Source organism: Paenibacillus sp. J22P59, from assembly GCF_059383895.1.
On sequence record NZ_JBXENX010000010.1, the window covers coordinates 115,344 to 173,014 of the forward strand.

The 57,671-nt window shown below is 48.0% G+C and carries 61 protein-coding genes and 1 riboswitch (1 of these 62 only partly in view); of the genes, 2 read left to right on the forward strand and 59 right to left on the reverse strand.

Annotated features, from left to right (window positions below; all coding sequences use genetic code 11):
* From AC50YO_RS18285 to AC50YO_RS18540, 52 genes are all read right to left on the reverse strand, one after another.
* On the reverse strand, positions 1 to 376 hold the beginning of the coding sequence (locus tag AC50YO_RS18285; protein ID WP_494849433.1) for an efflux RND transporter periplasmic adaptor subunit. It extends 1,016 nt beyond the left edge of the window; only the first 376 of its 1,392 coding nucleotides appear in the window; its start codon is at positions 374 to 376; its stop codon lies off the left edge, out of view.
* Positions 377 to 623: 247 nt separating this feature from the next.
* Entirely contained in the window at positions 624 to 1,988 is a 1,365-nt protein-coding gene (gene murA / locus AC50YO_RS18290) for a UDP-N-acetylglucosamine 1-carboxyvinyltransferase (RefSeq protein ID WP_494849435.1), read from the reverse strand.
* Positions 1,989 to 2,092: 104 nt separating this feature from the next.
* Positions 2,093 to 2,278 carry a hypothetical protein gene (locus tag AC50YO_RS18295; RefSeq protein WP_494849437.1) on the reverse strand — a complete coding sequence of 62 codons (186 nt, stop codon included), beginning with the start codon at positions 2,276 to 2,278 and terminating at the stop codon, positions 2,093 to 2,095.
* A 21-nt stretch (positions 2,279 to 2,299) separates the two neighbouring features.
* A complete protein-coding gene (locus AC50YO_RS18300; RefSeq protein WP_494849438.1) occupies positions 2,300 to 2,566 on the reverse strand; it encodes a DUF1146 domain-containing protein in 267 nt (88 codons plus the stop codon).
* Between the two features lie 77 nt (positions 2,567 to 2,643).
* Complete coding sequence (locus AC50YO_RS18305) at positions 2,644 to 5,091, reverse strand: S8 family peptidase (RefSeq protein ID WP_494849440.1); 2,448 nt, start codon at positions 5,089 to 5,091, stop codon at positions 2,644 to 2,646.
* Between the two features lie 222 nt (positions 5,092 to 5,313).
* Positions 5,314 to 6,864, reverse strand: a complete 1,551-nt coding sequence (locus AC50YO_RS18310) for an NADH-quinone oxidoreductase subunit N (RefSeq protein ID WP_494849442.1) — start codon at positions 6,862 to 6,864, stop codon at positions 5,314 to 5,316.
* Between the two features lie 2 nt (positions 6,865 to 6,866).
* Positions 6,867 to 8,492, reverse strand: coding sequence for a complex I subunit 4 family protein (locus AC50YO_RS18315; RefSeq protein WP_494849444.1), 1,626 nt, complete (start codon positions 8,490 to 8,492; stop codon positions 6,867 to 6,869).
* 4 nt (positions 8,493 to 8,496) lie between these two features.
* Complete coding sequence (gene nuoL / locus AC50YO_RS18320) at positions 8,497 to 10,383, reverse strand: NADH-quinone oxidoreductase subunit L (RefSeq protein WP_494849445.1); 1,887 nt, start codon at positions 10,381 to 10,383, stop codon at positions 8,497 to 8,499.
* A gap of 9 nt (positions 10,384 to 10,392) precedes the next feature.
* A complete protein-coding gene (nuoK, locus tag AC50YO_RS18325; protein ID WP_494849580.1) occupies positions 10,393 to 10,695 on the reverse strand; it encodes an NADH-quinone oxidoreductase subunit NuoK in 303 nt (100 codons plus the stop codon).
* 5 nt (positions 10,696 to 10,700) lie between these two features.
* Positions 10,701 to 11,222, reverse strand: a complete 522-nt coding sequence (locus AC50YO_RS18330; RefSeq protein WP_494849447.1) for an NADH-quinone oxidoreductase subunit J — start codon at positions 11,220 to 11,222, stop codon at positions 10,701 to 10,703.
* On the reverse strand, positions 11,215 to 11,673 hold the full coding sequence (nuoI, locus tag AC50YO_RS18335) for an NADH-quinone oxidoreductase subunit NuoI (protein ID WP_494849449.1): 459 nt from the start codon (positions 11,671 to 11,673) through the stop codon (positions 11,215 to 11,217). The genes AC50YO_RS18330 and nuoI overlap by 8 nt, the downstream gene beginning before the upstream one ends.
* A 16-nt stretch (positions 11,674 to 11,689) precedes the next feature.
* On the reverse strand, positions 11,690 to 12,706 hold the full coding sequence (gene nuoH, locus AC50YO_RS18340; RefSeq protein WP_494849451.1) for an NADH-quinone oxidoreductase subunit NuoH: 1,017 nt from the start codon (positions 12,704 to 12,706) through the stop codon (positions 11,690 to 11,692).
* The gene (locus tag AC50YO_RS18345) at positions 12,706 to 13,806 is read right to left on the reverse strand and encodes an NADH-quinone oxidoreductase subunit D (protein ID WP_494849453.1); all 1,101 of its coding nucleotides are present in this window, start codon (positions 13,804 to 13,806) and stop codon (positions 12,706 to 12,708) included. The genes nuoH and AC50YO_RS18345 overlap by 1 nt, the downstream gene beginning before the upstream one ends.
* A 7-nt stretch (positions 13,807 to 13,813) precedes the next feature.
* Positions 13,814 to 14,419 carry an NADH-quinone oxidoreductase subunit C gene (locus AC50YO_RS18350; RefSeq protein WP_494849454.1) on the reverse strand — a complete coding sequence of 202 codons (606 nt, stop codon included), beginning with the start codon at positions 14,417 to 14,419 and terminating at the stop codon, positions 13,814 to 13,816.
* The gene (locus AC50YO_RS18355) at positions 14,416 to 14,934 is read right to left on the reverse strand and encodes a NuoB/complex I 20 kDa subunit family protein (protein WP_494849456.1); all 519 of its coding nucleotides are present in this window, start codon (positions 14,932 to 14,934) and stop codon (positions 14,416 to 14,418) included. The genes AC50YO_RS18350 and AC50YO_RS18355 overlap by 4 nt, the downstream gene beginning before the upstream one ends.
* Positions 14,919 to 15,290: an NADH-quinone oxidoreductase subunit A gene (locus tag AC50YO_RS18360; RefSeq protein WP_494849458.1), complete on the reverse strand. Its 372-nt coding sequence runs from the start codon at positions 15,288 to 15,290 to the stop codon at positions 14,919 to 14,921. Before AC50YO_RS18360 ends, AC50YO_RS18355 begins: the two co-directional genes overlap by 16 nt.
* Positions 15,291 to 15,345: 55 nt before the next feature.
* Complete coding sequence (locus tag AC50YO_RS18365; RefSeq protein WP_494849460.1) at positions 15,346 to 16,554, reverse strand: GerAB/ArcD/ProY family transporter; 1,209 nt, start codon at positions 16,552 to 16,554, stop codon at positions 15,346 to 15,348.
* Positions 16,551 to 16,799 (reverse strand): hypothetical protein, encoded by a 249-nt coding sequence (locus AC50YO_RS18370; RefSeq protein ID WP_494849462.1) that lies wholly within the window; start codon positions 16,797 to 16,799, stop codon positions 16,551 to 16,553. The genes AC50YO_RS18365 and AC50YO_RS18370 overlap by 4 nt, the downstream gene beginning before the upstream one ends.
* A 10-nt stretch (positions 16,800 to 16,809) precedes the next feature.
* Positions 16,810 to 18,048, reverse strand: a complete 1,239-nt coding sequence (locus AC50YO_RS18375; protein ID WP_494849464.1) for a Ger(x)C family spore germination protein — start codon at positions 18,046 to 18,048, stop codon at positions 16,810 to 16,812.
* Positions 18,045 to 19,658: a spore germination protein gene (locus AC50YO_RS18380; protein WP_494849466.1), complete on the reverse strand. Its 1,614-nt coding sequence runs from the start codon at positions 19,656 to 19,658 to the stop codon at positions 18,045 to 18,047. The genes AC50YO_RS18375 and AC50YO_RS18380 overlap by 4 nt, the downstream gene beginning before the upstream one ends.
* 136 nt (positions 19,659 to 19,794) lie before the next feature.
* Positions 19,795 to 20,577 (reverse strand): tyrosine-protein phosphatase, encoded by a 783-nt coding sequence (locus AC50YO_RS18385; protein WP_494849468.1) that lies wholly within the window; start codon positions 20,575 to 20,577, stop codon positions 19,795 to 19,797.
* A gap of 140 nt (positions 20,578 to 20,717) precedes the next feature.
* Positions 20,718 to 21,116, reverse strand: coding sequence for a F0F1 ATP synthase subunit epsilon (locus tag AC50YO_RS18390; protein WP_494849469.1), 399 nt, complete (start codon positions 21,114 to 21,116; stop codon positions 20,718 to 20,720).
* Positions 21,117 to 21,140: 24 nt separating this feature from the next.
* On the reverse strand, positions 21,141 to 22,544 hold the full coding sequence (gene atpD / locus AC50YO_RS18395) for a F0F1 ATP synthase subunit beta (protein WP_494849582.1): 1,404 nt from the start codon (positions 22,542 to 22,544) through the stop codon (positions 21,141 to 21,143).
* Between the two features lie 81 nt (positions 22,545 to 22,625).
* Positions 22,626 to 23,486 (reverse strand): ATP synthase F1 subunit gamma, encoded by an 861-nt coding sequence (gene atpG, locus AC50YO_RS18400; RefSeq protein WP_494849470.1) that lies wholly within the window; start codon positions 23,484 to 23,486, stop codon positions 22,626 to 22,628.
* 117 nt (positions 23,487 to 23,603) lie between these two features.
* Positions 23,604 to 25,118 (reverse strand): F0F1 ATP synthase subunit alpha, encoded by a 1,515-nt coding sequence (atpA, locus tag AC50YO_RS18405; protein WP_494849472.1) that lies wholly within the window; start codon positions 25,116 to 25,118, stop codon positions 23,604 to 23,606.
* A gap of 25 nt (positions 25,119 to 25,143) precedes the next feature.
* Positions 25,144 to 25,683: a F0F1 ATP synthase subunit delta gene (locus AC50YO_RS18410; protein WP_494849473.1), complete on the reverse strand. Its 540-nt coding sequence runs from the start codon at positions 25,681 to 25,683 to the stop codon at positions 25,144 to 25,146.
* Positions 25,680 to 26,162, reverse strand: coding sequence for a F0F1 ATP synthase subunit B (atpF, locus tag AC50YO_RS18415; protein ID WP_494849475.1), 483 nt, complete (start codon positions 26,160 to 26,162; stop codon positions 25,680 to 25,682). Before atpF ends, AC50YO_RS18410 begins: the two co-directional genes overlap by 4 nt.
* A gap of 89 nt (positions 26,163 to 26,251) precedes the next feature.
* The gene (gene atpE / locus AC50YO_RS18420; RefSeq protein WP_494849477.1) at positions 26,252 to 26,467 is read right to left on the reverse strand and encodes a F0F1 ATP synthase subunit C; all 216 of its coding nucleotides are present in this window, start codon (positions 26,465 to 26,467) and stop codon (positions 26,252 to 26,254) included.
* A gap of 82 nt (positions 26,468 to 26,549) precedes the next feature.
* A complete protein-coding gene (gene atpB, locus AC50YO_RS18425) occupies positions 26,550 to 27,311 on the reverse strand; it encodes a F0F1 ATP synthase subunit A (RefSeq protein WP_494849483.1) in 762 nt (253 codons plus the stop codon).
* Positions 27,312 to 27,333: 22 nt separating this feature from the next.
* Positions 27,334 to 27,702 (reverse strand): ATP synthase subunit I, encoded by a 369-nt coding sequence (locus AC50YO_RS18430; protein ID WP_494849488.1) that lies wholly within the window; start codon positions 27,700 to 27,702, stop codon positions 27,334 to 27,336.
* Entirely contained in the window at positions 27,695 to 27,928 is a 234-nt protein-coding gene (locus AC50YO_RS18435; protein WP_494849490.1) for an AtpZ/AtpI family protein, read from the reverse strand. Before AC50YO_RS18435 ends, AC50YO_RS18430 begins: the two co-directional genes overlap by 8 nt.
* 190 nt (positions 27,929 to 28,118) lie before the next feature.
* The gene (wecB, locus tag AC50YO_RS18440; RefSeq protein WP_494849492.1) at positions 28,119 to 29,267 is read right to left on the reverse strand and encodes a non-hydrolyzing UDP-N-acetylglucosamine 2-epimerase; all 1,149 of its coding nucleotides are present in this window, start codon (positions 29,265 to 29,267) and stop codon (positions 28,119 to 28,121) included.
* Positions 29,268 to 29,303: 36 nt separating this feature from the next.
* Positions 29,304 to 29,933: a uracil phosphoribosyltransferase gene (gene upp / locus AC50YO_RS18445; protein WP_494849494.1), complete on the reverse strand. Its 630-nt coding sequence runs from the start codon at positions 29,931 to 29,933 to the stop codon at positions 29,304 to 29,306.
* A gap of 219 nt (positions 29,934 to 30,152) precedes the next feature.
* Positions 30,153 to 31,115 carry an ABC transporter ATP-binding protein gene (locus AC50YO_RS18450; protein WP_494849496.1) on the reverse strand — a complete coding sequence of 321 codons (963 nt, stop codon included), beginning with the start codon at positions 31,113 to 31,115 and terminating at the stop codon, positions 30,153 to 30,155.
* A complete protein-coding gene (locus AC50YO_RS18455) occupies positions 31,112 to 32,110 on the reverse strand; it encodes an ABC transporter ATP-binding protein (RefSeq protein ID WP_494849498.1) in 999 nt (332 codons plus the stop codon). The genes AC50YO_RS18450 and AC50YO_RS18455 overlap by 4 nt, the downstream gene beginning before the upstream one ends.
* A 12-nt stretch (positions 32,111 to 32,122) precedes the next feature.
* Positions 32,123 to 33,046 carry an ABC transporter permease gene (locus AC50YO_RS18460; protein ID WP_494849500.1) on the reverse strand — a complete coding sequence of 308 codons (924 nt, stop codon included), beginning with the start codon at positions 33,044 to 33,046 and terminating at the stop codon, positions 32,123 to 32,125.
* A 2-nt stretch (positions 33,047 to 33,048) separates the two neighbouring features.
* Complete coding sequence (locus tag AC50YO_RS18465; protein WP_494849504.1) at positions 33,049 to 33,981, reverse strand: ABC transporter permease; 933 nt, start codon at positions 33,979 to 33,981, stop codon at positions 33,049 to 33,051.
* 106 nt (positions 33,982 to 34,087) lie between these two features.
* Entirely contained in the window at positions 34,088 to 35,743 is a 1,656-nt protein-coding gene (locus tag AC50YO_RS18470; protein ID WP_494849508.1) for a peptide ABC transporter substrate-binding protein, read from the reverse strand.
* A 369-nt stretch (positions 35,744 to 36,112) separates the two neighbouring features.
* Positions 36,113 to 37,360, reverse strand: coding sequence for a serine hydroxymethyltransferase (gene glyA, locus AC50YO_RS18475; RefSeq protein WP_494849511.1), 1,248 nt, complete (start codon positions 37,358 to 37,360; stop codon positions 36,113 to 36,115).
* 78 nt (positions 37,361 to 37,438) lie between these two features.
* The gene (locus tag AC50YO_RS18480) at positions 37,439 to 38,041 is read right to left on the reverse strand and encodes a TIGR01440 family protein (protein ID WP_494849513.1); all 603 of its coding nucleotides are present in this window, start codon (positions 38,039 to 38,041) and stop codon (positions 37,439 to 37,441) included.
* A gap of 26 nt (positions 38,042 to 38,067) precedes the next feature.
* The gene (gene rpiB / locus AC50YO_RS18485; protein WP_494849515.1) at positions 38,068 to 38,526 is read right to left on the reverse strand and encodes a ribose 5-phosphate isomerase B; all 459 of its coding nucleotides are present in this window, start codon (positions 38,524 to 38,526) and stop codon (positions 38,068 to 38,070) included.
* Positions 38,527 to 38,646: 120 nt separating this feature from the next.
* A riboswitch (ZMP/ZTP riboswitch) is annotated at positions 38,647 to 38,727 on the reverse strand.
* A gap of 72 nt (positions 38,728 to 38,799) precedes the next feature.
* Positions 38,800 to 39,381, reverse strand: coding sequence for a low molecular weight protein arginine phosphatase (locus AC50YO_RS18490; RefSeq protein ID WP_494849517.1), 582 nt, complete (start codon positions 39,379 to 39,381; stop codon positions 38,800 to 38,802).
* A gap of 17 nt (positions 39,382 to 39,398) precedes the next feature.
* Entirely contained in the window at positions 39,399 to 39,956 is a 558-nt protein-coding gene (locus tag AC50YO_RS18495; protein ID WP_494849584.1) for a manganese efflux pump MntP, read from the reverse strand.
* An 85-nt stretch (positions 39,957 to 40,041) separates the two neighbouring features.
* The gene (locus tag AC50YO_RS18500) at positions 40,042 to 41,103 is read right to left on the reverse strand and encodes an L-threonylcarbamoyladenylate synthase (RefSeq protein ID WP_494849586.1); all 1,062 of its coding nucleotides are present in this window, start codon (positions 41,101 to 41,103) and stop codon (positions 40,042 to 40,044) included.
* A 101-nt stretch (positions 41,104 to 41,204) separates the two neighbouring features.
* Complete coding sequence (gene spoIIR, locus AC50YO_RS18505; protein WP_494849519.1) at positions 41,205 to 41,960, reverse strand: stage II sporulation protein R; 756 nt, start codon at positions 41,958 to 41,960, stop codon at positions 41,205 to 41,207.
* Positions 41,961 to 42,294: 334 nt separating this feature from the next.
* Positions 42,295 to 43,209, reverse strand: a complete 915-nt coding sequence (prmC, locus tag AC50YO_RS18510) for a peptide chain release factor N(5)-glutamine methyltransferase (protein ID WP_494849520.1) — start codon at positions 43,207 to 43,209, stop codon at positions 42,295 to 42,297.
* A 36-nt stretch (positions 43,210 to 43,245) separates the two neighbouring features.
* Positions 43,246 to 44,316 (reverse strand): peptide chain release factor 1, encoded by a 1,071-nt coding sequence (gene prfA, locus AC50YO_RS18515; RefSeq protein WP_494849522.1) that lies wholly within the window; start codon positions 44,314 to 44,316, stop codon positions 43,246 to 43,248.
* 210 nt (positions 44,317 to 44,526) lie between these two features.
* Positions 44,527 to 45,135: a YcnI family copper-binding membrane protein gene (locus AC50YO_RS18520; RefSeq protein ID WP_494849524.1), complete on the reverse strand. Its 609-nt coding sequence runs from the start codon at positions 45,133 to 45,135 to the stop codon at positions 44,527 to 44,529.
* A 131-nt stretch (positions 45,136 to 45,266) separates the two neighbouring features.
* Complete coding sequence (locus AC50YO_RS18525; protein ID WP_494849525.1) at positions 45,267 to 46,847, reverse strand: copper resistance CopC/CopD family protein; 1,581 nt, start codon at positions 46,845 to 46,847, stop codon at positions 45,267 to 45,269.
* Positions 46,848 to 47,088: 241 nt separating this feature from the next.
* Positions 47,089 to 48,189, reverse strand: coding sequence for a redox-regulated ATPase YchF (gene ychF / locus AC50YO_RS18530; protein WP_494849527.1), 1,101 nt, complete (start codon positions 48,187 to 48,189; stop codon positions 47,089 to 47,091).
* 195 nt (positions 48,190 to 48,384) lie between these two features.
* On the reverse strand, positions 48,385 to 50,655 hold the full coding sequence (locus AC50YO_RS18535) for a methyltransferase domain-containing protein (protein WP_494849528.1): 2,271 nt from the start codon (positions 50,653 to 50,655) through the stop codon (positions 48,385 to 48,387).
* Between the two features lie 75 nt (positions 50,656 to 50,730).
* Positions 50,731 to 51,138 carry a hypothetical protein gene (locus AC50YO_RS18540; RefSeq protein WP_494849530.1) on the reverse strand — a complete coding sequence of 136 codons (408 nt, stop codon included), beginning with the start codon at positions 51,136 to 51,138 and terminating at the stop codon, positions 50,731 to 50,733.
* Between the two features lie 90 nt (positions 51,139 to 51,228).
* Here AC50YO_RS18540 and AC50YO_RS18545 point away from each other — a divergent pair, with 90 nt between their 5' ends.
* Positions 51,229 to 51,372, forward strand: coding sequence for a hypothetical protein (locus AC50YO_RS18545; RefSeq protein ID WP_494849532.1), 144 nt, complete (start codon positions 51,229 to 51,231; stop codon positions 51,370 to 51,372).
* 56 nt (positions 51,373 to 51,428) lie between these two features.
* Here AC50YO_RS18545 and AC50YO_RS18550 read toward each other — a convergent pair whose 3' ends face one another.
* The 4 genes from AC50YO_RS18550 to AC50YO_RS18565 form a co-directional block, all read right to left on the reverse strand.
* Entirely contained in the window at positions 51,429 to 53,771 is a 2,343-nt protein-coding gene (locus tag AC50YO_RS18550; protein WP_494849534.1) for an S-layer homology domain-containing protein, read from the reverse strand.
* A gap of 201 nt (positions 53,772 to 53,972) precedes the next feature.
* A complete protein-coding gene (gene trxA / locus AC50YO_RS18555; RefSeq protein WP_494849536.1) occupies positions 53,973 to 54,284 on the reverse strand; it encodes a thioredoxin in 312 nt (103 codons plus the stop codon).
* Between the two features lie 72 nt (positions 54,285 to 54,356).
* Positions 54,357 to 54,776, reverse strand: coding sequence for an RrF2 family transcriptional regulator (locus AC50YO_RS18560; protein WP_494849538.1), 420 nt, complete (start codon positions 54,774 to 54,776; stop codon positions 54,357 to 54,359).
* A gap of 134 nt (positions 54,777 to 54,910) precedes the next feature.
* Positions 54,911 to 55,747 carry an aldo/keto reductase gene (locus AC50YO_RS18565; RefSeq protein ID WP_494849539.1) on the reverse strand — a complete coding sequence of 279 codons (837 nt, stop codon included), beginning with the start codon at positions 55,745 to 55,747 and terminating at the stop codon, positions 54,911 to 54,913.
* Between the two features lie 198 nt (positions 55,748 to 55,945).
* Between AC50YO_RS18565 and AC50YO_RS18570 the strand changes: the two genes are divergently transcribed.
* Positions 55,946 to 56,158 carry a hypothetical protein gene (locus AC50YO_RS18570; protein ID WP_494849541.1) on the forward strand — a complete coding sequence of 71 codons (213 nt, stop codon included), beginning with the start codon at positions 55,946 to 55,948 and terminating at the stop codon, positions 56,156 to 56,158.
* 105 nt (positions 56,159 to 56,263) lie between these two features.
* Here the strand turns inward: AC50YO_RS18570 and AC50YO_RS18575 are convergent, their stop codons facing one another.
* The 3 genes from AC50YO_RS18575 to AC50YO_RS18585 are packed head-to-tail and all read right to left on the reverse strand — an operon-like array spanning position 56,264 to position 57,560.
* The gene (locus AC50YO_RS18575; RefSeq protein ID WP_494849542.1) at positions 56,264 to 56,587 is read right to left on the reverse strand and encodes a DMT family transporter; all 324 of its coding nucleotides are present in this window, start codon (positions 56,585 to 56,587) and stop codon (positions 56,264 to 56,266) included.
* A gap of 1 nt (position 56,588) precedes the next feature.
* Positions 56,589 to 56,948 (reverse strand): DMT family transporter, encoded by a 360-nt coding sequence (locus AC50YO_RS18580; RefSeq protein WP_494849544.1) that lies wholly within the window; start codon positions 56,946 to 56,948, stop codon positions 56,589 to 56,591.
* Positions 56,949 to 56,963: 15 nt separating this feature from the next.
* Complete coding sequence (locus tag AC50YO_RS18585) at positions 56,964 to 57,560, reverse strand: TetR/AcrR family transcriptional regulator (protein WP_494849546.1); 597 nt, start codon at positions 57,558 to 57,560, stop codon at positions 56,964 to 56,966.
* Between the last annotated feature and the right edge of the window lie 111 nt (positions 57,561 to 57,671).

A 57,671-nucleotide genomic window follows, 5' to 3' on the forward strand; every position in this document is an offset into this window, starting at 1 on the left:
CTTTATACTGGAGCTCATATTGCTCCATTTGCATGCTTTGTTTCTTTAGCGTCAGCGCAAGCTTGCTGATTTGAGCCTGCACATCCTCCGATTCAAATGTGACTAGCACCTGCCCCTTCTTCACGATTTCACCCACCTTGAAGCCAAGCTGAGCTACCGTTCCTGATACTCCCGCCGTTACCGTTGCCCGCTCGTCCGCTGTGACCGCTCCGGTTCCGCTTATCTTCACCTCAATATTTCCTTTCGCTGCCTTGACGGTCTGGGCGGTGGCTGCCATTGGTTCTACGGGCTTCTCACGCAATAAATAATTGTAAGCTCCTATTCCTACAGCAGTGATAACAATAATAATCCCTAATGACCATATCCATTTTTTCATCCCCTAATCCCGCCTCTTCCGATCTGGTTTCGAACGAATATAGCATGAAAAAATGAACATCGTATGAACAACCCCTCTAATAAACCTTTCATCCATAATAAAAAGACAACAAGAATGAATTTCTGTTCTTATTGTCTAACTGAATAGGATATGGATTTGGGTCTTGCCTCCATGCAAAAAGGGAGCTTCCAGCAGCAAGCCGATTAACGGCTTTCTCTTGGAAGCTCCCTGTTTCAATTGTAATAGCTTATGCCCAGGTAGGCTGCACCTTCATGACAGGCACTTCTTTCTCACGCTTATAGCTTACAGCAGGCTCCGCCTCGATAGCTGCGGCGATAGATGCAACTGCTGCCTCTGCCTCAACCCTATGGACGATGGCTCCTAGTCCTGCCAGCTTACCCGTAATATTCACATATCCGCGGTCAACGTGGTGAATGCCTGTAAGCTCTGTCTCTCCCTCAGCATGCAGGGCTGCACAAATAAGAGCTGCTCCTGCTCGCAAATCGGTTGCACATACCTTGGCACCTGTAAGCGGCACATTACCGCTAATAATTGCCGATCGGCCTTCAACTTTAATTTGCGCGTTCATTTTGTGAAATTCTTCAACATGCATGAAACGGTTCTCGAACACCGTCTCCGTAATGACCGAGGTGCCTTCAGAAACAAGCAACAGAGCCATCATTTGAGATTGCATATCGGTTGGGAACCCAGGGTGAGGCAATGTCTTCACATCAACAGACTTCAAAGCTCCAGTAGCCCGTACGCGAATGCCGTTATCTGATTCCATTACCTCTACACCCATCTCCTGCAACTTGGAGATAACCGGTGTAAGATGATCCGCGATTGCTCCTTCGACGAACACGTCGCCACCTGTGATAGCTGCTGCAATCATGAAGGTACCTGCTTCCACACGGTCAGGAATGACGTTGTGAACAGCGCCATGCATCTGCTCTACGCCTTCGATCCGAATAATACCTGTGCCTGCACCGCGCACTTTGGCACCCATTGCATTCAAATAATTTGCCAAATCAACAATTTCCGGCTCTTTTGCCGCGTTTTCAATCGTAGTTGTGCCTTCTGCCAGAGCAGCAGCCATCATAATGTTCTCAGTCGCCCCGACGCTAGCTACATCTAGATAAATCTTTGCACCTTTTAGCTTCGTCCTTGTGCTTGCTTCAATAAAGCCATGACCAAGAGTAATCTCGGCACCCATTGCCTCGAAGCCTTTCAAATGCTGATCAATCGGCCTTGTGCCAATGGCACATCCGCCTGGAAGTGAAATTCGCACCTTACCGATTCGAGCTAACAAAGGTCCCATAACTAGGAAGGAGGCACGCATTTTACGAACCAACTCATAGGGAGCTTCAAAAGACGTAATCGATTCTGCCGAAATACGCATCGTCTCATTATGATAATCAAGCTTGGCACCTACGGAAGCCAATACCTTCTGAATAGTCATCACATCGTCGAGGAGTGGAACGTCATAGATGACGCTGTCCCCTTTCGCTGCAAGTAGTGAGGCCGCCAAGATGGGAAGTACTGCATTTTTTGCGCCGCTGACACGGACAGTTCCCGACAAACGCTGGCCTCCGCGGATGATAATTTTGGTCATCTTATAGTTCCCTCCGCGAACTGAATTTCTTGTCGCTTATTTCAATTTATCTTATGAATATAATACCAAATACCCCTTTATCCAACCTTCATCTTATCACTCATCTACACGAATCGACAAGCGATAAATTTCTTCCATATTTTACTCGTCTTATCTTGCTTGCTTCCATGCCAATTCCATAAGAATAAAGTAAAAAAACGGTTAGGATAACGTTTCCAAGCAGGAGCATGGGGCATTCTATACAGCATTCGCAGCCTTGTCGCAAATTCAGTCCGTCCTGTATTACCCATTGTTAACTTCTTTCGCTATTGTTATTCGACAAAAGTCCTTAACAGCATTGACCAGTTCCAATAATCCAGCAGAAAGGAAGCAAAAGAATGGCCTAGAGCAACCGCCACAATAATCTGGAACAGGCGTGCTTTTGGGCTGCGTGGAAATTTGAAGAAGGTCTCCATCTTGACCTCTTGAAGCACGAACCAGACAAATACAATGCTGATAAGCGTTACAACAATGGAGAACAGCCCTGTCATTCCTGCAGTACTCTGTAAATCGCTCAATATTCTTTCACTTGAACTCATTGCCTAATGGACTCCTTTTTTCTACTTACCCGCTTATAGGTACTTCGACGCTCATTGACGTATCCGCTACAATACTGTCACAATTCTTTTCCATTCAGCAGGTCTTTGCCAGCCTTCGAAACGATTGTATTTTTATCCAAAAAACCCTCTATCCATGGATAGGCATCCATTTGGAACCGATACAGTTGATCATTGAAAGGCGCATTAGACGTAAGCTTAACATAATACACACCCTCCTGAAAAATTTTATCCGAAATATCAAGTCGTCCCGATGGTCCGCTTGACTGCTTAAATAGCAGCTTCTGCTTCTTATCGTATGCTTCTAACGTCATTACCTTTCCTGAAGGAATGTTAAACAATTTAAAATCAACAATACTTGGTTCGTTCAATCGCAGCTGGAACCAATCCTTATCCCCTTGCCTGTCCATTATTCCTACATACTCATTGCCTGAGGAAATACGAAGCGCCTCATAGGATTTGTCATTCGGCTCGTTCGGGTCCTCGAAACGAGGAGTGTAGTTCATCTTCAACGTATACGTGCCAATTGTCGGATTCGCTTCAGATGAGATGGCATTATGGACACGAATATAATATTTGCCAGGGGTAATCGTTAATTTTGGCGATTGCTCCGTCTGACCCTCACCTTCATTGTCATAGGCCATAAGAGCCTGCCCCGCACGCTGAATGGCAAGCCCAGGATCAATCCGCACCGTATTCGTACTTAGCCGCAGACTCAGTGTGCCTCCATATTTAAATGTAATAGCGAACCAATCTCGATCGGCCATTTTGTGAAAGCTCCCATAGATCGTCTGGCTGCGCGGCTGCAGCGTATAAGCCTCATACATCTTGTCATTGGTCTCATAAGCATCTGGAGCCATAGTGAAGGTTGTTGTAAGTGTATACGGCAGCCGGATTTTATTATCCTTATTCATTGCTTCGACAAGCAGGTACTGCCGCCCCTTCTTGACTTTGAAATCAATAGTGCGGGTCCCCAGCTTAGCCTCCCAGGTCTGCAGGCGCTTGCTATCGGTGTATTGCGATAAGCGAACAGGCGGGAAAGATTTGCCTGATGTGAGCAGCCCCTCGAACCGTAAGGTCACGCTGCCTTCATAAGGAGCATCAAACATGTACCAGTCTTTGTCACCGCCAGGCTGCAGTACCGCTGATATTTGCTTATCCATCGGGATAAAACCAGCTTGCGCACGACTGTTGCTTGGTTCGAACCGATCAGCCTTCAGGGCAGTAGCAACTGCCTTGTCCACTTGAAGAAGGCCATAGCCCGTATCAGGATCAAATCCAGCAGGAGCGATATCAGCTGCCGTCTGCCTGAGCAGCTCACGGACCTGATAAGGCTTGAGCTCTGGATAGCGAGCCCATACGAGGGCGGCAGCAGCGGCAACCTGAGGAGCTGCCATGGAAGTGCCCTCTTCTTTTTTATATCGGCCGCCCAACGCTGTCGTATATACATTCCACGGCGCAGAGATATCAAGCTCTGAGCCGGAATTGGATCGAGAATCTCTCTTATTATTAGTCCGCAGACCACCAACAGCCATTACTGTAGGATAAGCTGCCGGATATTTCACAGCTGCTTTGTCACCAAGCGTCACCCCGTCATTGCCTGCAGCAGCTACTAGCAGAACGCCTTTATTCTCAGCATACTGTACGATATCCGCCATATATGGAGATTGCCGATGAAGCCCCACGGACAAGACGATAATTCTGGCGCCGTTACGGACACCATATAATATCGCATCGCCCAGCTCCTGCTCGGTGCCGTCACCCTGATAGTCCAATGCTTTGATTGGCATAATCTTAGCACGCCACAGAATACCCGCTACCCCTACTTTATTATTGCCAGATGCCGCAATTACACCTGCTACGCTCGTACCATGCCCGTTGTCATCATCGGGAGGCAAATTAGGCTGTACGAGGTTAGTGCCAGATACGAGATTATTCTTCAAGTCGGGGTGATCCAAATCTATCCCTGTATCTACTATCGCAATGGTGAGATCCAATTGCTCACGTACCCGCTCCCATGCGCGCAGCGCACCAATTTGCTCGAGATACAACTGCCTGGAGAGTAACGGATCATTCGCCTCTGTCGTATTTATAACTGCCTTGCTTTTAGAAGCAATCTCTTGGTCTTCCGCATCAGGCTCCTTCAATATATGTACGCGATTATTCGGATGCACATACTCGATGCCTGGCATGCTTTGCAGTCGAGCTAACCATGCAGCAGTATCTTCATCCGGGTCAGCAGGGCAGACAAGCTCTACCGCTGTCTCAGGCTGTCGACGAAGTACTAATGTGTCATGAATGGCATGTGCCTGTGCAGGATTACGCCATTTGATAAGCCATCCTTTGGGTTCCTCGCCTATAAAAGAAGTGGATGAAGAGAAGCCTGCCGCCGGTGCTTGTACTACAGAACCCGCTAGGCTTGCAGGAACAACTGCTCCGCACACCATAGATGCCAGGATGAGCATGCCTCCTATTCGCTTGTATAAGTAAACCTTGGAACGTCTCATTGTCAAGTCTGCCTTTATCTTTGTATTTGGCCGTGATAGGTATCAATATTGGTAGATATAGGTTTACGATTCAAACCTATATCATTCTATGACCCTGTGATATTCTCCTCTCTACAAAGAGTAGATTTGCAAATAAAAGGACAATGGACCCATAAAAAAGAAAGCAGGAGGCCTTTTCGCCTGCTGCTTCCTGTAATCATTGCTCTTTGTTAAATGCCATGATCAGCGTGCCATAATGAGGTCAGTCTGAATGGTAAATACCGAATGAATAGCGTCCATCAGCACATGTGGCACTATACCCAGCGCAAACGTCGCTAAGGCACAAATCCAGATGACTAGTGCGGTTGGAATGGGTAGCTGTATCTCATTCTCTTCACTGCTATTGGAACGCATGAACATTTGACGAATAATTGCAAAATAAAAATAATACGATACTACGCTGCTTATGACCATAATCACAACAAGCCAATAGGCTTTGGCGTTAGCTGCTCCAATTAGTATGAACAGCTTACCGAAGAAACCTGCTGATATAGGAAGCCCCGCAAGCGAGAGAAGAAACAGGGTCATGGCTCCAGCCGTCCATGGAGCACGATAATAGAGGCCAGAGAACCCCTTAATCTCCTCATGTCCAGCCGCGCGGCTCACGATTGTCACAACTGCGAATGCTCCTATATTCATAAGCAGATAAGCTGCCAAATAAAAGATGAATTCCGAAAAGTTGTTACTGTGTGTCGTAGTGAATGACAAGCCGATAGGGACAAGCAGATAACCCGCATTAGCTGCTCCAGACAAAGCAAGCAGCCTTTTCACTTGCTTCTGCACAAGCGCTGCTGTCGTTCCGACAAGCATGGTCGTAGCTGCTAGAACTAATACTGCAAAAAAGACATCGTCCGCCACATCAAGAACGAACAGTCGACTGCCATATAGAATACGGAATACAGCAACCAATGCCGCGCCCTTTGCTATGACCGCCAGAAAGGCCGATATCGGCGTAGCTGCGCCTTGATATACGTCTGGCGCCCAGGCATGGAATGGCGCAGCTGCGATTTTGATACCGAAGCCCGCTATGAGAAAAAAGAAACCTACATAAACGAAGGCTGGATAAGCTGCTACCGCTTGCGCCAAGGAAAAATGACTCAGATCAACCGACCCTGTCACTCCATATAGATAGGACATCCCAAATAAAATAAGAGCCGAGGATATGCCGCCGATGACGACATATTTGAATGCCGCTTCTGCAGACAGAGAGGCACGCTTGCGTATTCCAACCAACACATAACTCGTAATGCTTAGCAGCTCCAGGCCAATATACAGCGTAATCAGATTGCCCGACGAGGCCATGATCATCGCCCCGATTACGGCCGGGAGCAGGAGGTAGAAAAACTCTCCTTTATCCGTAATCTCCTCCAGCTTATCCCGCTTTAACGAGCCCAATCCCATTAGAACGATTAACAAGGTGCCGAAGAGAAAGATGAGTTTGAGAAGACTGCCGAAATCATCGACTCTATAGCTAGAGCCGAGCAAGCTGATCGTTTCTCCTGATAGCGCTGAGGCTCCCGAAGGATTCATCTCCAGCAACTGTCCAATAACAATTCCAAGTGACAGCAGCAGTCCCCCTAGCGTCAGCCAACCGATTGAGAGACGGCTGAACGTCTTCGGAAGCAATAAATCTATAAGGACGAGCACAATAAATACTGCTGCAAGCGATAATTCCGGGGCAAGATAGCGCATCTCTGACCAAGCTAACGGGTTAAACGATGCTCCTTCATACATGGCTATCCCCCACCTCCAATCGTAACTGCCAAGCCAGCCAATTCCCTTATGCTATAGCTCACCATATCGGTAAGGACAGACGGGAAGCATCCGATAAGCAGAACGAAAGCGAGCAGTATGATCATCGGCAGCGCCTCAACCAGCCTTGCATCCTTGATAGCCTTATATTGCTCCTTCAGAGGTCCGAAGGTTACATTAAGCACAGCTCGGAGCATATAGACTGCCGTTAAAATAATACCCAATACCGCAATACCAGCTACCCATGGGTAACTCTCAAACAAGCCCAACAGCGATAATAGTTCCCCTACAAACCCCGACATACCGGGCAATCCAAGGGATGCCAAGCCAGCAGCAAGCAACACTCCGCTCATGAATGGCATTGAACGTGCTAGGCCGCCAAGCTCAGTCAGCTCCGTTGTCTTCGTCCGCTCATATAAGCTGCCTACTATGAGGAATAGCAACGCAGATATTAGTCCGTGCGAGATAAGCTGAACGATTGCGCCCTGCGTGCCAATTATATTGAATGCCGCTATACCCAGCAGGACGATCCCCATATGACTGATGGACGAGTAAGCGAATACCAGCTTCAGCTCGGTCTGACGGAAAGCGAGAAGAGCTCCATACAACAGGTTAGTGACCCCGAGCAAGGCCAGCAGCAGTGCTGAGGCTTTGGCCTGCTCCGGGAACAGACCAATCCCGAACCGCAGCAGCCCATAGGCACCCATTTTAAGCAAGATACCCGAGTGAATCATAACAACAGACGGAGGTGCCTCCGTGTGCACCTTAAGCATCCAAGTATGAAACGGAAAGGCTGGCAGCTTAATGCCGAACGCGATAAGCAGCAGGACGAACAGCGTCCATTGCATCGCATTTGATAAAAAGAAAGGATTGGCCGCACCGTTCGCGATCGCCTCTTGATTGACCCATGCCGCAGAGTCCGTCAGATTATAAGCGATATCGGCATAGCTGCCGCTGTATATGAAGGAAGAAGCGTCGATATGGAAGCCAGCAGTGTTGACCAGAATAACGAAAGCAATGAGCATGATAGCTGAGCCTATTCCGTTATACAGCAAAAATTGGTTCGCAGCCCGCTCCCGATTATAATAGCCCCATATGCCAATCAGAAAGAACATCGCCACTAAAGTAATTTCGAAAGAAATAAAAAATAAGAACAAGTCACGCGCTAAAAACACACCGAGAATACCCGCTTCAAGTAGAAGGAACCAGACATAATAGGCCTTCCATCGTTTCTTTATGTGTATGGAGGCCAAAGCCGCCATTGCCATAATGAGCGTCGTCAGGATAAGAAGCGGAAGCGACAAGCCGTCAATCCCAACTGCATATTGCAAAGAGAATGTAGCGGAAAGCACTTCATCGCCTGCCAGCACCTCAGCATTAAGTGGAATCTCCACCCAGGAGGCTTGCTCTTCATAGCTATCCGTCCCCATATGCTTATCAAAGTCAGCATAGAGCCATAGCGACAACATAAGCGGTATAAGAGTCGTGACAACGGCTGCTGCATGCAGCCAGCGACTGCGGTGCTTCGGCAGAAGAAGGATGACGAGCAGTCCTGCTATTGGTGACAAGAGAAGGAGCGATAAAATAGGAATATCGGTGAGGTTGATCATTTGTCTACCAGAGCCTCCTTAGGGCAATAGCCAGGACCAATATAACCAGTCCGATTATGGCCGTCACGCTATAGGTCTGTATTTGCCCGTTCTGAAGCTTTGTTCCAAGCTTACCTGCCGATAGAACAGCCAGACCTGTTAACTGCACGGCCCCACCTATTACATACTTATCAAAAAGAGACAGAGCAGAGCCTATCCCTCGAATAGGAGTGACAAGAAATGCATCATATACTTCATCTACATAATATTTGCGCTCCAGCAATTGGATGAGCCAAGAACCCCTAGCAGCAATTGCGCTGCGGCTGATTGTGCCTTTTACATAAATAAGCCAGCCTATACCAATGCCCACTATGCTCACGATAATAGAAATAATCATGGCTGCCCCTCCCCCATGAGCGCCTTGCCCTTCCTCTCCACTCAGCCAATGGCCAAGCCAACCATTCCAAGGCGTTTCTACGAAGCCAGTAACGATGACCAGAATGGCGAGAATAAGTAACGGTATGGTCATAACAGCAGGGGATTCCTTGGCGTTAAGATTCGTGCGAGGCTTGCCAGTAAAGACAAGGAAAAATAATCGCGACATGTACAAAGCCGTGCAGAACGCAGTCACGATACCAACGATGAACAAAGGCAGATTTTCTTGAAAGGCCGTTGCCAGAATAGCATCCTTGGACCAGAAACCGGAGAATGGAGGAATTCCCGTTAAAGCTAACGCTCCAATCCCAAAGGTCAGCGCTGTAATTCGCATTCTAGAGGCAATACCGCCCATCTCCTGAATATTTTGTGTATGTACCGCATGAATAACACTTCCTGCACCTAGGAACAGAAGCGCCTTGAAAAAAGCATGTGTGAACAAATGGAATAGGCCGCCAGTAACCGAGCCCAAGCCGATTGCCATGAACATATAGCCTAGCTGGCTAATTGTTGAATAGGCTAGTATTCGTTTCAGATCATTCTGTGCCATTGCGATGGTGGCGGCAAATAAAGCGGTAAAGCCGCCAATATAAGCGACAGACTGCATGGCGATCGCGGAGGATTCAAATATATCAAAGGTTTTCGCCAATAAGAACACGCCCGCCGCAACCATCGTTGCTGCATGAATCAATGCGCTGATAGGCGTTGGCCCCTCCATAGCATCAGGAAGCCAGACATGCAGTGGGAATTGCCCTGACTTGCCCATAGCGCCCAGCAAAATCAGCAGAGCAATAAACGTTGTGATGCCAGAGGACAGCGTGTTCGCCCCCCCATCCCCGAACATATTCTGAATCGAGTCGAAATCCAGCGCATGACCGGGCATATGCCAGTACAACAGCAGAATGGCTAGCAGCAGCGCCGCGTCGCCTATTCGAGTGACAATAAAAGCTTTCTTCGCAGCCGCTCTTGCTGCCGGTTTCGTGTACCAGAATCCAATCAGCAAGAATGAGCCTACACCGACCAACTCCCAGAAAATATATAGCGTGAGCAGATCACCCGCCAGTACCAGGCCTAGCATAGCGAAAGAAAACAATGCGATATAACCATAGAAGACGGTCACTCTCTCATCCTTCTTCATGTAGCCGGCAGAGTACACGTTGACGATGAAGCTGATAGCCGTAACCACGACCAACATAAGCGCAGTCATATTCGTGACCTCAAAGCTCATGTACAGCATATCCCCGTGCACATTATTACCTTCCAAAAAAATCCATGGCCATGAGGAGCCATAATCCATTGCGTCCGTGCCAAGATGCTCCACAAGTACAAGCAAGGCTAGAATAAGGGAGCCTAGTGAGCCAATTATGCCAATCAGCACACTCGTCGTACGGAAGCCACGGCCCAAAGCAATTAAAAGGAGGAACGCCGCCAGCGGAAAAGCCGGAATGAGCCATGCTGTCTCCGTATAAATGTCCATATAGCCGCTTTACCTCCTCATCTTGTCGTATTCATCAACCTGAACGGTGCCGCGGGCGCGATATAGCGCAATCAAGATCGCTATCCCAACTGCTGCTTCTGCCGCTGCTACCGTAATCGTGAATAATGCGAATATTTGGCCCGTTAACGATGGCATAACCCCATACTTAGAAAAGGCAATCAGATTCAGATTGACTGCAGCCAGCATAAGCTCTATTGATAACAAGACGACGACCGCATTACGCTTCACTAGCGCACCATATAATCCAATACAAAAAAGAATAGCTGCTGCAGTCAAATAAGAAGGAAGCATCGCCATTATTCCACCTCCTTGGCAGGGTCGGATGTACGTTTGGCAATCGCTATTGCTCCTATAAAAGCCACTGTCAACAACACCGATACAAGCTCGAACGGCACCACATACCCTGTGTACAGCAGTTTACCGATCTCCAGCGTATTATCCTGAACCTGCTGGATAGGCTCCGGCTTGGGGAAGGTGGTAACTCGTATCGCAAAAAACAAAATGCCGAACAAACACAGTGCTCCTATTGCAGCAAGTATCTCATGAAGCGGTCTAACCTGCTTTGATGCGGAGTCCTGATGATTCGTCATCATAATGCCGAATATCATGAGAATGGATACGGCTCCGACATAGATCATTACTTGGACAAAAGCAATAAACTCCGCCTCCAGCAATACGAACATGCCCGCCATACCGAGGAAGACACCAGCCATAGAGATCACCATATGCACAACCTTCTGCAGGCTCACCATCAGGACAGCCCCGCTTATCATAATGGCAGAGAGCAGGAAGAAGACGATGAATTCTGTATCAAACAACTGATTTGGAGCCTCCCTTCACAGGAGCACCGATATTATTATTATCCTGGCGCACCAAACTGTTGTTATCTGTGAGCCACTGCACGTCCTTGAACAGCTCATCCCGACTATAGGCGGACAGCTCGAATTCATTCGTCATGACAATCGCTTCCGTCGGGCATACCTCCGTGCATAGGTCGCATAATATACAAATTTCAAAATTAATATCAAACGTATCAATGACCTTAACTTTCTTGGTCGGGTCAGGGTTTGGCTTGCCAGTTAGCGTAATGCAATCCGTCGGGCATATTTTTGCACATTGATTGCACACAATGCATAAATCGGGAATGAAATGCTGAATTCCCCGAAAGCGATCCGGCATAACGAAAGGCTCATCCGGATAGGAAGTGGTCACTTTCTTGGTCGTCATTGCTTTGAGCGTAACACCAAGCCCTTGGAAAAGTCCATTCATTTCCATTTCCTCCTTATCAGCCCTTGATAAATATCTCCACATAAATTGCCGTTAAAAACACATTTGCAATAGATACAGGCAGCAGTACCTTCCACCCGAGCCCCATAAGCTGATCTACACGAATTCGCGGAAAGGTTGCCCTGATCCAGAACAGAAAGAAGACAATCAAAGAGAATTTGAGCAAAAACCAAATGATGCCCGGGACGAAATCAAGGAACGGCGCAGGGGCATACCAGCCTCCTAGAAACAATACGGTGATTAACGCAGCAATTGCATAGACATAGACGTATTCCGTCAGCATAAAGAAGGCAAACCGAAAGCCGCTGTACTCGACATGGTAGCCCGCTACCAGCTCGGACTCCGCCTCCGGCAGATCGAAGGGCGTACGGTTCAGTTCAGATACTGCTGCAATAACGAAGACGACAAAACCAATAATCTGAGGAAGGAAGTTCCAATCCCAGAACCACCCTCCGCCTTGGGCAGCTACAATATCACGCAGATTCAGGCTGCCGCTAAGCAGAATGACACCGACCACAGAGATGACGAGCGGCACCTCGTAGCTGATCATCTGCGCGGCAGAGCGCATGCCGCCGAGCAGAGCATATTTGTTATTGGAAGCCCAACCGCCCAGTATAATCGCCAGCGTCGAAATGCCAGATAAGGCTACATAATAGAGCAAGCCTACATTCAGATCGGCAAAATAAAGATTTTGCGTGTAAGGAATGACGGCCAATACCGTAAATGCAGGCACATAGGCAAGCACAGGAGCAAGCATGAACAAGGCCCGATCGGCTTTGCGGGGAATGGTGTCCTCCTTAATCAAGAGCTTGAATATATCAGCTACCGTCTGAAGCAGCCCGAACGGCCCTACTCGACTCGGACCAACCCGAAGCTGCATCCACCCAATCACTTTTCGTTCGAAATAGATGGCATAGGTGACGAAGCCAAGCACAATGGCAAGAAGCACCGCCCCCCATAGGAAAATAACGAATACATCTCCCCAAGTAAGCGGTCCGTTCAACCAAGCTCCCATCAGCAATCGACCTCCCCTACCACGATATCGATGCCGCCCAATATAGTAATTAAATTGGTCATCGTCTCCCCTACCAAAAGCTTGGGCAGAATTTGCAGGTTAACGAAAGAAGGCCTCCGGAATTTCAAGCGATAAGGCTCTGCTTTGCCTTTGGATACAATATGGCAGCCAATTTCTCCTCTAGGAGATTCAATGCGTACATATACCTCACCCGCAGGAGGCCTAATAGCCCGCGGCACCTTGCCCATCGTCTCCCCGCCAGCAGGGAATTGGGCTAGCGCCTGCTTGAGAATCCGCAAGCTCTGGCTAATCTCCGCAAGCCTGATCCGATAGCGATCATGGCAATCTCCGTTGTGTCCCAGCGGCACGTCGAATTCAAAGCGATCGTAGAGGCTGTAAGGCTCTGCCTTACGCAGATCCCAATCAACCCCGGTACAACGCAGATTCGCGCCAGACAAGCCATAATTAATTGCAGTAGCAGCATCATACTTACCTATCCCTCTGATTCGCGCCAAGAAAATTTCATTGCCGCTGACGAGCTTGTCATACTCCTTCAGCTTCTCTTCCATGTAGGGGATGAACTCTCTTATTTTATCCAGCCAGCCCGGAGGCGCATCCCACTTCACCCCTCCTACTCGCATATAGTTATAGGTCAATCGTGCTCCGCACAGTTCATTGAAGAGGTTAATAATAAGCTCCCGATCGCGAAAAGCATATAGAAATGGACTCATTGCGCCTATATCGAGCAAGTAAGTTCCCCACCAGACAAGATGGCTAGCTACCCGCTGAAGCTCCATCACGATTAGACGAAGAAACTCAGCACGCTCCGGCACCTCAAGCCCCATCATCGTCTCTACGCCGTGAACGAGCACATAATTATTCGTCATCGCCGAAACATAATCCATCCGATCGGTATAAGGAATAATCTGCGTATAATTCAATTGCTCTGCAAGCTTCTCCGTTCCCCTGTGCAAATAGCCCATTACCGGCGTAGCCTCTGTAATCACTTCACCATCAAGCTTCACTATAATGCGAAAGACGCCATGCGTGCTTGGATGCTGAGGACCGACGTTCAATAGCAATTCTTCGGTACGAATCACGTGCAGCCTACACCTCCGAGTCTAACGGTTCATAATCTTTGCGAAGCGGATGCCCTGCCCAATCATCTGGCATCATAATCCGGCGCAAATCAGGATGGCCTGAGAATACAATACCGAGCAGATCATAGATCTCACGTTCATTCCAATTCGCTGTCGCCCATAGCGGAGTAACAGAATCGACCTCAGGCTGATCACGATTAATCTTCACCTTAACAGCTACCTCCCTGCCGCTGTTCAAAGCAACAAGATGATAGACAGTCTCCAGATGCGTTTCATAATCGACGCCTGAGACGTTGCGAAGATAATTGAATTCTAGCGCTTCATGCGTCCTAAGCAGCGCCGCTGACTGAAACCAATGGATCGGACTTACAATAATGGTCGGCATATGTCTGTCCAGCTCATTGATATAAGCATCCTCAAGCGCATCCTCCGCCACTAATGTCCGAATATAGGCCATTAACTCATCAAGCTGAGGCTGCTTCGGCGAAGGAGCCGGCGGCTCTTCCACAGAGCTTACGCCCTCGGCTTGCCCAAGCTCCCTCTCCCCATAAGTATTCCTTTCATCGCCAATAGATGACAGCGCTTTCTCAAATCCCTTTTGTTCCTCGCTCATCGTCCGGTCACCCGCTTCCCGGTCTTCGCCTCATAGCGAATCTTCTCCTGAAGCTTGTTGATGCCATAGATCAGCGCCGCCGGATTTGGCGGACAGCCTGGAATATAGACATCGACGGGAACAATCTGGTCAACACCCTTAATGACAGCGTAGGATTTCACATAAGGCCCACCGGCTGTTGCACAGGAACCCATCGCAATGACCCATTTGGGCTCTGGCATTTGATCATACAGCCGGCGAAGCAGCGGACCCATCTTCTTGGTCACCGTACCTGCAACAATCATCACATCCGATTGGCGCGGCGATGTACGGAACATTACGCCGAATCGGTCAAGATCGTAATGCGAAGCCCCTGTCCCCATCATTTCAATCGCACAGCAGGCCAACCCGAACGTAAGCGGCCAGAGCGAATTGCTCCGCGCCCATGCCTTCAACTGCTCCAGCGTACCCATGAATACATTGCGCTCAAGCTCCTTGCGCTCTTCAAGCGTGATCGACTCTAAACTGAATTCCATTGCAGCACCTTCTTCTTCCAGGCATATAGAAGTCCGATAAGCAGCATTCCAGCGAATATGATCATTTCAATCAGCACAAAAAGGCCGAGCTTATTATATGCTACGGCCCACGGGTATAAGAACACGGTCTCCACATCAAATATGACGAACATTAACGCGAACAAATAGTACCGAATATGAAAGCGGACATGACCATCACCGACCGGCTCATTGCCGCTCTCGTACGTTGTTCGCTTGTGATCATTCGGTTTGTTCGGTCTCAGAAGCTTGCCGGCGGCAAGCGCCGCTACGGGCAGAAGGATGCCCAAAATGATGAAAATAGCCACGATGACATACTGGTTGACGTAGTTATCCACGCAATCGCCTCCGTCTATTTTTCCCTCACATTATAACAAATGCTTCCATATACGTCTATGATGGAGTTGCTTGCTCTGGAGAGGCTATAGAGGGCAGCATTTCCGCTTCTACTTGCGCTTCCGGCGGTTTGACAGCACCCGACTTGCCTGCCGTTTTTTCTCTTTTGCCCGTTAGTACAGCAATCATCAACAGCAGCAGTGGAATAACAAAACCCATCGTTACACTATAACTGGTCCATACATCATTCAGAAAAGCATGTGCATGAGCTACGCTCCGATAAATTAAAGCAGACAAGGGAACTACGATAAAAGCATATGGTAAAACGAGCGGGCGATAGCTTTTCATATTGAGAAGCTGTGCTGTTGAAAGCACTAGTGCATAGAAGCACATGATTAGCTTTATAAACACCGTGCAGACCCATATAATGGCGACGGTGATCTCCACTCTTACGACAATTTCTTCAATATTGATGCTTTTCGCCATATCATAGACTGCAAATGGGCTTCGGGCCGATTCGCTGACTCCTAATACCCCCAGCAATAGAATGACAAGCAATAAAAAAAAGCCGCCAATCATTAATGAAAAGGTCAATAGAGATTTCGTCAGCTTGCTTCGGTCTTCCTGACTGACGGACGGAAGAATCATCGTAATAAAGACCAGCTCAGCAATCGGAAACCCAATAAACGGGTACAAGCCTTTGATCGCTGGCAGGAAGCCCGTATATATTACAGGCTCAAAATTTTTCACCTGAAATTGTGTCAGCAGCGACAACGCAATCAGGCAGAATATCATAATAGCACCACCGAACAGAATCTCGCCTGATCTGGCGATCGTCTCAATCCCTAGATAGACACCATATACAATGACAATCATGAAGCTTAGGGCTACGAACCAGGAAGGAGTTTCAGGCAAAACCGATAAGCCCAAGAAGTCAGTCACATTGCGTAGGGTAAGCGCACAAAGAATCAAATAAAAAAAGATATAGGTAAGGTTTATCAGCTTCCCGATCCACGATCCCATAATTTTCTCCGCATATTGACTCATAGAAAGAGTAGGGAATCGCTTCGCTAAAGCTATATATACGAATAAAAATAGACAATAGAACGGCAAAGAAAGCAGCATCGTAATCCATGCATCCTGCCGAGCTATATTAATAACAGTGGCTGGTTGTATTAGCGCTGCCGTGCCAAGCCCGTACAAATAAAGCAGCTTGGCAGCCTGTGAAGAGGTTATTTGACCATTATTTATTTTATCTGCACTCAATGCTGCACATCCTTCATAACCCAGGATACGATCGGCTTCATAAGAGGGGCATACACCGCTTGAATCCAATCAGCAGGATTCGGTATAGGCAGCTTGATGCACATTCCTACACAGAAAATCGTTCCCGTTATTAGAATTACAGTGGCATATACTGCTTCCTTGATTTGATGCAGCTTCATTCTTGTACGCCAAATGCCAAACCCAGCTATGGAAGCAACGGCTACAACCAATATAGATGGCAGCATACTCTACCCCTCATTTCACGATGGATTCCATCCGAATACCGGAATCTTTAATTCTCGTCTTGCTTACAACCTCGTACGGGATGCTCGGGAACAGCTTATTCCAGTTGGGCGCTATTGTTTGCCATAGCTTCGGCTGCTGCCTATAAACAAATTGTGCCCAATCCATAGCGTCTACCTTTAATTGTTTTTGCAGCTTGTCTACGACACTACTTACTTCCTCAATAATAGTCTCGTCGACATGCTGTGCGATTTTTTTCATCTGATTCTCGTCCAATACATCAACATCGCGGCACATAATCTCATTTAGGCTGGCCACCGGGTTGATTACAACTTGAACGAAAGGAAGCTCATTATCTCCTTTGCTCACTTTGATCTCCGTCTGAGTCTTGTCGATTTCAACCGTCATGAACCCTTCCGAATTAGGACAAGTCAATTTAATGACCGTACTCTCCACTTTATTCTGAACAAAGGATAAGCCACGAGATTCTTTTGGCCGCAAGAACTGAACCAGCTTCCCTTGGTCAAACACAGCCATTGTGGTTAAATCAGGCAGCGCTTCGGAGCTGATTCGGCTAATATTCTCCAGGCTATTACCCGCTTGCTTGGAGCCTTCAATTTCTATTGCTGGAAGAACGACCTCTCCTTTTTTCATCGAAGCCCTTCTTGTAATTTCATAGACCGGAACCATATAGATCGTGCCATAAGAGGCTTGGTTTATCATCATGCTGTCATGCAGTTGGTAGACCGGAATCGATTCCATTTGTGTAGTCGTCTGCAGAACTTGCTCCGCTGTCACTCCGCGTGCAATGGCTACGGCAATATCCGTACGTATATCTGGATTTCTCTCAATCAGGTCCAACAGAGGATAAATGCCGCGGCGAGCCATCTCATCACCGATTAACATCAATTGGGTATGGGAAAAAAATAATCGTCTAGACGTTTTACTCGACATTTTTCGAATCGCTTCAAATAAGGTGTCTCCCGATTCCGTAATAGACATCACAGTAGGTCCTGAAGGTCCGGATTGTCCGCTGCCACCTGCGACATTTCGCGGAAGGACGACTTGCACGGTTAGCTTCAATCGCTGATTATTCGCAGGATCGACATCCACACCTATAGCAAGGACCACGCTCAGCCTGTCCAAATAACGCATATCCCAGCATCCGCTTGTCATTAGGCAAGCTATAATAAGCAAGACTGTACTGAATACTCGTGCTGCCCTTATCCAATCTTTCTTTCTTAGGCTCATTGGACAGGATCACGTCCTTCTAGCGCTGTGGAATCCAATTCCTCTCTCACTTGATTCGATTTGGCGAGCTTCTGCGGGCGCTCCTTCATCTTCCATAGAGGTGATCTCCAAAAAGTATCCTTCCAGTCCTTCCATATCGTCGGAGCAAATGGTGTCATATACGGAATACCGAAGGATCTCAAATTGCTCAGATGCAGAAGCATTAACAAGATAATCAGTGAAAGCCCATAAAAACCAAGCGTTGACGCTGCTGCCAGCAGGAAAAAACGCAGCAGGCGCGCAGCAATCCCTAAATTATAAGAAGGGGATACGAAGCTTGTAATCGCTGTAACCGATACGACAATAACAACGGCTGGAGACACGATACCTGCTTCAACCACCGATTGGCCAATAACAAGACCACCTACAATTGAGATCGTATTGCCTGCCGCACTCGGCATTCGAACGACAGCCTCCCTTAATATTTCGAATACAAATTCCATAACGAACGCTTCCAAATAAGCTGGAAAAGGAACCCCCTCACGCTGTGCCGCCAGCTTCAATAGCAGTGGAGTAGGGATCATCTCCTGATGATAGCTTACAATCGCTACATAAATGGAAGGCATCGTTAGCGACAAGAAAAAGGATACGAACCGGAGAATACGTAAAAAAGAGGAGACATCATACCGTTGGTAATAGTCCTCTGCTGCCTGAAAAAACATATTCATCGTTGCTGGCAATACCAGCACGAATGGTGTACCGTCAATCAGAATAGCAATCCTGCCCTCAAGTAGATTGGCCGCAATAACATCTGGACGTTCATTGTTATATATAGTTGGAAAAGGTGTCCATTTGTGATCTGCGATTAATTCCTCGATATAATTCGATTCCAGAATGCCATCAATTTTAATCTGGTCCAATTTGTCGCGCAATTGTTGGACTAGCTTGTCATCTGCCAATCCTTTTATGTACATAATGCCTACAGGTGTCTGAGTCAGTGTCCCAACGGTTCTCTGTTCCAGCCATAGCTTGGGGCTCCGTATTTTGCGTCTAATCAGCGCCGTATTTATCCGTATGGATTCTACAAACCCTTCCCTTGGACCCCTGATGACCATTTCCGTTTTCGGCTCTTCCACGGAACGTTTGGAGCCGCCAATACAATTGGTGGTCAGTGCCACATGGAGACCATCTAGAAGAACAATGGCCTGCCCTAAGAACAGAGCGTTATAGAAATCCTTCCAAGTAGATGCTACTTCTACATTGCCTGTGGAAAGCAGCTTATTTCTCATTTCTTCGATCGCAAGCTCCGGCTCCAATAGCGGATTACTCTTCATCTCCTGCATTTGCATCGTTTCTATTACAAATTCATTCAGCCGGAAATCATCTACCATCCCTTGGATAAAAACGATGGCGGACTGCACTGGTGTAGCCCCTGACAGCTCTAGCTGACGGATAATGACATCGCTGCTCTTCCCTAGCTCCTGCTCAATCCTTGTTATATTATCAGTAAGATCAACGAATAGAGGTTTATCTGCATAAGCCTCTAGCTCCTCCTGTGCGATCTCCTTTTCCTTCTGTGAGCTCTTCTTATCCTTCTTACGGCTACGGCTGCGCATGTAATCGCTGAACATCCCATCGTCCTCCTGCCGCTCTCATTTCATTCAACCCTTAGGATAACTCTTCCAAGCAGAGATTATGCACAAATAGAAAAAAGGCCAAAAACCGTTGTTCTAACGGTTTTTGGCCTTTTTTCACCATACGAAATCCTTATTTCTTAAATAACAAGCGAAGCTTATCCCAGCCTCTACTTCGTTCAGACAACCGATCAGGCATGAATGCCAGCTCTTGGCCTCCTATTACAGCTTGAGCATTATGCTTGTAATAGCTGACCCAAGCCGGACCAAGTGTCGTTTCTATCCTTGCGTAGGCCTCTCTCAGGCGAAAGCCTCGCCATCCGAGCTCATGAGCATCCGAGGCTACCAGATGGATGAGACCACGCCGACATAGTGTCCACGCCGCTCGTTCTATTCGCCGTCCGAAGCCCCCTAACAGTGAATGGCTCGTCACTTGTGCATAAGCCCCGAGCTTGATCAATTCAGCTAAACGGTCAGGCTCGCGTACTATCGCTGCATTCCTCTCGGGATGCGCGATAACTGCATGGATGCCTGCCTGAGCCAGCTCTTGCACCGTGGCGTTCATACTTGAAGGAATATAAGTGGAAGGCATTTCTAATAAAATAAAGGAAGGAGTGCCAAGCGGCAGCAGCTTCTGTAATTCCCAGTGAAGAATTAGATCAGCAAACAGCCGTATTTCTTGTGAAGGATGTACAAGGAGAGGGATCTCTTGTTCAAGCAGTTGCTTATTTAATTGAGCGGTCAATGTCCTGACTTGTGCCGCTTCGTTATAGTATTTGCCGTTGCAATGATGAGGCGTAGCTATAATCTCAGTAATCCCTTCCGCTACAGCAGCACGTGCCAGTGCATAGGATTGCTCCCAACTAGCAGGCCCGTCGTCCACGCCAGGAAGAATATGTGCGTGAATGTCGATCATTACAGCACCACCCCATCCAGCCTTCTTATCCTTATTATTATAGATAATCTCGGCCTCTGCAAGCAGCGAAGCTTAAGCCGTAACAAAAAAATACCGCCAAGATCTCATTAGAGTTCTTGACGGCATTTCGGTAAACCGAATTAATTTTGTTTAACGTTAATCCGATTCATTGCACGCTGCAGAGCAAGCTCTGCACGACGGTAGTCAATCTCATCGCGCTTCGCAGCGAGACGCTGTTGAGCGCGCTCTTTTGCCGCTTGTGCACGGTTAATATCAATATCAGTAGCCAGCTCTGCGCTCTCAGCAAGAATAACCACCTTGTCCTTACGGACTTCGATGAATCCTCCACCTGCAGCGATAACGTCTACTTTACCATCACGTTTGATTACAATTGGAGCAATCTTCAATGGGGTAACTAGTGGAATATGATTCGGCAAAATACCGAGCTCGCCTTCCACGCCAGTTACGCTAACCATATTAGCTGTCTCCGCATATACCTTGCGCTCCGGAGTTACTATTTCTACTAAAAACGTACTCATGTGGATTCCTCCCGCCTTTCGCTACTACAGCGTTTTGGCTTTCTCCACGGCTTCTTCAATCACACCTACATACCGGAAAGCTTCTTCCGGAAGGTCGTCATGTTTGCCCTCGAGAATTTCTTTGAAGCTGCGAACGGATTCTTTAACAGGTACATACTTACCTGCAAGACCTGTGAACGGTTCAGCAACGTGGAACGGTTGGGACAGGAAGAGTTGAATTCTCCGTGCGCGAGCAACGGTCAATTTGTCTTCTTCGCTGAGCTCATCCATACCCAAGATTGCGATAATATCTTGAAGCTCTTTGTAGCGCTGAAGAATTCTCTTAACGCCTTGAGCAACATTGTAATGCTCTTCGCCCAGAATTTCTGGGTTCAAGAGACGTGAAGACGATGCAAGTGGATCAACGGCTGGGAAGATACCCATCTCGGAAATTTTACGCTCCAAGTTAGTCGTTGCATCCAAGTGGGCAAACGTTGTAGCAGGAGCCGGGTCAGTGTAGTCATCGGCAGGTACGTAGATCGCTTGGATCGATGTAACCGAGCCTTTTTTCGTTGACGTGATACGCTCTTGCAGTTGACCCATTTCAGTTGCCAGCGTAGGCTGGTAACCTACTGCGGAAGGCATACGGCCAAGAAGTGCCGATACCTCGGAACCTGCTTGTGTGAAACGGAAGATGTTATCGACGAACAAGAGAACGTCTTTGCCTTCCACATCACGGAAATATTCAGCCATTGTCAAACCTGTCAGAGCAACACGTTGACGTGCGCCTGGAGGCTCGTTCATTTGTCCGAATACCATCGCAGTTTTGCTCAGTACGCCGGAATCTTTCATCTCGTGGTACAAGTCATTACCTTCACGAGTACGCTCACCAACACCAGCAAATACGGAGATACCGCCATGCTCTTGTGCGATGTTGTTGATCAGCTCTTGAATGGTAACGGTTTTACCAACACCCGCGCCGCCGAAAAGACCGATTTTGCCGCCTTTTGCATACGGTGCAAGCAAGTCGATAACTTTAATGCCTGTTTCGAGAATTTCCGATTGCGTGGACAATTCATCGAATGCAGGTGCCTGACGGTGAATCGGCAAGTTATCCTTTGAAGTTACATCGCCTGCTTGGTCAATTGGCTCACCAAGTACGTTAAATACGCGACCAAGCGTAGGTGCACCAACTGGGATCGTAATCGGTGCGCCAGTATCTACTACTGTCATACCGCGAACGAGACCGTCTGTTGTGCTCATAGCTACGCCACGGACCAAATTGTCACCGAGATGAACAGCTACTTCAAGCGTCAGATTAATATCAATTCCGCCTGCTTCGCCCTTCTGCTCGATCTTGACAGCGTTCAAAATTTCCGGCAGGTTGCCGCGTTCGAACTCGATGTCGACGACCGGACCCATGACGGATACAACGCGTCCTTTTTTCATGGTTTTCCCTCCTGGTTCCTTCTTGTTACCGCGGGCAAGGCCAGCTTGTACCAAGCGGCCCGCATCCTGCGGCATCATGCTTTATGATTGTGCGTTAGCCCCTGCAACGATCTCAGAAATTTCCTGGGTAATCGCCGCTTGACGTGCGCGGTTATAAGTCAGCGTAAGCTGATTGATCATCTTGTTCGCATTCTTCGTCGCGCTTCCCATGGCTGTCATACGAGCGCCGAATTCACTTGCTTTACCGTCCAGAACTGCACTATAGATAAGCGTCTCCGCATATTTAGGCAGCAATACTTCAAGAACGCCTTCTGGTGAAGGCTCATATTCATATGCTGATACGGATGCATTGCCCTCTACAGCTGCTAGAGGAAGCAAACGTACGTCTGTCGGAATTTGCGTAAGTGCATTCACGAATTCATTGTAATACAAGTACAACTCATCATAAGAGCCTTCAGCGAATTTCTTAACCGCTGTAGTAGCGACCGATTTGATATCGGCGAACGTTGGAGCATCCGGCAAGCCGGTTACCTCTTCAACGATCGGCATATTGCGTCTGGAGAAGTAGTCTCTGCCTTTACGTCCGATAACGAACAAGACATATTCATCCGTCGATTTATGCTTCTCACGAATCGTTTGCGTTACTTTACGGAGAATGTTGGAGTTATAACCACCTGCAAGACCACGGTCTGATGTAATGACGAGATAGCCCGTCTTCTTAATCGGACGTGTTTCCAGCATAGGGTGTTTAACATCCTTCGTACCCGCAGCGATGCTTGCTACAACTTCCTTCAGCTTGTCCGCGTACGGACGTGCTGCTTCAGCTGCTGCTTGCGCTCTTCTAAGATTAGAAGCCGCAACCATCTCCATCGCTTTTGTAATCTGCTTCGTGCTTTGTTTACTCTTGATTTCGCGTTTAATATCGCGCATGCCTTTTGCCATTTGATTTCACCCGCCTTTGTTGCTTCGCTGCGCCAAGACACAAGCCAAGCCTGGTGTTGGTAGGAGTAAAGGAGTCCACGCCCGTACATATCAGGACGGGCGTTGAACGATTATAAATTAAGCCGATACGGCAAAACTTTTCTTGAATTTATTGATTGCTTCTACAAGAGCTTTCTCGTTGTCGGCAACCATGTCCTTCGTCGTGCGAATCGATTCGCCGATTTCTGGATGGTTGGAGTCAAGGAACGACAAGAACTCTTTCTCGAAACGAAGAATATCAACAACTGGAATATCATCCAAATGGCCTTTAACCGCAGAGTAGATCGAGATAACTTGCTTCTCAACCGGCATCGGCTGGTTAACGCCTTGCTTCAGAATTTCCATCGTACGAGCACCGCGGTTAAGACGGGCTTGCGTTGATTTGTCAAGATCGGAACCGAACTGCGAGAACGCTTGAAGCTCACGGTATGCCGCAAGGTCCAGACGGAGTGTACCGGCTACCTTTTTCATTGCTTTAATCTGAGCCGCACCACCTACACGGGATACGGAGATACCAACGTTAACCGCTGGACGTTGTCCAGAGTAGAACAAGTCAGCTTCCAAGAAGATCTGACCGTCCGTAATCGAAATTACGTTCGTTGGAATGTATGCTGATACGTCAGATGCTTGTGTCTCAATGAATGGCAATGCAGTCAATGAACCGCCACCCAGTGCGTCACTCAGCTTAGCTGCGCGCTCAAGCAAACGGGAGTGAAGATAGAAAACGTCGCCCGGATAAGCTTCCCGGCCCGGCGGACGGCGAAGCAGCAAGGAAAGCTCACGGTATGCTGCCGCTTGTTTGGACAAGTCATCATAAATAACGAGAACGTGCTCGCCTTTATACATGAAGTACTCACCCATCGAGCAACCTGCATAAGGAGCCAAGAAGAGCAATGGAGCAGGCTCAGATGCACCAGCTGTTACGATAATTGTGTAATCAAGAGCGCCGTGACGACGAAGAGTTTCCACAACGCCTGCAACAGTCGATTGTTTTTGTCCAACAGCAACATAGATACATTTTACTCCAGTACCTTTTTGATTGATAATCGCATCAATCGCAATTGTTGTTTTACCTGTCTGACGGTCACCGATAACCAATTCACGTTGGCCACGGCCTACTGGTACCATCGCGTCAATCGCTTTGATACCTGTTTGCATTGGCTCATGAACGGATTTACGGTCGATAACGCCTGGAGCTGGGGACTCAATCGCACGGAATTGCGTTGTGTTGATTGGGCCTTTGCCATCAAGCGGTTGACCGAGCGGGTTAACTACGCGGCCAAGAAGCTCTTCGCCGACTGGGACTTCCATAATACGGCCAGTACGTTTCACTTGGTCGCCTTCACGAATATCTGTGTAAGGTCCTAGGATAACGACACCGACATTGCTTTCCTCAAGGTTCAATGCCATACCGACAACACCGTTGGCGAATTCGAGCAGTTCGCCCTGCATCGCGTTCTCCAAACCGTGTACGCGGGCGATACCGTCACCGACATTGATTACGGTGCCGACGTCTACGACTTGAATTTCGGATTTATATTGTTCGATCTGTTGTTTAATCAGCGTGCTGATTTCATCAGGTCTGATACTCAATTCGTTCACCCCTATCTACAGTGCTTTAGATTTTAAACGATTTTTGTAAACGATCCAGCTTGCCGGACAAGCTGCCGTCATAAAGACGGTCGCCGATGCGTACTTGTACGCCTCCGAGCAACGCAGGCTCTAAAATTTGCTGAGCTAAAATTTTCTTGCCCGTGATTTGGCCAAATTGAGCAGCCACATCTGCAAGCTCCGATTCGGATAGTTGAACAGCCGAATAGACAGTTGCATGAGCTTGTCCCAACGCTTCGCCAGCATATTTCAGGAAGGCTTCGTACACCTCTCCGATAATATCCTGACGGCCGCGTACGATAATCAATTCAAGGGTATTTAATACTAGAGCAGATACCCGATCACCGAATGCCGATTTCAGAACTTCGATTTTTTTGCTAGCTGCGATACTTGGATACGTCAGAAACTTGACGATCTCTTGATCCTGCTCCAAGGTCTGAACGATTTGCTTCAACTGTCCCTCAACCTCAGATACGAGGTTGTTCTGCTGAGCAAGCTCGAACAATGCCTTAGCGTAGCGCTTCGCTACTACTGTGTCCCGGCTCATTTACTGCCAACCTCTTTCAGGTATTGGCCAACCAACTGCTCCTGGGACTTTTCATCGATTTGTTTCTCAATAATTTTTGAAGCGATCTTAACAGAGATGCCGCCAACTTCATTACGAAGAGCTGCAATTGCTTTGTTTTTCTCGCTTTCGATATCTTTAACTGCATCATCTTTCAAACGGGTAGCTTCGTTTTTCGCAGACTGAACGATGTCATCCGCTTGCTTCGTGCTAGTCGTTCTCGCTTGCTCAATAATGTCGTAAGCTTCTTTACGCGCTTGCTCAAGCGCAGCTTTCTGCTCCGCCATTTGGGCCTCAGCTTGCTTGCGGCTGGATTCAGCCGTATTCATTTGCTCAAGCACCATTTGTCTGCGCTGTTCCATAATGCCGAACAACGGTCCGAACGCATATTTGCTCAATAGCCAGTACAAAATTCCGAATGCAACCATTGCGATTACCGTCGATTCCCACTGCCAATCCATTGAAGCCACTCCTTTCTTACCACAGAATTGTCTAAATCATAACGAAGGCGAAGAGGGCTAGGCCTTCCCCGCCAGTTGCGAATGTTCAATTAAGCGCTGAAGAACGCCAAGAAACCGATAACTACGCCGATGATAGGTACTACTTCGACGATACCAACACCGATAAACATTGTAGTTTGAAGCTTACCGGAAAGCTCAGGTTGACGAGCGATACCTTCAACTGTCTTACTTACGATCATACCGTTACCTACGCCTGCGCCAACTGCTGCCAAACCTACTGCCAATGCTGCTGCCAATACTTCCATTTTAAAAATCCTCCTCAAAAGTTATCTTTTTTGTTGTATAACCAACCCGAGCATGGAATCGCTTCGGGCGTAAAACGTGTAATTAATGAGCTTCTTCTTCGTCATGAATCGCTGCTTGCGAGATATACACCATCGTAAGCATCGTGAACAGGAACGCTTGAATAGCCCCGACAAAGATACTAAAGCCTTGCCAAGCGATCAGGAACGGAGTTCCGATCCAGCTAAGCATTAGTATGGTACTGATGAGCACTTCGCCCGCATAGATGTTCGCGAACAACCGAAGCGCAAGCGTTACCGGCTTAGAGATCGTCTCGATTATGTTAATCGGGAAGAAGATCGGGAACGGATGGAAATAATGCTTAATGTAATGCTTTTTGTTCAATTTCAGACCTAGGAAATGGACGATTACGAACACGATAAGCGCGAGACCCGCAGTTACAGAAAGGTCAGCAGTTGGCGACTTCCACCAAGCGAGTGCAACGTGGGCTCCACCTTCAAACATATCCTTCGTAATACCCAAACTCTCGATAGGGTGATGCGGTTCTGTCACGATACCAAACGGCAATCCGAGCAAGTTAGAAATCAAAATAAACATAAGAAGCGTTAATCCTAGCGATAGGAAAGGCTTAATACGGTTAACTGGCATCGCACTACCAATAAGATTGTGAACGAAATCAACAACCCATTCCATAAAGTTCTGAAGCTTGGACGGGTTGTCCACCGACAAATTCCGAACCGCCAATCTTGCAATTGTGAACGTAATAATACAGGATACTACGAGCGCAATGATCGTTGCCAAGTCGAGATCGAACGGTCCGAGTTGCAGTACCGGAAATTTATGCATGTAAAATTCTCACCCCTTTCCGCTATGATTGTCGTTTGTTGTGAAAAAAAGCTGCTGCCAATAGTATAAACGGTACTACCATACAACCGATTAACGCGGCCGGCATGTTGAACTTTTCCGGAAAACGATAGGCAAGCATTGCGACTAGCAGCACAGTCGCGATCCGGCTTCCAAGCCCTAAGCCCATCCTGCGAGCACCAATCCCTGCTGCTCCTTGAGCAACCATCTCCACTCGGCGCTTTAATAAAAACGCATTCATGGATCCTGCTGCCAATCCTAGCAAAAGACCTAGTGTTACAGTACGCCATTCCGGCATTACAGCCCAAACCGCCAGACAACCCGCAGTCATAAGAAGAACCGTCCGCACTGCTGTATTCATCATTCTATCCATCGGCGTCCTCCATAACCTTCTTAACGAGCAGAATGGCTGAGAGTAGACCGACAGCCAGACCGACCAGTATGCCTCCGATCGTCCATCCCCTTCCATCGCCTAAACGACCATCTAGGGTGGATCCGATCCAATAGCCTAAAAAGATACATACAGCGACTTGCACGCCGAGTGCGCCGACGAGACCGGCGGCCAACAGCGGATTGTCCCTTCTGTCCTTTTTGCTCATAGGTTCATACCCCTGTCAATCCTCATTTATTTTATCGAAGCGGCGCAAGGTTTGTCAATTGATATAACTGCAAACTTTTAGTGACAAAACGCCTAAAAGCCTTGATATATCAAGCCTTCGCTTCGATCAAAACCATACAGTACCACTGTATGCTGTACATTGACCCTTTTATGGCTCTATTCAGTGTAAACTATGAACGTTGTGTGAACGAATCTGGACGGTCTGATTTTTTCCCAAAATGATGTAATATGGCTTGTACAATCCGTACCGAAGCCTGTCCGTCTCCATAAGGATTCGCCGCTTGGCTCATTCGTTCATATAGGCTTGCATCCGTCAGAAGCGCCTTCGCACGGCTGTAGACAAGCTCTTCATCCGTTCCAACAAGTTCCAATGTGCCTGCTTCAATGCCTTCCGGGCGTTCTGTTGTATCACGAAGGACCAAAGTCGGCACGCCAAAGGACGGTGCTTCTTCTTGCAAGCCGCCGGAATCAGTCATAATCATATAGGCATGAGGGTAGAAATTATGGAACTCGAATACATCTAACGGATCTATAAGCTGAATACGAGGATGATTGCCTAGAATCTCATTCGCTGGTTCTCTAACTGCAGGATTCGGATGAACCGCATACACAATAGCTACATCTTCATGTTCGTCGGCAATCCGTTTCACCGCGCGGAAAATATTGCGATGGGGCTCACCAAGCGCTTCCCGTCTATGAGCGGTCATCAGAATCATCTTTTTACCTTTCGCCCACTCGATCACTGGATGGGAGAAAGATGGATCAACAGTATATTGGAATACGTCAGTTGCCGTATTGCCCGTTACATAGATCGTAGACTCTGATTTATTCTCTTTGCGAAGATTGCCTGCCGACCATTCCGTCGGAGCAAAATGCACATCAGAGAGCACACCTGCCAGCTGACGGTTCATTTCCTCCGGATATGGCGACAGCTTGTTCCACGTACGCAGGCCAGCTTCAACATGACCAACCTGAATCTGCTTCAAGAAGGACGCATAGCTTGCGAGAAAGGTTGTCTGAGTATCTCCATGCACGAGGACAATATCAGGCTTGGCCTCTGTTAGAATCGGATCAAGCCCTTCCAGTACACGCACTGTCGTTTCCGTCAATGTCTGACGGTCTTTCATCACATTCAAATCATAGTTCGGTTGAATCTCGAAAAATTCCAGCACTTGATCGAGCATTTGCCGATGTTGTGCGGTTACGCAAACGATTGATTCAATCTCATCGGCATGCTTATTCAGCTCTAGTACAAGCGGAGCCATCTTAACCGCCTCCGGCCGCGTGCCGAAGATGGTCATTACCTTCAGTTTAGACAAAACGCTTCACTCCTATTATCAGTTGTTTCCAAATGACTACTCGGTACCGAACATGCGGTCGCCAGCATCGCCGAGACCTGGAATAATGTAGCCCTTCTCATTCAAACGCTCGTCCATCGCCGCTAAGTAAATTTCAATATCAGGATGCGCTTCCTGCACAGCCCTCACGCCTTCCGGCGCCGCAATAAGACACATCAGCTTAATATGCTCGCAATCACGCTTCTTGAGTGCAGATATAGCTGCGATCGCAGAGCCTCCTGTAGCGAGCATCGGATCAAGGACAATAAGCAGACGCTTCTGAGCATCTGTCGGCAGATTAATATAATATTCCGTCGGTTGCAGTGTCTCGTGATCCCGGAACAAACCAATATGTCCAACCTTAGCAGAAGGGATGAGCTTCAATATGCCTTCGACCATGCCAAGCCCCGCGCGCAGAATAGGCACAAGCCCAAGCATGCGCCCAGACACAATCTTCGCTTCCGTCTCGGCAACAGGCGTTTGCACCGTTATCGTATCTAGCGGAATATCTCTCGTAATTTCATAAGCCATCAATGTGGCAACTTCATCAACCAATTCCCGAAAATCTTTTGTATTCGTGTCTTTGTTCCGAATAAAAGTCAGCTTATGCTGGATTAACGGATGGTCGCAGATGACCAGTTTGCTCATGGAGCTTGTTCCTCCCGTAAAACGTATTCTTTAGATTTTTGACACAATCCCGTTTATTATAGCATTGTAAACTAGACGTTGCATCTGATGTTTTCCCCTAATGCTATTCGCTTCATACATCACCATACGCAACAGTCTTAGCAAATCTTTATTGCCGCACATGAAAAAAAGCCTCGCGCACTTCCTTCAGCAGAAGTATGCGAGGCATTAGACTAACTACTACACATCGGCGTAATGACAAGAAGCGTAATGCCCCTTCCTCACTTCAAGAAGCGCCGGCTCGACTTCCTTGCATTTGCTTGTTGCTATTGGACAACGGGTATGGAACTGACATCCGCTAGGCGGATTAATCGGGCTTGGTAGATCACCCGCTAATACAATCCTCTCACGGCTTTCTTCAACCTCAGGATCAGGAATCGGAATAGCAGATAGAAGAGCTCGCGTATAAGGATGAGCAGGACGAGCATATAGCTCGCTGCTCTCTGCAAGCTCTACGATTTTGCCCAAATACATGACTGCCACTCGGTCACTGATATGCTTGACCATGGACAGATCATGCGCGATGAACAAATACGTCAAGCCCATCTTGCGCTGCAGCTCCTGCAACAGGTTCACGACCTGCGCTTGAATAGATACATCAAGTGCAGAAATCGGCTCATCGGCAATAATGAATTTGGGATCAACAGCAAGCGAGCGTGCAATCCCAATCCGTTGCCGCTGTCCGCCAGAGAACTCATGAGGATAGCGCGTTGCATGGTCAGGGTTAAGTCCAACCAGATCCAGCAGGCCTTCTACCTTATGCTTGCGTTCTTTACGACTGCCTGCCAGGTTATGAATATCGAGCGCTTCTCCAATGATGTCCGTTACCGTCATCCGTGGATTAAGCGATGCATAAGGATCTTGGAAAATCATCTGCATATCACGACGCAGAGACTTAAGCTTCGCACCCTTCATCGAATAAATGTCTTGGCCCTCAAAGGTCACGCCGCCGCTAGTCGGCTCGTATAGCCTTAGAATGGTACGCCCAGCTGTTGATTTGCCACAGCCAGATTCACCTACCACGCCAAGGGTCTCACCCTTTTGAATCGAGAAGTCGATATCGTTGACGGCTTTGAGGATATTGCCTCCGCCGAGATTGAAATACTTCTTGAGATTATTGACTCGTACTAATGGCTCACTCATACCGGCACCTCCCGTTTTGCATAAGGATGTGCCATCCAGCATGCCGCTGCATGAGATTCATTGCCATCTACTGCGAGCAACTCTGGATCGTTATCAATACACACCTTCATTGCTTCATCACAGCGGGCACAAAAGCTGCAGCCAACCGGTGGCTTGATCAGATCCGGCGGCATGCCATAGATCGGCACTAACGGCTCATCCTTCTTCTGATCGAGGCGAGGAACAGAGCGCAGAAGCCCTTTTGTATAAGGATGCTGCGGATTTTTGAATATTTCCCACTTCGTGCCTGTCTCGACGACTTTCCCTGCATACATAACCACTACGCGGTCGCATACATCTGCTACAACACCCAAATCATGGGTGATCAGAATAATCGAAGTGCCTAGACGGACTTGAAGATCCTTCATCACGCGCAAAATTTGTGCTTGTATCGTTACGTCAAGCGCCGTTGTCGGCTCATCAGCAATAAGCAAGGAAGGATTGCATGCAAGTGCGATCGCAATCATTGCACGCTGCCTCATACCGCCTGAGAACTCATGCGGGTATTGGTTAACCCGTGCTGGAGCGTTCGGTATGCCTACGAGATTAAGCATCTCAATAGCCCGGTTGCGAGCTTCAGTAGCATTCATTCCCTGATGCTTAACCAAGCCTTCGGTAATTTGGCGACCGATCGTCAGCGTTGGATTGAGCGAGGTCATCGGATCTTGGAAGATCATCCCCATCTCTTTGCCGCGGATATCTTCCATTTGCTTATTCGTTTTCTTTAGAATCTCTTCGCCTTTGAACATAATTGAACCGCTTGTGATTGCCGGTGGCGAAGGGATGAGGCGCATCAAAGACTGGGCGGTAACACTTTTGCCACAGCCGGACTCCCCAACGATACCAACAGCCTCGCCTTTGTTTATATGAAAGTTAACACCGCGAACCGCCTGAACGGTACCGCCGCGAACTTTGAAGTTAACACGAAGATCATTCACTTCAAGTAAACGTTCCATCTCTTGCACCTCCTACTTTTTCATCTTCGGATCAAGTGCGTCACGCAAGCCATCACCGAAAATATTAAAGCAAAGCATTGTTAAGCTGATCAAAATTGCCGGGAACAGCATGCGCCATGGATAGATCGTCATGGATTTCAATGCGTCATTGATAAGCGTACCTAAGGAAGCAGCTGGAGATTGTACCCCGAGACCCAAGAAGCTTAGGAAAGCCTCTGCAAAGATTGCGCTTGGTACAGTCATTGTAATCGTAACGATGATCGCACCCATTGCATTCGGAACCAAATGCTTGAACATGATGCGAGCAGGGTTTGCGCCAAGGGAACGTGCAGCAAGTACATATTCCTGATTCTTGAGCTGCATAATTTGTCCCCGAACGATCCAAGCCATGTTAATCCACCCTGTAATACTTAGAGCAAGAATTATCGTGAACATACTTGGCTCTAAGACTACAATCAATAGAATAACAATCAGCATGTTAGGAATCGAATATAAAATTTCGCAAAAGCGGTTAAGAACTTCATCTACTTTACCGCCGAAGTAGCCCATAATGCCGCCGATGATAACACCGATCACCAAATCGACAAGAGCTGCATAAATCCCTACTTGAAGCGATATACCCGCACCCATCCATGTTCTTGCGAACATGTCCCGGCCGAGAGAATCGGTACCGAACCAATGGTCGCCTGAAGGCTTCTGATTGGTGGCATCGAGATTATTCGTATCAAAGTCATGCGGGGAAATCCATTGACCAAAAATGGCCATCAATATAATCACAACAAGAATGGCAAGGCTGATCATGGACATTTTATTCGAACGCAGACGCAGCCAAGCATCTTTCCATGCCGATATGCTTTCGCGAACAACGGTTTCACTACGTTTCTCTTCTTTGCTGAGCTTCGCAAAATCGCTAGGCTGCAATGATTTGTCTTGCACGGTCAGCCCCCCTTCCTGTTGCTTAGCTTAATTCGTGGATCAACGAGCCCATAGGCTATATCCGTAAGGAAACGAGCAAGCATCAGTATGATCGCATAGAACAGCGTCAGCCCCATAATGAGCGTGTAGTCACGATTCGTAATACTGTTGACGAAAAACTTACCTAAACCGCCGATACCAAATATTTGTTCAATAATAACGGAGCCTGTAATAATGTTAGCCGTCATAGGACCTACATAAGTAACGACAGGAAGAATCGCATTACGCAGCGCATGCCGCACAATGATAACGCGACCCGACAATCCTTTTGCTCTAGCCGTCTTAATGAAATCGGCTGTCAGTACCTCCAGCATGCTGGAGCGCGTGAGCCTCGCAATAAATGCGGCAGGCAAGAAGGACAGCGCAAGAACTGGCAGGATGAAATCACTCGGATTATTCAGTCCAGCTACACTAAGCCAGCGCAGCTTAACCCCGAATACGTATTGCAAGCCTGAAGCAACTACGAAGTTCGGTATAGAAACCCCTAATACCGCGATAAGAATCGTAAAGCTATCCAAAAATTTACGATGGTTAAGCGCAGCTATAAGGCCTAACAAGAGCCCCGCTCCAATGGCGACAATAATCGCGAAGACACCCAGCTGCAACGAGTATGCAAAGCCATTCTGAATAATACTCGTTACTGTGACATACTTCTGTTTCATGGAAACGCCAAGATCGAATTGAGCCAGATTCTCCATGTACTGGAAGTATTGCTTCCATAATGGCTCATTCAGTCCGTATTGTTCATTCAGCTTTTCCTGAATGGCTGCAGGAATATTTTTCTCACTCTGGAATGGATTCCCCGGTATCGCTTTCATCAGAAAAAAAGTAGCCGAAGCCAGTACGATGATCGATATCAACATAAACAACAGCTTTTTTAGAACGTAACGAACCACTCGTTATGGCACCTCCTTTATGAAGTCAAGATTCTGATTTTGGAATAAAGAAAGGGGATATACGCAGTCAATGCCGCATATATCCCGCTAACCATGGAAGAGCTAATTATTTCGCTTCTTTGTAGCCGCGAGTATAATCAATGTCGCCTTTGTAATCAATAAAGATGCCTTGGTAGCCTGGCTTCAGCATGTTCACACTGCTGTAGTAGAACAGCGGCATAACTGCACGGGAATCAATAAGAATCTTCTCTGCATCAGCCATTGCTTTCATACGCTCTTTTTGATCAGCAGTAGCATATGCCTTTTTAACGAGAGCGTCATATTCAGGTGAATTAAAGCCTGTGTTGTTGTTACCGCTGTACGAAGTGTACAGATCAATGAATGTCATAGGGTCATTGTAATCGGCACCGTTACCGCCGCGTGCTGCTTCAAAGTTCAGACGGTTACGGTTATCGATGAATACGCCCCACTCTTGGTTCTCAATGCTTGTGTTCACGCCCAGATTAGCTTTCCACATTGCTGCAATTGCTTCAGCAATTTTTTGGTGCTTCTCATTCGTGTTGTATGCCAGCTTGATTGTTGGCATTTCGCTTAGTCCAAGCTCTTTCAAGCCTTCAGCAAGCAGTTTCTTCGCTGCTTCATAATCTTCTTTGAAGTAATCATCTTTAAATTCGCTGCGGAAGTCTTCTTTCTCACCTTTAATGCCCGGTGGTACTAGACCATATGCAGGTGTTTCGCCGCCCAGTGCGACTTTTTCTGTAATGTTCTTACGATCTACTGCCATCGAAAGGGCCTGACGAATTTTCTCGTTGTTGAAAGGCGCCTCTTTCGTATTGAACATGTAGTAGTAAATGCTCGCTGTACCTTTAACTTGGAATTCCTCCGGATTGCTTTCTTTCAATGTCGCGTATTGATCGATTGGGATCAAGCCTGTAGGCATACCTGCAAAGTCAAGTTGACCCGTTTGGTACATGTTAAGCTCTGTACCGGAATCATTAACCATAGTGAAGTGTACTTTCGTAAATTTCACTTCGTCTTTTGCACGGTAGTTTTCATTAGGCGTAAGCGTCATTGTGGAGTTTTGCTGCCACTCGCTCATTTTGAAAGGACCGTTAGTAATCATTGTCGATACATCTGTTGCCCAAGCTTCATTCTCTTTCACCGTTTGATGAACCGGGAAATAAGTTTGGAAAGACATCAGGCTAAGGAAATAAGGCGTTGGAGAATTCAGCTTCACTTCGAGCGTATGCTCATCCAATGCTTTAACTCCTACATCGTCAGCAGTAACGCCTGCTGCGCCTGTGTTGTATTGCTCTGCATTCTTAATGTAGTACAGCTGGTAAGCATACGCTGCTGCTTCCGGCTTCAGGTTCGGGTCAAGCACACGTTTCCAAGAGAATTCGAAATCGTTAGCTGTAACCGGATCGCCATTGCTCCACTTTGCATTTTCATCAAGTGTGAATGTATATGTCAAACCGTCATCAGAGATTTTCCATTCTTTCGCTGTAGCTGGAAGGTCATTACCCTTCTCATCTTTGCGCAGCAAGCCTTCATACAAGCCACTCAATACTGTAGCGGATACTTGGTCCTGTACTTGTGCAGGGTCCAAAGTCGGCGGCTGCTCAGCCAGGTTCATTCTAAATTCTTGCTTAGCTGATCCTGCTTCGCCTTCGCCTGTTTCATTCTTAGGCGTACAGCCGACTGCGAGAATCGCCAGCACCAGCAGTACAGAGATAAGCGTAAAGCTAGATTTCTTCAACATAAAAATCCTCCCCTAGTTGTTTTGCATAAATGTAATAATATACCTATACATAAATATACAATTCGAAATAAAAGCTTATATACTGATTGCGTATTCAATTTTCCACTTTTACCAAATTATTTACATATGCTTATAGATATAATTATCACTACTTTAATCATAATTTAATATATATTTAACGTCAATCAATATACAATGCGATTCGCTTCTTTGTCAATTGACCAGATAATTCAAACAACTCACTGCTTATAGCATGCTTCAACAATTAAGCTTTATTCCCCTGGTAATAATTAGTTGAAACACCAATACAATAAAAAAACCTCCAAGCCTCGTATAAACGAGAGATTGGAGGTTCTTCCAGAAATAAACTTAGTACTTCAATTCAGGGTAAAGCGGGTATTGCGCAGTCAGATCGCGCACTTTGCCGCGAGCTTCAGACAATACAGCCTCGTCTTTAGGGTTTTTGAGAACAAGAGCAATCACTTCACCGATAATCCGCATAGCATTCTCATCCATGCCGCGGGAAGTAGCTGCAGGCGTTCCGAGGCGAATACCGCTCGTAACGAATGGGCTGGTTGGGTCGAACGGAATCGCGTTCTTGTTAGCTGTAATGCCTACTTCGTCAAGAACATGCTCTGCTTCTTTACCTGTAATGTTCAAGCTGCGCGTATCAACCAGCATAAGGTGATTGTCCGTACCGCCAGAAACGATATTGATGCCTTCTGCAATAAGCGTATCTGCCAGAACCTTCGCGTTGTTCACAACATTTTGTGCATATTCTTTCCAAGAAGGCTGAAGAACTTCGCCGAAAGCGACTGCTTTCGCTGCGATAATATGCATCAAAGGACCGCCTTGCGAGCCCGGGAATACCGCTTTATCAATAGCCGCAGCCCATTCTTTGCGGCATAGAATCATACCGCCGCGTGGTCCACGAAGCGTTTTATGTGTCGTTGTTGTGACAAAATGAGCATGCGGTACTGGGTTCGGATGCAGACCAGCAGCAACCAGACCAGCAATGTGAGCCATGTCCACCATGAACAATGCGCCAACATCCTGAGCGATTTTGCCCAATTTCTCGAAATCAATTGTGCGCGGGTAAGCACTTGCACCTGCCACGATCAAGCGAGGACGGTGTTTGAAAGCCGCTTTGCGGACTTCTTCATAATCGATTGTGAACGTGTCTTCATTCACGCCGTAAGCAACGAAGTTATAAAGCAGGCCGGATGCGTTAACCGGGCTACCGTGCGTCAAATGTCCGCCATGTGCCAAGTTCATGCCAAGAACGGTGTCGCCAGGCTTGAGGACAGCCAAGTATACCGCCATGTTAGCTTGAGCGCCGGAGTGCGGCTGTACGTTTGCATGCTCGGAGCCAAAAATTTCTTTTGCACGATCGCGGGCAATATTCTCGACAATGTCAACATGCTCGCAGCCGCCGTAGAAACGCTTGCCTGGATAGCCTTCTGCATATTTATTCGTCAAAGCAGAGCCCATCGCTTCAAGAACCGCTTCACTTACAATATTCTCTGATGCAATCAGCTCGATATTATCGCGTTGGCGCTGTAGTTCCAGTCCCATTGCCTTTAATACTTCCGGGTCTTGCTTACGTAGATTTTCCATTATGAATAGCCTCCTCAAATAATAAATAATTAGATAATACTGTTAGGAATCGTTCAACCTATGAAATCTGATCATTCATTAATCGCAAGTTCCTGACGTCTGCTCTGACGCCAGGCCGCTTTCCACAAGCTCATAGACAGCTCTGGCACCGCCAATCAGCTTCGGTCTTGTGACAGCCATCGTTACATGAGCAGAGCCAATACTGCGGATAGAAGGACGGACAGGGACAGCTACGCGGCGAAGATGCATGCCAATGAAGGTATCCCCTATATCTATACCCGCATGTCCTTGTACCGCCTCTACTAGACAGGGACTGGAGAACTGGCGGTAAGCATAGGCAGCCATCGAGCCGCCAGCCTTAGGAACAGGCACGGCAGCTACTTCCTCCAGCCCATACCGCTCAGCAGCCTCTCGCGGCAGAACTAACGCTCTATTCAGATGCTCACAGCATTGATAGACAGGATAGAAACCAATGTCTTGCCGAACCGCCTCAACTCCAGCATAGATTTGAGAAGCAGCCTCAACCGTACCCGATGTGCCTATTCGTTGCCCAAGCACCTCACTCGTACTGGTTCCAATGACAACAAGCTGACCTGCGACAATTCCTCCAGCTGTGACCAATTCCCGAACAATTTGTTCCACGTCACTTGCAATATGCGGAATAGCCTCTAATTGACTCATGTCAGGCGATCTCCTTTACGATAGCTCTATGGATGTACAGTATATTGCTGTTCGATTTGAGTCACTTTTTTAATTCTTCCTGCATGGCGTTCACCGTTAGAGAAGGGCGTCTCCAGCCATATGCGGACAATCTCTTGAGCTACTCCAGGTCCGATTACTCGTTCCCCCATTGCCAAGACGTTCGAATCATTATGATCGCGAGTCGCTTGTGCCGAGAAAAGATCATGCACAAGAGCACAACGAATCCCTGGTACCTTATTAGCGGCAATCGACATGCCAATGCCTGTACCACAAATTAATATCCCGCGGTCTGCACGGCCACTCGCTACGCGATCCGCTACAGGGAGCGCATAATCCGGGTAGTCTACCGACTGCGAGCAATCACAGCCCAAATCCTCAATTTCGTGACCTAAAGACAAGATAAATGGAACAATTTCATCCTTCAAACGGTAACCGCCATGATCAGCACCAATTGCAATTTTCAATGGTGACCCTCCTTCAAGGAGTACGCAAGCGTACTTCGTAAGTTTGTAGTTATGACTGTTATTATACCTAATTCCGTCCTAAAAGACGAAAAAAGAGCAAGACATGCTAATTAGCATGCTGCTCTTTGCCCAGGCGACCGGCCGTATGTTCCGATGCTCCACCGTGGTTACCCACTTCCGTCGCCAGTCACATCGGAAACCGTCTTTGTTCCCTTATCATAGCCGATCCTTACAGGAAAATCAATCGTTATACGCTCGTTATTCCTAAGGAAATTATTTATTCTCCAGCTTAACTAGCAGCTTGCGCAAGCCCTCTTCAATCTCTTTGGCACAGCTCTCATACATTGCTGGCGTGCCGCCAAACGGATCAACGATATCAAAGCTTGGGATACGCCGTTCCAGATGCAGCAATTGTGTCCGTTCCTCTGTCGTAAGATGCTGGCCCAATGCCTGCTTCATATGCATTTCTGTATATAATCTTTCCAGCTCTTGAATATCTGATAATACCGCAGTATCTTGATTCACGTATTCCTTGAGCGTATGGGTTTTGTCCACCACTTCGGGGAACCATTGCAATAAACCCCGTTTATGGCCTGAGGTCATTGTCAGAATCAGATCTGCCCAATTCACTGCTTCTTCACTTAATGCTCGAGATGAACGGCCATCATGCGCTATAGAACGAACGCGCAGGGTTTCTGCCGCATGCTCAGAGATCGACAATCCATCAATCGTAGATACGCCAGCCGAGCGCACTTCAATGCGCAAACCTCTCTGCTGAGCCATCTCCCTTAGCAGCGCTTCTGCCATAGGTGAGCGGCATGTATTCCCGGTACATACGAACAAGATGCGTGTCATGCTGCAAGCTCCTCTCATCAAAAAATAAATAAAAGCCCAAAAACAAATAAAACCGCTCCGCCAAGCGCTTCACCGTATCCACCCAAATTACGGCTTACCCGGCGCCCTAGCAATAAACCCATTATAGATAATAGACCACCGAAAAAACCGAACAATAGTACCGTCAGCAGCAGGTCGGCAGCGAACATGCCAAGCGTCACCCCCACGGAGAAGGAATCGACACTTACACCTAATGCGAATAGCACCGCACCCCAGTTGCTTCGGGGGTTAAAGGACTGCACCCCTTCTCCCTTCAGGGAGCTGTAGATCATGTGCCCGCCCAGTAATACTAATAATATACCCGCAGCCGTCGTCGCCACATCACCGAGCAAGCCGCTGACGAACTGCCCCATGAACATGCCCCCTAGCGGCATGATAATATGAAATAAGGCAATAATTGTGCTTAGCCGTAAAATATCTCGAAGGCGTATCCCCTTCAGGCCAATTCCGATACCAAGTGAAAAAGCATCCATCCCAAGCGCAACGGCCATTATAAGCAGCGTCACAAACTGTCCGGTATGCAAAGTACTCTCCATCACAATCTACCGCCTCCATGTCCACATCCGTTCTTTAACCAAACATATGCGGACAAGGAGGCAAAGATACTACTGCTTGTTCAAACTATACGTAAAAAATGCGGTTGCCCGCAGCTTTGGTTAATCGGTTCATCAAAGCCTTTCCGATTCCCTCTTCCAGACAAGCTTCCGCCCAGATTCGATTCACGCCATCTGTATCGAACTGCCTGAGAGCAGCATACAGACGCTTGGCAGCTTCTTCAGGATGCTCTTCGCTGCCTAGTGATAATACCTTATCTGCATCGTAGGCTTGGACTCTCTCGTCAAAGGCAAGTACACCGGTCATCTCACCGCTTCGCTTTGCCTGTCCAATCTGCTCTTGAATATAGGCGATTACTGCAGCCCGTTCTCCACGAACAATCTGCATCTCGCCCTGAGGCGCATAATGCGTATACTTCATTCCCGGAGAACGAGGCGCCTCAACCATTGCTGTCTCTGCCTCTGGCGCATCAATATACGCAGCTGGCACAGCTTTGTTAAGCTGCTCTATGGTCACGCCGCCTGGCCGCAAGATTCGGATCGTATGCTCGCCTTGCAGCTCCACCACGGTAGATTCAAGCCCTACACCTGTTGGGCCGCCATCTACAATGCCGTCAATCTTGCCCGCCAGGTCTTCTAGAACATGCTCAGCCAACGTGGGGCTAGGCCTGCCTGACCGATTGGCGCTCGGAGCAGCGACTGGACAGCCTGCATGCCGAATCAGCTTAAGTGCTGCTTCATGATCAGGCATGCGAATGCCTACGGTTGTCAATCCCGCTGTAACCAGCGGTGATAAAATGCCACTCCTGATCGGCAGCACAATCGTAAGCGGACCTGGCCATAGCCTATCCATCAGTTGCTTCGCCAAATTCGAATAAGGCAGGACTAGTTCATCAAGCTGACGGATATCTGCAATATGTACAATAAGCGGATTATCCGACGGCCGTCCTTTTGCTAAGAAAATCCGTTCCACAGCAGCCGTATTCCTGGCATCTGCCCCCAGACCATACACCGTCTCGGTCGGAAATGCGACCAAGCCCCCTGAACGCAGCAGCTCTGCCGCTTCCTCCAGCCGACCTTCGACTTCTCCGTCGTCCTCGATGACGGGCCACACCTTCGTCGTTGTCATTTTCAATTATCCAATCCTTGCTATCATGAATTAATAGATGCCGCTATTATATCATATGCCGCTCCGCTTGCAGAGCAGATTAACCAATTGCAAGCCCTGATCTATGAGAATAGGCCCTTCAACCATTGGATAATAGTTTGAAGCAATTCCCACAGGAAAAACTTCGCCTCAGGAGCCTGCCCTTCTTCCGCTTTCGCTTGTGCAGCGCTATCGGAATCATTTGCTTGCTGCACTTTAGCATCCTTCGTACCAGCTTCCGTCTTAGCTTTGCCGCCTTCTGCAGCAGTCTCTTTCACTTCTAAGGAAGCTGTTTGTACTTTTGTCTCGGCAGACGCTGTCGCTTCTCCGGTAGCTGCATCAATGAAACAGAGCGGCGGGAACAAGACACACCACCAGTTTTGCCCGTTTCCTTCACCAAGCGTAACCAGCAACGCTTCATAATCGCCTGCGGGATATACTTCTTTGCCGTACATTTTTGTCGGGAAAGGAACCATGCCCAGCTCCGCTTTATACGCGTAGTCAAAGCCTCTATTTTTCAAGGTATCTCCTACGATTGTCTCAATCTCATCCATATGGTCAAGCAGCGTCTGCCGCGCTTCTTCGATTGTTTGAGGACCAGTCACCCAACTATTCATTGCTTCTACGATAGCATCACGAACGACGCGTTTCACCGCTTGATCAGCAGGCGCATCAGAATTCGCCAATATACGAAGACGGATAGATTCTGCGGGAATAGATCCACTTGCCACAGCAGCATCATTCTGCTGAAGCTCCCAGCTCATAACAAGAATAATAAGAGCACAAAATAGAAGACCATACGACCTGCGAATAGAAAAACGGGAATGATAGCGGGACATATTACACAAGCTCCTCTCGTTGCACCCGTCGGTGCTTCAGCTTGCGTTCCGGAACGTATCTATCCGTTAGTATGTCCGCCATTCCCATTCTATAAACCTATCAAATCAAATCTATTTCATTTCCAATTACAAGATTAGCCCATCTAGGAGATTAGCTCGCCGTCATTTTAAGATGCCGTTCCGCAGTTACTCTATCAACTAGACTTCAACTACAAGCGAGCAATACGCAAAAATAACCTTCAAAGCCACTGTGAAAGTGGCAGAAGGTTATTATTCACCCATTACTTCTTATGAATCAGAAGGGAACATCTCCAAATTAGCTTAGGGAACAGGATTATAAGGAATGGCTTATCGCTATGACATGGCGTTCAATGCCGCCATAGTCCGTAATAATCCGAATATCCTCCCATTCACCAAGAGAGCGCAGCAATTCCGCAATCTCTCTCGCCTGACCCATGCCTAGCTCGAAAGCGACAATACGAGGGATGTTCAGCAGCGCAGGAAGCTGCTGGACCATACGGCGATATGGGTCAAGCCCATCCACTCCGCCGTCCAGCGCGAGCCGCGGCTCATAATCGCGCACCTCGCGCTGCAAGCCCGCCAGATCATCCTCCGGTATATACGGAGGATTAGAGACGAGCACGTCGACGCGCTGCTGCGCAAACGGTGCCAGCAGGTCGCCCTGCACGAATGAGAGGCGGTTCTCCGCCTCATGTCGCTTCGCGTTCGTGCGGGCGACAGCCAGCGCGTCCGGCGATAGATCGGACGCGCTCACGCGCCACAGCGGACGCTGCGCAGCCAGCGTCACGCCGATGGCGCCGCTGCCAGTGCCGACATCCACCACCGTCGGCACCTCCGCTCCTGAAGGCGGCCATAGCTCATCGGCCGCCGCAAGCACTGCCTCGACAAGCAGCTCCGTCTCAGGCCGTGGAATCAACACCGCCGGCGTCACTGTGAATGGACGCCCATAGAACCATTGCTCGCCAATAATATATTGCACAGGCTCGCCCGCCGCTTTGCGGCGAATGACGCGCTCCCAGTCCTCATAGCGCTCAACTGGAAATGGCTCGCTCCAGTCCCGGAGCAAGGCAGCACGATCAACCTCCAGCACATGCATCAAAAGCAGCTCAGCATTGGAGCGAGCCTCATCGACTCCCTCTTCCGTCAAAAACGAAGAAGCCTGCACGCAGGCTTCTCTAATAGTGAATGGCAGCAAGAACAATTGCCGCCCGTCTGTATGTTCGCTCATCTTCCCAGCGTCCCTTCTCTCGTGCTTGCTTACAAGTTAGTTCAGCTCTTTATCAAGCAGATCCGCTTGTTCCGCAATCGTCAGTGAAGATACAATCTCCGACATATCACCGTTCATCACTTGATCCAGCTTATGCAGAGTCAAGCCGATACGGTGATCAGTTACACGGCTTTGAGGGAAGTTATACGTACGAATCCGCTCGCTTCGATCGCCAGTACCAACCTTGCTCTTCCGCTCGCCAGCATACTTCGCTTCCTCTTCTTGGCGGCGAATATCATAGATACGTGCCCGCAGAACCTGAAGTGCCTTCGCCTTATTGTCATTCTGTGATTTGCCATCTTGGCAAGTCGCCATAATGCCAGTAGGAACATGCAATACGCGTACAGCCGACTTGGTCGTATTAACGGACTGGCCGCCTGCGCCGCTTGAACAGAAAGTATCAACCCGGATGTCTTTGTCTAGAATCTCGATCTCGACCTCTTCAACCTCAGGCATAACCGATACGGTTGAAGTGGAAGTATGGATACGTCCTCCCGACTCAGTCACAGGTATACGCTGCACTCGGTGAGCACCGCTCTCGAACTTCAGCTTGCTGTATGCGCCTTTGCCAGTGATCATGAAGATGACCTCCTTGAAGCCGCCCAGATCATTCTCGCTAAGGTCCATAAGCTCTACACGCCAGCCTTGTGCATCAGCGAACTTCGTGTACATCCGATATAGATCCGATGCGAACAAAGCCGCCTCGTCACCGCCAGCAGCTCCACGAATCTCGACAATTACGTTCTTATCGTCATTCGGGTCTTTAGGCAGCAATACGATCTTAATGTGCTCTTCCAGCTCTTCCTTGCGTGAAGACAATTCATCAATCTCCATCTTCACCATCTCACGCATTTCCTCGTCGAGCTTCTCACCCTGCATAACCTTCGCGTCATCGAGCTGCTCTGACACTTGCTTATATTCCGTATAGGCTTCATAAGCCTCTTGTAAATCCGATTGCTCCTTGGAGTACTCCCGCAGGCGCTTCGGATCGCTTGCAATATCCGGATCGCACAACAGTTCGCTCAACTTGTCATAACGGTCGGCAAGTGCTTGTAAACGGTCTAACACAATTAGTCACCTCTGTTATTCCTCTTTAATATCAATCATTATAGCATATCGCTTGCTTTCTTTCGACTGGTGTATTTGCCTAACCTCAAATATAGAACGCCGCCATCTCCAGTCTGTCCTTATTATCCAGAAAGAAGCCCGCAAGCCTAAAGGCTTACGAGCTTCTATTTAATGCCTATTCAATTCTGGTTGCTTATGCTTAACCAGTATCTATCTCTTGCGTCTAACCGCAACCACCAATGCTGCGGCAGCGAGCACAACTGCTACAGCCGACAGGATAGTTGGCAGGATCGAGCCTGCTTCATCCTTCGTATCTGTTGTTGCTGCTCCATGACCATCGCCGCCAGCCGCTGCTGTTACTACTTGAACGGCTGCAGGCTTATCAGAGCCGGCTGCGCCAGTCCATTCCACGACAGAGCTGTCGCTGTATGTTTGATAAGCTTTCCACACGAGTTCTTTAGCGTCTTCGCTTACCTTGCCGCTCATCCGGAATTCCGTAAACTCTGTCTCACTAAGACCTGTACCTTCTGCTGTCCAAGTCACACCGATGATTGCTCCATCTGCATTCTTTTCCAGCTCATGAGCCCAACCTACCTTCGGCTCTACGCGACTCACCGCAGCACCTTCAGCTATCTTCACCTGTACCTTCGTTGTAGAGACACCCTTCGATTCACTTGGCACACGTACAGTAAATACTTGGTAAGAGTTAGCCGCTACATCTGGCGGCTGCACGGTAACGTGCGCACTCGCCATTCCTGCAAATAGGAATAATCCCATTAATACAGAAAATGTCATCATCCATCTTTGTTTGCCCTTCATTATTAACATCCTCTCTCCCCTGTAGTAAAAGCTAAAATGTCACTCGCTTCCAAGTATACGACTTAGCAGCATGCATGACATGACTCGATAGGGCTATGCAGACGTGAATATTTCAAGGCAAAAGCAGCTGATCAATAATTTTGGAAGCTTGTTTCTCGCAGCAGTTCCTCATCGTTTTGATTCATGATGCGAAGCTCAGCCTTCCACTTGCCCGCATAGGGGATGAATGGGCCTACTGCTTGATAAGATGTCCGAATGAAGCCAGGGAATGAACTATAAGAATCATCCTCGAACGGCTCCAGCGGTACATCTATAGGCGTATCCTCACGATCGCTGGAGCGCAAGCGCAAAATAACCGCTTTCGGCTCTCCAGTCTCCTCAGGCATCCATACTTGCAGCTTAAACGTGTTGTCACTTCCCGGCACATTAGGGGAAATGTTCAACGTGATATGCATGTCTTCGCCCATTTCATGAAAATTATAAGGGGCATTCGCCGGCAGAGGACTGATATAGGAGAAGACTGCCGCAATACCTACGATAGAGATCATCAGCGCTGCATCCACCTTGAGCAGCTTCCCATCTGGTATAGCGGATCGCTTCATCCGCATCCGCAGCCATGCTCCCGTAATGAGAACGAGTACAACCAGCGCAGTTTTTACGACCAGCAGCCCACCCCATGTCGTCAGCCACAAATAAGATAATTTCGGCAAGAAGAGCAGCGTCATTCCGATTCCGCTAAGGATCAAAGCCACCAGAGAAAGGAATGCCCCTTGCGAGAAGCTAGCAGCGAATTTCCCTGCCTCCTCCCGCTCTATATACCAGATGAACAGAAGAACAACCAAACCGCCCACCCATACAGCTGATCCAAGCAAATGAACAAAGTCTAGAGCAATCGTCAGCAGCTTCGGATTATTGGCAGCAGGATGCCCGATCAGACTTTCGATAGCAAGAATAACGACGACCCAAGCTGATCGGACAATCGCATTTCCTTTCTGTGCAAGGAAGCCAAGCAAAGTAACGATAACTAGTAAAGACCAAGCTCTTCCTGTAGCTGTATCAATGAATAGTGCAGGCCATTCACTGAATGCCTGCCCTTGCATCATTTCCTTGGCCTGGAAGAATACCAGCAAAAGAACCGCAAACAAAAGCACCCGCATTGACATAAGAGCCAACCGCTCGAACAAGCTCGTGACTGCAGCACTTGGACGGCGATACCAAGCAGACCATGCGATTACCCCTGTAGCCAGCAGCAGCGCAGCGAAATAAATAATTCGCAGTCCGTAAATCAGCCAGTTATTCTGATCTGTATTGGTACCTGCTTGAAAGGTATTGGAGAAGGTGTCGGCATCCTTCCATTCCGGCGGATTGCCAAGCACGAATACGTAAGAGCCGCTTACCGGATGGCCATCCTCTGACAAGATACGATAAACAACCGTGTACACACCCTCATCAAGCTCTGGAAGCGTAAGCTTCAAGACCGTACCATTCGAGCTTAGTTCAGGCTTAGCCGATGTAGCCTTTCGCGATTGTGAATCAAGCACCTCAATAGAACCTACGCCTGACTCAACAGGCTCATTGAACTTGAGCTCGATCACCGGCGGTGATTGCTTCAGCTTGGAATTAGCGGCGGGAGTAGATTCCTCCATTGTGGCATGAGCCATAGCTGATGGAGCGCCTATTGCCCATAGAACAGCCAAAAGTAAAAGAGACATTACCCAATGTTTATAATGTTTTGTATGATTATGCACCGTTCGCACTTCCTTTCTTGTAGGCTACCTCGTTTAAGTATACAGAACCGACCTTGAAGCGGGCATGACTCGAAAGGGCTATCCCCTGTGAAAATCTAATGACGCTCAATCAAAAAGACGACCTTCCATTCACTTTGAATGAAGAGTCGTCTTTGTTCACTAAGGAGATACCCAAAAAAGGGTACATAGCTCTTTTCTTATTAGACTATACGTTGAACCGGAAATGCATAACATCGCCGTCTTTAACTACATAGTCTTTGCCTTCCAGGCGAAGCTGGCCTTTTTCCTTAGCGCCATTCATCGAGCCGGCAGCCGACAAATCATCGAAGGATACTACCTCGGCACGAATGAATCCGCGTTCGAAGTCCGTGTGGATCACGCCGGCCGCTTGTGGAGCTTTCGTTCCTTTGCGGATTGTCCAAGCGCGAACCTCTTGTACGCCTGCCGTGAAGTATGTGTACAGCCCTAGAAGCTTGTAAGCCGCACTAATCAGTCGGTTAAGACCAGACTCTTGAAGGCCAAGCTCTTCCAGGAACATCGCCTTGTCATCACCCTCAAGCTCAGCGATCTCTTCTTCCACTCGCGCACTAATCGGAACAACCTCTGCGTTCTCTGCCGCTGCGAATTCACGAACCTGCTGCACGAACGGATTGTTATCCGTGTTCGCTACTTCGGCTTCACTTACATTCGCCGCATACAGAACCGGCTTCATGGTCAGCAAATGAAGATCACGAATAAGCAACAGCTCGTCCTCAGTCAGGTCAAGGCTGCGCGCTGGTTTATCGTTATACAGCGCTTCTTTTACACGCTCAAGCACTTCTACCTCTTGTGCAATCTTCTTGTCGCCGCCCTTAAGGTTTTTGCGGGAGCGGTCAATCTTCTTCTCAACGGAGTCGATATCAGCCAGGATCAGCTCCAGATTAATAGTCTGGATATCACTCAGCGGATCAGTCTTGCCGTTAACATGGGTAATATTCTCATCCTCGAAGCAGCGAACGACATGAACAATCGCATCCACTTCACGGATATGAGCCAGAAACTTATTGCCCAATCCTTCACCCTTGCTGGCACCTGCCACAAGTCCGGCAATATCAACAAATTCGAATGCAGTAGGTACGGTGCTTTTAGGCACAACAAGCTCAACCAGTCTTTGAAGCCGATGATCCGGCACCTCAACTACCCCAACGTTCGGGTCAATCGTACAGAAAGGATAGTTAGCAGACTCGGCGCCCGCTTGCGTAATAGCATTAAATAAAGTGGATTTGCCTACATTCGGCAATCCAACGATTCCACAGGAGAGTGGCATTTCAACAACCCCTTATCTCAAATAATTCTTACGCCATTATACCTGATGCGTATATACATTAAAAGCCCTGCCTATTGTTACCGCCGCTTTCCTCTGCCCTCGGAGGAGCTTTAACGTTCCCCAATCCACTTTTCCCCCAAGCAAAAAAAGGCTTGCCCGGCATACTTTCTGCCTTCAAGCCTCTCCCCTGCCCATCTAAGCATCCGCTGAAATTTTCTTGCGGCATACCGCCACAACATACATCGGCTCGCTGCTTTTGAACTTGCTCAGCGGGATTGGATGATGTCCCGTTATGTCCATAATGTTCTTCGCATCCCGTCCAGGAGCTAGCCCGCTTTTCTGCCTGAGCCAGTTCAGTGCCGTGAATCTGGAATCATCGACGGGATTCTGCCCGTACAGCGCTTCAATATTATAGTGCACCAGCAAATCGCCAAGCAGCTCTGCGGTACGGTATTCAAAGCGATGATAAGGGTTGAAGGGCTGCTCCTCGAAGTAAAGCGGCGGATTCGTCACTGTCCGATTCGGAGTGGAGACGATGAACAATCCCCCATCCTTCAATACCCTTGCAGATTCCGCAATCCAAGCCGAGCCATCATCCACATGCTCAATCGTCTCGAAAGAAATAACCGCATCGAAGCTCATCTTCGCGAAGGGAAGCTCCAGTACATTTCCGCTAAGGTAAGCGATGCCTTCTCCCCCGTAATCTCTGGAAGCCAGCTCAATAGAGGTCTCATCTACATCGATTCCAACGACCTCCGCCGCCCCAGCCCGCTTAAGCATCGCTGTCCCATAACCAGCCCCGCATGCGGCATCCAGCACACGCATACCCTTAACGTGACCGCAAGCAAGCTCATACCGGCTCAAATGTTCTTCATACACATCGCTATAATTTTCTTTTACTTCGCGATTAATGACGAGCCGTTCCCCATTGAAGGAGACGTCATTTTGCTCCAAGGCATCAACAGCAGGCTGTGAATCATGACTGACCTCAACCGGCTCCTCAACTACTTCGACAGTCTCCAGCAGCTTGAGAGAGTCTGCCCGATTGCTCCCCAGCAGGATTAAGGTCGTAGCCGTCAGCCTGCCGCTCCCTTCATTAGCGCTGCTTGCCAGCCGGGACAAACAATCAAAATCAGCGGCACTAATATCAGCGCCCGGCTGCCCGTTGTTGCCATCATCAACCAGCATAAGGGAAAACGGTCCAACCAAGCCCGCTTCCTCGTACAAGCCCTTAATTTGCTCAATCGAGTACATGTAAGCCGCTTGCTTTTGCGCTTGCCTATTATCCGGGTTCAAGTAATGAAGCATGAAGCGGTAATAGTGCCGATTAGCAAAAGAACCGATCAACCAGCCGCTCGGCTTCAACAGACTGCGCAATTGCTTCAGCGCCTCGACCGTCCCATAGCCATGAGCATCTCCGATCACAATGCCGTCCAGACTGCCGTGCGGAAGACCCCATTGCTCCGGCTGCTCCGAGCTAAGCACTTGTATGCCTGACACAGCCGCGACCTTAGCCGCACTGCTGTTCCTCTCAACCCCGTATAGCACTGCATTAGGGTAATTCCGCTTCAAACGGAGCAATGTAGCTCCACAGCCGCAGCCAATCTCCAGCAATTGCAGAGAAGTGCCTTGTTCCCTTGCTTCACTCTCAATCAGTGACAGCATATCGGTACGAATGAGAAGGCTCTCTGTCGCTGGAAAGCCCCACTTCTCCTCAAATAAACGATTATTCCGTTCATAAGCTTGCTGGTACAAGGGCAGCTCTGCCTTGAAGCTCACACTGCCATAATGATGTATAAACACATCCCTGCACAGCAGGAGCTTATAGCCTTGCAGACGAAGCCGAAGCGAATAATCATCATCCTCGAAATTCCCTATTCCGAACTGTTCATCGAGCTGACCTGCAGCTTCACAAGCCTCACGCCGCAGCAGCATGCAGAAGCCGACCAGCTTGAGCCGCTCCTCCCATAGGGCAGGAGCAGTTGAAGCACGTACAGATGCAGCGAAGCAATCAAGCTCCTCCAGTGTCGTATATTGGGCAGGAATCTCGCTCCAGTACGAAGCCGAATTCGTTACCGGACCTACCGCGCCAATCCTGCTGTCACTTAACAAGCAGCGCTTTAAGCCATCGAGCCAGCCAGCCGTGACAATCGTATCATTATTCAGCAGCATAATGTAGGCGCCGGCTGCTACAGCAATTCCTTGATTGCAGCCTTTGGGGAATCCCGCATTCTCTGCATTAGCGATCAGACGAATATCCGCCTGGGCCTCCGCCCAGCTTACCGTTTCATCATCCGATCCATTGTCTACAATAATCAGTTCATAACTGCCGCTATCGGTATTCCTTCTAATGCTGTCCACGCATTGCTGCGTACAATCAAGCTGATTGCGTGTCACGATTATAATGCTGGTCAGTGCCTCAGCCAATTCGCCTTCCCCCTCTGCCCCACAGCGTAGTTCTACCATCTTGCCATCAGCATATGTAGGGAAGGGCTGGCGCGTATAGACACCATCGCAGACGATTATTTTTTTATTGAAATACTATTTCTTATCCGTAAAGGACAAGCCGAACAAATAGCCTGCCACTATGTTGAATAGCACCTGATTCTTATCGTCTAGAATAATGCGCCCAAGCAGCTCCACCATTCCGTTGGCAAGCGTATAGATTTGCCCATAATAGATTGCAGCCACATAATTGGCAACAAGCAAGCAGATAGACAGAATAAGCGTAATCAGCGTGCCCCTGATATTAAAACGAAAGGAAGAGCGCGTCAGCAGATGCAGACTGGCCCCAACGGCAAACATCATGCCGAATTGGACGAACGTATACTTAATCGTCGGCCCAGGATCACCATTGCGAATCAATGCCTCATTACTTACATGAACGACTAAAAGACTAAATAACAAGAAAATAACAAATACCCCATATTTATACCCTGCTTTATTCACAATCTGCACCCCTCATTAGGTCTGTACCATGGAATGTCCTCGGCTGCTCTGGAAATACTACTCTCAAGCACCAAGGAGGTGACCGATGACATGGAAAACAAAAGCCACAAAGGCAATTATAAAGGTACAACAGCCATGAAGGCAAAAAATCAAGATATGGCCTTCGTGAATGACAATGTTGAAGATACCAAATCCGCAACCAATTTCACCTCTGAGAAAAAGAAAACCGATTAACAGCAATAACCGCCAACCCTTTTAGCTGCAGGGTTGGCGGTTATTATTCAAGCTATTTAGTTGCGCAAAGGCGCCTCTTGCAGATCGGCTCGCGTCTGCAAGAATCGGAAGAAGGCTGCTGAAGCATCAGCACGGGTCACTTCCTTATTAGGAAGAAACTTGCCATCAGACAATGACATAATGTTAAGGCCAACGACAATGGCAGCCTGCCCTTTTTTCTCGACTTGTGCAGCATCCTTGAATGAGGCATTGAACAGCTGGTCATAATTAGCCAGTGTGTTATAGCCAAGAGCCCTTACGATCAATTCAGCCATTTCTTCCCGGTCAACTTTCCCTTCCGGATTGAAGGTTCCGTCGCCGATATCAATCAATTTCTGCTCGAGTGCACTCTCTACATACATATAGTAACTCGAGGTGGACGCAACATCAGAGAAGGAACCCATTAATTTGGAGCTGCTTGTCGAAGCCAATTCATATCTTGGCGAATTGCCCCCGCTCATCGAAAGAACAAGCATCTTAATCAACTCTCCGCGAGTAACGATAGCATTCGGCCGTACCTTGCCATCCTTCACATCAAGGGCTTTGTAAGCCACCATCAGCTCCAACTGGCGTTGTGCCCAATGCCCATTAATATCCGTCGCCTTTGGCTTCTCAAGCTGGGCTGCCTCACCGGTCTCCCTGCTCCGCCAATTTCCCGTCTCTGCATCCAGGAATACAGCCTCATCGATTAGACGAGGCACTAGCCGATAGACAAGCTGCGCTTCTGTCTTATACTCCACGTCAGAAGCTTTCAGCTCTCCCGCAGCGAGCAGCACCTTATATTTCTCAATCGGCAATGGCTGTCCCTGATAAATAAATTGCTGCGCCAAATAATAAGTCTGCTCCGTGCGATAGAATGTCAGCCATTTCTCCACTGCTTGTGAAGGGGTAATAAGGCTTGGTGCCTCCTTCGGATATTCATAAGGCATATAGCCCCCTTCATAGCTTCTTACATCGCCTGTACTCGCATCTATGTTTACGCTATACCATTCGTAATCTCTGGTAGTTGCTCCATGAATTTTACGAGTAAAGCCAAAGTCATAATATTTAATTGGACGCTCCTGATTGCCAAGCTCTGCTCTCTCATACTCAATGAGATACTGCTCATCAGCTAACCATGGCAAATTTTTCTTAATTGTCTCGATGGCTTTAGTCTTTGCTTGCTCATAAGTAATCTTTGCCTTGACGTCATCATCGGCATCATAGTAATAATTAAAGCTTCTAACTACACCTGTCGCACTATCTACTGATGCATGTACCGAACCCTTTTGTTGATTTCCTTCTTTAATCGTCCAGTCGATGTTCCAATAGGCCGTCGTCAGGCCAAGCTGCTCTTCATTCTGCTCATTGTATCTGGCACTATTCATCTCTGCATTAGCAGGAATAGAGAATGCCGACTTGACAGCCTCTATCGCTTGTTTATCCGTTAAGCTTCCTGTACGCTCCGGTTCCTTCCCAAGCGGCTGCTCTGCAATCGGCTTATCGGATACTTTGCTTGTCGTGCCATAAGCAGGCTCCTGAACCAATTTGCCCGTACCCGCATCTATGGCAATAGGCGTCAATTCATAGCTTAACAGAGGCTTCACGATTCCGCCTGCACGATAAGGAATAATATATCTAAGCTCTGGCTTTGCCAGCTCCGACAGCTTGGCATTAGCTTGCGCAAGCGTGAGACTATTCTCCACCTTAGGGAAGGTAATGGTCTCATCCCAGACCAAGGTGAATCCAAGTATATAGCCTTCGCTATCCACATTGAGCTCGATAAAGTTATCCACATACGGAATATCGTTCACGATTCGCTCATATCGAAGCGTATGACGAACATCCCCCGTTAATGGCGGGAGCAGCTGAATGCCGTAATCAGGATTATATCTAATTTGATTCTTATATTCAGGAGCGATCTTCTCGATAAAGGAAATCGCAATCTTCTGAGCTTCCGTTCTTTCTACCTTCAATGGATAAGCGGGTTTCGCACTGGGATTATTCACATAGGAGTTAAATTCCAGCAGTTGGCCGCTGTCCGCGTTGATTCGCACGAAAATACTGCCTTTGTGCTTGCCATTCTCCTTCTTAGCGAAATCCAGTCCCCATACATTCCGTTTGCCGCCTGCCAGCACATCATTGTAAAGCGAGACGCCTTGCAGATTATATTCCTTCGGTATGCTTACAAGCTCCCGGGCTAACACTTCCGCCTTTTCCTTCGTGATCTTCAGCTGAACAGATGAATTTGCAGATATTTCTACCGCCCCCTCCCCTGCTTGCTCGACTTGAACTCTAGCCTCTGAGTAACTGCTTGCCTTATCAGCAAATGCAGCCGTCGGCAGACTGCTTGTTAATAGAACAGCCGATGCCAACGCCACTATCTTAGTCCTGCTTCCCATAATGCGCGATCACCCTCCAATACTTCCTTCAGAATGAACAATCACATTCTAGACGTTTGCTAAGTATTGGAAGTTGCGCAGAGGTTTTACAATTTCTCAACACGCTTTATCTACATGTACAAAAAAAACCGTGCTCATCGCAGTAACGATAAGCACGGCTTTTTTTACAAACCGATCTTATTATAGATGGTTTTGAATTTTCCCTTTAAGAGCATCTTTGCTTTGCAGGCCAACCATTTTGTCAACGGGCTGTCCGTCTTTGAACACAATAAGAGTTGGGATGCTCATTACGCCGAATTGGGAAGCCAGTTCAGGCTCTTCATCAACGTTAATTTTAGCAATTACAGCTTTGTCTCCAAGCTCAACAGCGAGCTCTTCTACGATAGGAAGCTGCATTTTGCAAGGTCCGCACCATGGTGCCCAGAAATCTACAAGAGAAATACCGCTTTGTATGCTAGTGGAGAAATTGTCTTTCGTCAATGCTACTGCCATGTCAATCATCCTCTCTACTTATAAGTTAATCATAAGGGAATTACCCGTCACATCACATCTGCGAAACATTCGCTACCCGCAGGCGTGAATCTGCTTCAGCACATCCTGTATTGTAATTCCACTAAAATGCGCCTCCAGCTGCTTCTCCGCCGTACAAAAGATGCCAAACATGACTTGATTCATATTCGAGCCAACGACACAATCCATGCCCGGATCTCCCGAGCACCAGCTCGGAATGAACGAGCCTTGCGCCATCACCCGATAAATATCACCAAGTGTAACAATATTCGGATCAATCGTAAGCTTATACCCGCCTCTCGCGCCTTCACGCGTATCGACGAATCCGCTGCGGCGCAATCCACTCATTACCTTACGGACACGTGCGGAGTGTGTGCCTACATTCTCGGCAATCATCTCACTGCTAGCCATCCGATCAGGCAAATAAGCCAAATAAACGAGACTGTGTACGGCAATCGTAAATTCGCTGTTCAATATGAACGGCCTCCCTACTTCGTACTGTAATAATATCAATTACAGTTAATGATGTCAATAGTCAGGCCGCCCGATTTCACTCTTATATTGTGGAGACACTATGGCAGTTATGCGCCACTTCAGCATTGTATCCCTTAGAAGTTGAAATTCAACGGGTCTGGACCAAAGCGCCGACCTTCGTTCAACTGATTAATCGATGAAATTTCTTCATTTGTGAGTTCAAAATCAAAAATGTCGGCATTCTCGATAATTCGATTCTGCTTGACCGACTTCGGAATGGTTACTACGCCATTCTGCAGGTCCCAACGAAGCACAACCTGTGCAGGCGTCTTCCCATGCCTCAGACCAATTTCACTGAGAAGCCCTATATTCAGATTTCCCTGCATAAGCGGACTCCATGCTTCCAACTGAATGCGATGTTCACGGCAATAGCTTTGCAGCTCTGGCTGCGTAAGGTAAGGCTGGAATTCCACTTGATTGACTGCAGGAGTCACTTCACAGGAAGACAGTAAATCCTCCAAATGCGGCACGAGAAAATTACTAACGCCGATGGCTCTAACATACCCATCCTTATATAGCTTCTCCAATGCACGATACGTCTCTTTGTATTTATCCTTCACAGGCCAATGAACAAGATAGAGGTCGATAACTTCAAGCTGCAGCTTGCGCCGGCTTGTCTCGAAGGCTTGAAGTGTGCTCTCGTAGCCTTGATCACTGTTCCATACCTTGGTTGTGACAAACAGCTCTTCACGCTTCACTCCACTGGCAGCAATAGCTCGTCCGACTCCTTCTTCATTGCCATACACGGCTGCCGTATCTATACTGCGATAGCCCGCTTCCAAAGCATAAGAAACCGCTTTTTCGACTTCCTCGCCTTCCTCTGACTTCCACACGCCCAGCCCCAGCCAAGGCATTTTAACGCCATTATTCAATTCGGTCGATTGTGTAATTGATGTGATGTGATTGCTCATTTCGCTCTCCTCCTCGATCTTTTTTCTGTCATTCGCCTTACTAATCCCATTTTACCACCCTTAATACCCAACTAACAAATAATGTCCAAGCAAGCTAATCATTTACGCAAGCTTTGATTAATTATTGTCATGATCGTCATAGCCCTGTGAATAAGTATGTACGGAATGTATTTTTCTACAAGTGGGAGGTGCGCGGGAATGGCATTTTGGAATCGATGGATCGCCATTAGAACCGAAGGCGGTTCTCGAGCTGATCTGATTGACAGATTGCAGGCTTATCTTAAGGCACATGGTGTGAAATCCAAAATCACCTTCGAGGACCATGCTTTGAAACGGCTCCATATTCTGAAGAAGGACCGTGAGCGAGTGCCGGCTCTTCTGGAGGCATTCGATGAGGAGCAGGAGCAATAATGCAAGCCTTATTCGCTCGCTTTCAGGAATGAATAAAGCCCTCAGGAGAGCCTGAAGGCTTTTACCGCAAATCCGTTATTGAGGCCGTGCGGCAACTCGTCAGACCTAATGACTGCCGCCGGTCATTTTCAAGCCAATGACACCTGTAATAATCATCAGCACGAATACAATCTTCTTCCAATTTCTCGAATCTCCGAAAAAGATCATCCCGAGCAGCACGCTGCCAACGGAGCCAATCCCGGTCCATATCCCATAACCGGTGCTCAGCGGAATTTCCTCCAGAGCCCTGGATAACAAATAGAAGCTGAAAAATCCGAATACAACTGCCCCTACTGTCCCCTTCCATTTGCGGAAGCCATCAGACAGCTTCATGAAGGTCACGCCGCCTACCTCAGCCAAACCGGATAATATCAAGAACATCCAACCCATGTTAAGTCCCCTCCTTCTCGGCAGCAGACTCATCTTTCTTATCCGAGGACACAAGCTTCAGTCCCACTATCCCCACTATAAGCAATACGATAAAGGACAACCTTGCCGGATCAGCCGACTCGCCCAGCACAAGAATACCGATTATAACTGTCCCTACCGTACCAATGCCTGTAAAAATCGCATACGCTGTCCCAATCTCAATATACCGCATAACACGTGCCAGCAGCATGAAGCTGATGATGATCAAAATAATCGTAATTACGCTCGGAACAAGAACGGTAAAGCTCTGCGAATACTTCAAGCCGAACGTCCAGCCTACCTCAAGCAAGCCAGCCAGAATCAAATATACCCATGCCATCATTAAACCCTTCCCTTCTTATGTCGTCCACATTTGAATGAGCGACTCCCCTATCATTTGCTTACGCCTCAAAAATAATGATTGCTCATACAACTGATATTCCACTAATAAGCCGTCAATGCAATTATAAAATACCGCTAGCATTCGTTCGGCATCCCCTGCTGCGAATACCTTCTCCAATTGGCCTTGCCGGAAAAGTTCACTCAAGTGCCCATCCAGCTCTCTCTCGTATTCAAGAAAACGCCCGCGAAGCTGATCGCGCAAATGTCTGGGCGGTACAAGCATCGTTCGCTTCAGGAACGATTGTCCTGCCGAGAACTGATCAAAGCTGGTAAAAAAATCAAACAGGAGATATAAACGCTCCTTAACAGGCTTCTCCTTGGAGGTCTCAATTAAGGCTAGAAACGCTTCCCTCTCCTCCGCAATGCCCTGTTCGCTCAGCGTAAGGAATAACTGCTCCTTGGATTTAAAATGCGCATAGATGGAAGGCGTCTTAATGCCAACCTCCTTCGCTATCTCAGACAGCGATGCACCCTCATAGCCCGACTCCGTGAACATACGAAGTGCTGCTTGCTGAATTCGTTCTGCCGTTGGCGGTCCACTCATCTGATCCATCCTTATCCCCTCCTGACGTTCCCTTGCCTAACGAACGTTAGTCTCATGCTATAATATAACCTCCCGCCTTAGAAGTCAATCGTATTTATACAGAAATAAACAAATAAATAA

Excerpts from the sequence above, each read along its gene's own strand:
- AC50YO_RS18545 (WP_494849532.1), top strand. The coding sequence starts at position 51,229 with ATGGAAAACAAAAGCCACAAAGGCAATTATAAAGGTACAACAGCCATG.
- AC50YO_RS18435 (WP_494849490.1), bottom strand. The coding sequence starts at position 27,928 with ATGAGCAAAAAGGACAGAAGGGACAATCCGCTGTTGGCCGCCGGTCTC.
- AC50YO_RS18310 (WP_494849442.1), bottom strand. The coding sequence starts at position 6,864 with ATGTATGAAGGAGCATCGTTTAACCCGTTAGCTTGGTCAGAGATGCGC.
- glyA (WP_494849511.1), bottom strand. The coding sequence starts at position 37,360 with ATGGAAAATCTACGTAAGCAAGACCCGGAAGTATTAAAGGCAATGGGA.
- murA (WP_494849435.1), bottom strand. The coding sequence starts at position 1,988 with ATGACCAAAATTATCATCCGCGGAGGCCAGCGTTTGTCGGGAACTGTC.
- AC50YO_RS18295 (WP_494849437.1), bottom strand. The coding sequence starts at position 2,278 with ATGGGTAATACAGGACGGACTGAATTTGCGACAAGGCTGCGAATGCTG.
- atpE (WP_494849477.1), bottom strand. The coding sequence starts at position 26,467 with ATGGAAGTATTGGCAGCAGCATTGGCAGTAGGTTTGGCAGCAGTTGGC.
- AC50YO_RS18350 (WP_494849454.1), bottom strand. The coding sequence starts at position 14,419 with ATGAGCGAGGAACAAAAGGGATTTGAGAAAGCGCTGTCATCTATTGGC.
- AC50YO_RS18520 (WP_494849524.1), bottom strand. The coding sequence starts at position 45,135 with ATGAAGGGCAAACAAAGATGGATGATGACATTTTCTGTATTAATGGGA.
- AC50YO_RS18495 (WP_494849584.1), bottom strand. The coding sequence starts at position 39,956 with ATGGAGAGTACTTTGCATACCGGACAGTTTGTGACGCTGCTTATAATG.
- AC50YO_RS18385 (WP_494849468.1), bottom strand. The coding sequence starts at position 20,577 with ATGATCGACATTCACGCACATATTCTTCCTGGCGTGGACGACGGGCCT.
- atpB (WP_494849483.1), bottom strand. The coding sequence starts at position 27,311 with ATGCATAAATTTCCGGTACTGCAACTCGGACCGTTCGATCTCGACTTG.
- spoIIR (WP_494849519.1), bottom strand. The coding sequence starts at position 41,960 with ATGTCCCGCTATCATTCCCGTTTTTCTATTCGCAGGTCGTATGGTCTT.
- AC50YO_RS18410 (WP_494849473.1), bottom strand. The coding sequence starts at position 25,683 with ATGAGCCGGGACACAGTAGTAGCGAAGCGCTACGCTAAGGCATTGTTC.
- AC50YO_RS18300 (WP_494849438.1), bottom strand. The coding sequence starts at position 2,566 with ATGAGTTCAAGTGAAAGAATATTGAGCGATTTACAGAGTACTGCAGGA.
- prmC (WP_494849520.1), bottom strand. The coding sequence starts at position 43,209 with ATGAGCGAACATACAGACGGGCGGCAATTGTTCTTGCTGCCATTCACT.
- AC50YO_RS18565 (WP_494849539.1), bottom strand. The coding sequence starts at position 55,747 with ATGAGCAATCACATCACATCAATTACACAATCGACCGAATTGAATAAT.
- AC50YO_RS18535 (WP_494849528.1), bottom strand. The coding sequence starts at position 50,655 with ATGGTAGAACTACGCTGTGGGGCAGAGGGGGAAGGCGAATTGGCTGAG.
- AC50YO_RS18390 (WP_494849469.1), bottom strand. The coding sequence starts at position 21,116 with ATGAGTACGTTTTTAGTAGAAATAGTAACTCCGGAGCGCAAGGTATAT.
- nuoI (WP_494849449.1), bottom strand. The coding sequence starts at position 11,673 with ATGAATGGACTTTTCCAAGGGCTTGGTGTTACGCTCAAAGCAATGACG.
- nuoK (WP_494849580.1), bottom strand. The coding sequence starts at position 10,695 with ATGCTTCCTTCTTATTTGACTGCAGCAGCTATTCTTTTTTGTATTGGA.
- AC50YO_RS18570 (WP_494849541.1), top strand. The coding sequence starts at position 55,946 with ATGGCATTTTGGAATCGATGGATCGCCATTAGAACCGAAGGCGGTTCT.
- atpG (WP_494849470.1), bottom strand. The coding sequence starts at position 23,486 with ATGGCAAAAGGCATGCGCGATATTAAACGCGAAATCAAGAGTAAACAA.
- AC50YO_RS18480 (WP_494849513.1), bottom strand. The coding sequence starts at position 38,041 with ATGAGTCAATTAGAGGCTATTCCGCATATTGCAAGTGACGTGGAACAA.
- AC50YO_RS18575 (WP_494849542.1), bottom strand. The coding sequence starts at position 56,587 with ATGGGTTGGATGTTCTTGATATTATCCGGTTTGGCTGAGGTAGGCGGC.
- AC50YO_RS18430 (WP_494849488.1), bottom strand. The coding sequence starts at position 27,702 with ATGGATAGAATGATGAATACAGCAGTGCGGACGGTTCTTCTTATGACT.
- AC50YO_RS18450 (WP_494849496.1), bottom strand. The coding sequence starts at position 31,115 with ATGAGTGAGCCATTAGTACGAGTCAATAATCTCAAGAAGTATTTCAAT.
- AC50YO_RS18490 (WP_494849517.1), bottom strand. The coding sequence starts at position 39,381 with ATGACACGCATCTTGTTCGTATGTACCGGGAATACATGCCGCTCACCT.
- upp (WP_494849494.1), bottom strand. The coding sequence starts at position 29,933 with ATGAGCAAACTGGTCATCTGCGACCATCCGTTAATCCAGCATAAGCTG.
- AC50YO_RS18500 (WP_494849586.1), bottom strand. The coding sequence starts at position 41,103 with ATGACAACGACGAAGGTGTGGCCCGTCATCGAGGACGACGGAGAAGTC.
- atpD (WP_494849582.1), bottom strand. The coding sequence starts at position 22,544 with ATGAAAAAAGGACGCGTTGTATCCGTCATGGGTCCGGTCGTCGACATC.
- AC50YO_RS18585 (WP_494849546.1), bottom strand. The coding sequence starts at position 57,560 with ATGGATCAGATGAGTGGACCGCCAACGGCAGAACGAATTCAGCAAGCA.
- nuoL (WP_494849445.1), bottom strand. The coding sequence starts at position 10,383 with ATGGACATTTATACGGAGACAGCATGGCTCATTCCGGCTTTTCCGCTG.
- ychF (WP_494849527.1), bottom strand. The coding sequence starts at position 48,189 with ATGCCACTCTCCTGTGGAATCGTTGGATTGCCGAATGTAGGCAAATCC.
- AC50YO_RS18470 (WP_494849508.1), bottom strand. The coding sequence starts at position 35,743 with ATGTTGAAGAAATCTAGCTTTACGCTTATCTCTGTACTGCTGGTGCTG.
- AC50YO_RS18375 (WP_494849464.1), bottom strand. The coding sequence starts at position 18,048 with ATGAGCCTAAGAAAGAAAGATTGGATAAGGGCAGCACGAGTATTCAGT.
- AC50YO_RS18580 (WP_494849544.1), bottom strand. The coding sequence starts at position 56,948 with ATGATGGCATGGGTATATTTGATTCTGGCTGGCTTGCTTGAGGTAGGC.
- AC50YO_RS18355 (WP_494849456.1), bottom strand. The coding sequence starts at position 14,934 with ATGGAATTCAGTTTAGAGTCGATCACGCTTGAAGAGCGCAAGGAGCTT.
- AC50YO_RS18455 (WP_494849498.1), bottom strand. The coding sequence starts at position 32,110 with ATGGAACGTTTACTTGAAGTGAATGATCTTCGTGTTAACTTCAAAGTT.
- AC50YO_RS18315 (WP_494849444.1), bottom strand. The coding sequence starts at position 8,492 with ATGATCAACCTCACCGATATTCCTATTTTATCGCTCCTTCTCTTGTCA.
- AC50YO_RS18380 (WP_494849466.1), bottom strand. The coding sequence starts at position 19,658 with ATGTTCAGCGATTACATGCGCAGCCGTAGCCGTAAGAAGGATAAGAAG.
- nuoH (WP_494849451.1), bottom strand. The coding sequence starts at position 12,706 with ATGGGAGCTTGGTTGAACGGACCGCTTACTTGGGGAGATGTATTCGTT.
- AC50YO_RS18305 (WP_494849440.1), bottom strand. The coding sequence starts at position 5,091 with ATGAGACGTTCCAAGGTTTACTTATACAAGCGAATAGGAGGCATGCTC.
- atpF (WP_494849475.1), bottom strand. The coding sequence starts at position 26,162 with ATGGATTGGCAGTGGGAATCGACGGTAATCGCAATGGTTGCATTCGGA.
- AC50YO_RS18370 (WP_494849462.1), bottom strand. The coding sequence starts at position 16,799 with ATGCTGCCATCTATATTGGTTGTAGCCGTTGCTTCCATAGCTGGGTTT.
- AC50YO_RS18525 (WP_494849525.1), bottom strand. The coding sequence starts at position 46,847 with ATGTCTCTTTTACTTTTGGCTGTTCTATGGGCAATAGGCGCTCCATCA.
- trxA (WP_494849536.1), bottom strand. The coding sequence starts at position 54,284 with ATGGCAGTAGCATTGACGAAAGACAATTTCTCCACTAGCATACAAAGC.